Origin of the sequence: Janthinobacterium sp. Ant5-2-1, assembly GCF_001445815.1 — a bacterium.
In the GTDB taxonomy this organism is placed as follows: domain Bacteria; phylum Pseudomonadota; class Gammaproteobacteria; order Burkholderiales; family Burkholderiaceae_D; genus Janthinobacterium; species Janthinobacterium lividum_E.
In genome coordinates this window covers 1-57,671 of record NZ_LNCE01000063.1, presented here as the reverse complement: position 1 = coordinate 57,671, position 57,671 = coordinate 1, and the positions used below count along the sequence as shown (strand labels likewise).

Genomic DNA, 57,671 nt, shown 5'->3' with positions numbered 1-57,671 from the left:
TGGCCGCGCAAAACGTGGCCGACCTGCTGGCCATGGCCATCTGCCACCGCCCGGACGAACCGTCCCTGATCGTCTGCGACAAGCGCAGCTGGCTCAACGTCGTGCTGACGGAAGCGTATCGCCAGGCCTTGCCGGACGCGACCTTCATCGATTTCGACGAGGTCACGCCCGACGCCGTGCTGGCCGCGTTTGCCGAACTGCCGGCCGGCAGCCTCGTCGTGTTGATCCAGTCGACCAGCTTCCGCCTGGAAGCGTTCCGCATCCGCATCGAGCTGTTCAAGCGGGGCCTGAAGGTCATCGAGCACGTGCACCTGTCGCGCATGCCCGGCGTGCAGGGGCTGCACTACATCGCCTCGCTGGCCTACGACCCCGCCTACTATCGCGGCGTGGGCCATGCGCTGAAAGCGCGCATCGACAAGGCCCGCCACGGCATGGTCGACAGCGGCGGCGAACAGCTGGTCTTCGCCTCGTCATTCGAAGGCGCCAAGCTCAATATCGGCGACTACAGCGGCATGAACAATATCGGCGGCCAATTCCCCCTGGGCGAAGTGTTCACGGAAGCGCAGGACCTGGAAGCCGTGAACGGTCGCGTGCGCATCTTCGTTTTTGGCGACACGCACTTCATGGTCAACCGCCCCGACACGCCGATCACGCTGATCATCGACAAGGGCCGGGTGACAGGCACGGAAAACGCCACGCCGGAATTCACCGCCATGCTGGAGATCATCCGCGCGCATGAAGGCGAAGTGTGGGTGCGCGAACTGGGCTTCGGCATGAACCGCGCCTTTTCGCGCGAACAGCTGGTCAACGACATCGGCACGTATGAACGCATGTGCGGCATCCATCTGTCGCTGGGCGCCAAGCACGGCGTCTACACCAAGCCCCAGTTCAAGCGCAAGGATGCGCGCTACCACGTCGACATCTTCGCCGTCACCGAAGCCGTCTATCTGGACGACGAGCGTGTGTATGCCGATGGCGCGTGGACGGTGGAACCGGTCGCCTTCAGCTGAAAAAACCCGCCGCTTCCAGCTCGCGGTCCCATGGCGGCACGGGCTGGTATTCGGCCACGAGGAAATCGATCAGCGCGCGCACCTTGGGCGAGGGCTGGCGGCTGGCCGGATACAGGGCGCTCAGGTGATTCAAGGGCAGTTCCCAATCCGTCAGCACGGGCACCAGGCTGCCATCGAGCAGGTTGCGCCAGGCGAGGAAGGTGGTGCTGTAGACGATGCCGAGCCCACGCTGCGCCGCCTGGTGCAGCACCAGCCCGTTATTCGCCGTGAAACCCGCCTGCACGCGCACGCTCACTTCCTCGCGCGACTCTCCTTCTCCACGCTGGAAATGCCAGTTCGTGCCATCGGTCAGGTGGCTGAAATGCAGGCACTGATGCTGCAACAAATCCTGCGGCGTCTGCGGCACGCCCCATTGCGCCAGATAGGCGGGGCTGGCGCACAGCACGGCGCGGCACGGCGCCAGCGGGCGCATGGCCAGCGCGCTGCTGTCCGGGATGCCGCCCACGCGGATGGTCAAATCGAAACCGTGGCGTATCGGGTCAAGCAAGGCGTCGTCGACAAACAACTCGGCTTGCACCTGCGGGTGCAGCAAACTGAAACGGGCAACGGCGTCGGCCAGCCACGCGCTGCCGAAACTCGACGGCGCCTGGATGCGCAGCGGCCCGGCCAGCTCCGCCCCCGCTCCCGCCTGCGCCACGTGCGCCACCATGCGCGCCGCTTCCTGCGCCTGGCTGACGGTGGCCATGCACGGTGCCAGATAGGCGCGGCCCGCGTCCGTCAAACTCACTTCGCGCGTGGAGCGGTGCAGCAGGCGCGCATGCAGGCGTTCTTCCAGCTGCATGATGGTCTTGCTGACCATGGCGCGCGTCAGGCCCAGGCGCTGCCCCGCCAAGGTAAAACTGCGCTGGCGCGCCACTTCGACAAAGATTTCCATCGCTTTTAATTGATCCATGTCAAAGATTGTCTGCGCTTTGGCGACAATCTGTCAACCGCTGGGCGATTGTTTGCCGCCCTCGCCCGCCCTACAATGGCGCTTTCCACCGACCTCCGGAGCCGCCGCCATGCTGACTACTGAACAACAAGAACAATACCAACGCGACGGCTACCTCATCCTGCCCGATTTCAAGGGCGCGGACGACATCGCCGCCCTGCGTGCGCGCGCCGAACAGATTGTCAACGAATTCGATCCCAGCCAGAGTCAATCGATCTTCACCACGCGCGACCAGGCAAAGAACACCAACGATTATTTCCTCGCTTCCGACAACACCATCCGCTGCTTCTTCGAGGAAGAAGCGTTCGGCCCGGACGGTCAATTGAAGCAGGCGAAATCGCTGTCGATCAACAAGATCGGCCATGCCATGCACGATCTGGACCCCGTCTTCCGCGCTTTTTCGGCCGATCCGAAACTGGCCCAAGTGGCGCGCGACCTGGGCCTGGCGGATGCGCAGGTGTGGCAATCGATGTACATCTTCAAGCAGCCCGGCATCGGCGGCGAAGTGCGCTGGCACCAGGACGCCACGTATTTCGAGACCACGCCCATCAGCGTGACCACGTTCTGGTTCGCGCTGGAAGACGCCACCCTGGACAACGGCTGCCTGTGGGCGGAACCGGGCGGCCACCGCGGCCCCTTGCGCGAACGCTTCATCCGCAACGGCGACCAGGTAAGAGTGGAAAAACTCGACGCCACGCCGTGGCCCGACGACAGCACGGCCGTGCCGCTGGAAGTGAAGGCGGGCGCCCTCGTCTGCTTCCACGGCTTGCTGCCCCACTACAGCGCGCCGAACCGCTCGCCCGTCTCGCGCCACGCCTACACCTTGCACGCCACCGACGGCCAGACGCAATACGCGGCGCATAACTGGATCCAGCGCGATGACTCCTTCCCCGTGCGGGGCTTCGTCTGATGCGCATCGAGGTTTTTGCCGCCCACTGGGGCAATAACGACCTGCCGCCCGATGTCTTCATCGACAGGGTAGCGGCGGCCGGCTTCGACGGCATCGAAATGTCGCTGCCGCTGGACTCTGCCCTGCGCGGGGAATGGACGGAGCGCATCGCCAAGGCGGGACTGCAGCTGATCGCCGCGCAGTGGGAAACCGTGTTCCACAGCGATTTCGAGCAGCACCGCGCCGCTCTCGCCGAGTTGCTGGAAAACGCCTGCCTGGCGCGCCCTGTGCTGGTCAACACGCACACGGGCAAGGATTTTTATACGCAGGCGCAGAACGCAGAACTGCTCGACCTGGCCGCCACCATCTCGGCCAGGCACGGTGTGCCCATCGTGCATGAAATCCACCGCAGCCGCTTTTCCGGCCACCCGATGCTGCTGCTGCCGTATCTGGCGCAGTATCCCGATCTGCCATTGACGGCCGACCTGTCGCACTGGTGCTGCGCCTGCGAATCGCTGCTGGAAGACCAGCCTCACACCATGGCGCAAGTGCTGCCGCTGGTGCGCCACGTGCACGCGCGCGTCGGTCATGCGCAGGGTCCGCAAGTGGCCGACTTCCGCGCGCCGGAAGCGAAGCCGGCGCTCGACGCCCACCTGGCCTGGTGGGACGCCATCGTCGCACTGCGCCGCGCGGCCGGCGCCGAGCGCATGACGTTCACGCCGGAATTCGGCCCCGCGCCCTACACGCAAACCTTGCCATGGACGCAGCAGCCCGTGAGCGACGCGTGGGAACAGAACGTCGCCATGCTCAAGCTGCTGCGCGCACGCTATCCGGCGGACTGAGAAAACTACGGAAACTGCGCAAAATTGGCCTGCACGAAATCGATGAAGGTGCGCAGCGGCGCTGGCAGATGGCGCCGGCCCGCATAGTATAAAAACGGGCCGGGAAAGGACATCGCCCAGTCTTCCAGCACGGGCTGCAGCTGGCCCGCATCGATATATGGCTGCAGCCACTCTTCAAACAGATAGACGAGGCCATGGCCGGCGACGGCCATGCTGACCGCGAAGTCAGCCGCCGTCGGCGTGACGATCACGGGGCCGTCCGGCTCGACGCTCACTTTTTGCCCGTCCCGCTCGAACTCCCACGGTGGAACCGCGCCACTGAGGAATTTCCCCAGCAGGCAGGCATGCTGCAGCAGGTCGCGCGGATGCACGGGCACGCCGCGCTGCGCCAGGTAGGACGGCGCGCCCGCCACCGCGAAGCGCTGCGTGCGCGGGCCAATGGGGATGGCGATCATGTCCTGCTCCAGCCGCTCGCCATAGCGGATGCCGGCGTCGCAACCGCTGGCGACGACGTCGACAAAATTATTATCGACCACCAGCTCGACCCTGATCTGCGGATAGGCGCGCAGGAACTGGTCGACCATGGGCTGCAAAAAGAAGCGCGCCGCGTTGACCGGCACGTTCAGGCGCAAGGTGCCGCGCGGGCTGTCGCGCAAGTCGTTCAGCACATCGAGCGCGCTGCTCACTTCATCGAGCGCCGGGCGCAAGCGCGTCAGCAGCAACGCCCCGGCCGCCGTCGGCGTCACGCTGCGCGTCGTGCGCTCCAGCAGGCGGATGCCAAGTTGCTGTTCCAGCCGCCGCAGCGCTTCGCTCATGGCGGACGCGGACTGCCCGCTGGCGCGCGCGGCCTGGCGAAAACCCTGGTGCCGGGCCACCAGGGCAAAGGCGGCCAGGTCGGCCATGGAAGGGTTGTCTGCATGCATGGGGAGAGCTTTCATTGTGCGGAAATGAGTACAGCCTGTGCCGGATTGACCCGATTATCATACAGCGCAATCGGCCTTACGATGGTGGCTCCCTTACTCGACCACCACACAGGATCTGTCATGCACATGCCTTCCCCCGCCCGCGACCAATTCACGCCCGCCCATTGCGACATCGCATTCAACCGCCTCGGCTACGGCGCCATGCAACTGGCCGGCCCGCACGTCTGGGGTCCGCCGAAAGACCGCGCCGCCGCCGTCGCCGTGCTGCGCGAAGCCATCGAACTGGGCGTCAACCATATCGACACATCGGACTTTTACGGCCCGCACGTCACCAACCAGATCATCCGAGAAGCGCTGCATCCCTATCGCGACGGTTTGACCATCGTCACCAAGATCGGATTCGTGCGCGGCGCCGACCAGTCCTGGCTGCCGGCCGCGTCGCCACAGCAACTGCGCGACGCCGTGCACGACAACCTGCGCAACCTGGGCCTGGAGGTGCTCGACGTGGTCAACCTGCGCGCGCCGGGCATGGCCGGCCCGGACGGCTCGTCGCTTGCCGAGCCGCTGGACACCTTGGTGCAGCTGCAGCGCGAAGGCCTGGTGCGCCATATCGGCCTGTCCAATGTCGATGCGGGTCAGGTGGCCGAGGCACAGCGCATCAGCCCCATTGTCTGCGTGCAGAACCATTACAACCTGGCGCACCGCGCGGACGATGCGCTGATCGACACCCTGGCCGCGCAAGGCATCGCCTATGTGCCGTTCTTCCCCTTGGGCGGCTTTTCGCCGCTGCAGTCCGATACCCTGAACCAGGTGGCGGCCACCATGCAGGCCACGCCGATGCAGGTGGCGCTGGCCTGGCTGCTGCAGCGCGCGCCGAATGTGCTGGTCATTCCCGGCACCTCGTCGGTGGCGCATCTGCGCGAAAACATCGCGGCCGGCGCGCTTACGCTCGACGCGCAGGCGCTGGCGGCATTGAGGTCGCTTGCAACTAAGTAGCGCACTATATATACTGTGCCCATGGATACCACCACCGCCCCCAACCCCTTGCACCAGGTGCCGCGCCTGGACGGCCAGCTGTGCTTTGCGCTGTACTCGACCTCGCTTGCCATGAACAAGCTGTACCGCAAGCTCTTGCGCAAGCTGGGCCTGACGTATTCGCAATATCTGGTGATGATGGTGCTGTGGGAGCACGACGGCTTGACGGTGTCGGAAGTGGGCGAGCGGCTGTTCCTCGATTCGGCCACCCTGACACCCTTGCTCAAGCGCATGGAACAATCGGGCTTGCTGACGCGCACGCGCGCCGCCAGCGACGAGCGCCAGGTCATCATTTCCCTCACAGAGCAGGGCGACCAACTGCGCCACGAAGCGGCCCTGTTGCCCGAAGCCATCCTGACGGCCAGCCACTGCAGCGTGGAGCAGGTTGTGGACATGAAACAACAGCTGAACCAGTTGCGCGACAGCCTGATGAAAAGTGAGTAAAAGCGCCGCTTTTCCAAGCAAAATCAGGCAAAGCATCCCCCTGACGGCGCCGGGCAAAAGCTGGCGCAAAATCCGCCTTTCTTTATTACAAATCGATACATGGATGGCCTCACCCTGCGTATAGAATAGTTGCCACTATTTCCTTACAACAACATCAGGGTGATCATGCGCATACCTTTCGGCTCCGTCGCTTCGCTGGCTTTGTGTTTTACCGTGTCGGCCTTCGCTGCCGAACCATTCGACGACAAGTTCCGCCAGCTCGAAGAGGTGTTGCCCACCCCGAATATCTACCGCACGGCCTCCGGCGCGCCAGGCCACGCCTACTGGCAGCAGCGCGCCGACTACACCATCCGCGCCACGCTTGATGAAGCCAAGCGCGAGATCGCCGGCAGCGGCACCATCACCTACCATAACCAGTCGCCCGACACGCTCGGCTACCTGTGGGTGCAGCTGGACCAGAATATCTACAAGCCCGATTCCGACGCGCGCCGCATGGCCACGGCGCCATCGCGCCAGGCGTGGGCCAAGACGGCGGGCGAAGACACGATGAAATTCGAAGGCTTGCGCGGCATCCTCGCGCGCGGCGACTTCCAGGGCGGCTTCAATATCCGCGCCTTGAAAGGCGCCGATGGCCAGCCTTTGAGGTATGTTATCAACCGCACCATGATGCGCATCGACTTGCCGCAGCCCTTGAAACCGGGCCAGGATTTCGTCTTCCAGATCGACTGGGATTACCGCATTAACGAACAGAAGGTGCTGGGCGGGCGCGCCGGCTATGAAGTCTTCGACGACAAGAACGCCCTGTTCGAAGTGGCGCAGTGGTTCCCCCGCATGGCGGCCTATTACGACGCGGCCGGCTGGCAGCACAAGCAGTTCCTCGGCTCGGGCGAATTCACCCTGGAGTTCGGCGACTACGACGTGCAGCTGACGGTGCCCGCCGACCATATCGTCGCCTCCACGGGCCAGCTGCAAAACCCGCAGGACGTGCTGTCCGCCGCGCAGCGCGAGCGCCTGGAAAAAGCGCGCGGCAGCGACAAGCCCGTCGTCATCGTTACGCAGAAGGAAGCGGAAGCGGCCGAGAAATCCGTCAGCCGCGCGCAAAAGACGTGGCACTTCAAGGCAGCCAACGTGCGCGACTTCGCCTGGGCCTCGAGCCGCAAGTTCATCTGGGATGCGCAGGGCTACAAGAAGGGCGGCAGCGATGTGATGGCCATGTCCTACTATCCGAAGGAAGGCAATCCGCTGTGGGAAAAATACAGCACGCAAGCCATCGTGCACACGATCGAGCAGTACAACAAGTACAGCATAGCCTACCCGTACCCGACGGCCATTTCCGTCAACGGCCCCGTGGGCGGCATGGAGTATCCGATGATCTCGTTCAACGGCCCCCGTCCGGTGAAAGACAAGAAGACGGGCGAGCTGACCTACTCGAAGCGCACCAAGTATGGCCTGATCGGCGTGATCATCCACGAGGTGGGCCACAACTACTACCCGATGATCATCAACTCGGACGAGCGCCAGTGGACGTGGATGGACGAAGGCCTCAACACCTTCGTGCAATACCTGGCGCAGCAGGCGTGGGAAGAGAACTACCCGGCCTCGCGCGGCGAGCCGCGCGAGATCGTCGACTACATGCGTAGCCGCGACCAGGTGCCGATCATGACCAATTCCGAGTCCCTGCTGCAGTTCGGCAACAACGCCTACGCCAAGCCGGCGGCGGGCCTGAACATCCTGCGCGAGACCATCCTCGGGCGCGAACTGTTCGACTACGCGTTCAAGGAATATGCGCAGCGCTGGAAATTCAAGCGCCCCACGCCCGCCGACTTTTTCCGCACCATGGAAGACGCTTCGGGCACGGACCTGGACTGGTTCTGGCGCGGCTGGTTCTATACGACCGATCCGGTCGACATCAGCATCGACGGCATCAGCGAATATGGCGTGAGCTCAAAAGATCCGGCCACGGAAAAAGCGTGGAAAAAAGCGCAAAAGGAGGCACAGCCGGAATCCGTCACGAGCCGCGCCAACAAGGGCATGCCGCGTCGGGTCGATGCGCATCCGGAGCTCAAGGATTTCTACAACCAGCACGACGATTTCACGGTGACCAACAAGGACCGAAACGCCTACGCCGAGGCACTGGCCGCCCTGGAACCGTGGGAAAAGGACTTGCTGAAACAGGGCAAGCATTTGTACCTGGTCGACCTGTCGAACGTGGGCGGCATGGTCATGCCCCTGATCCTCGAGATCGAACTGAAAAGCGGCAAGAAATACGTCGAGCGCGTACCGGCCGAAGTGTGGCGCTACTCGCCGAAGAAAATCACCAAGGTCGTCATCACGGATGAACCGATGGTGGGCCTGGTGCAGGACCCGTACTGGGAAACGGCCGACATTGACACGAGCAACAATAGCTGGCCGCGGAGAATCACGCCATCGCGCCTGGAACTGTTCAAGAGCGAGAAGTCGCCCAAGGATAACCTGATGCGCGATTTCCATACGCCGCTGAAAGGCCAGAACGGCGGCTCGGCCAAGGGCGACGAGGCATGAAGTGCTGGCGCATGCTGGCTTGCGCCATGCTGGCCTGCGCCAGCATGGCGGCCGGCGCCCACAACTTCCACATGGGTATCGCCGACATCAGCTACAACGCGGCCAGCGGCAGCACGGAAGTGGTGCACACCTACACGGGCCACGACGTCGAAGCGCTGCTGACGAACCTGTACCAGCGTCAGTTCGACCTAGGCCAGGAAGACAGCGAAGCGGCGCTGCGCCGCTATGTGGAAAAACAGTTTTACCTGGTGGGGCCGGATGGCAAGCGATTGCGCCTGAACTGGGTCGGCATGAAGGTCAATGCCGACAACGTGGTGATCTTCCAGGAGATCGAACGCACGCGCCTGGCCCCCGCCACGCGCATCCACAACCAGCTGCTGACCGACTTCCTGCCCAGCCAGCGCAATACCCTCAACGTGCAGGACAACGGCGCCATCCAGACGCTGATTTTCGACCGCCAGAACACGGAACTGCCGATCCGCTAAGCCCCGACACACCGGACATCCATGACGCCACGCTCTCTTCCCCTGCTCCTCGCCGCCCTGTTTTCAGCCACCGCCGCCCACGCCGACGACATCTTCCAGCGCGTGCTGGTCGACGGTTCGCGCCTGAACCAGCTGGGCGTGGCCGATTCGGCCAACGCGGGCAGCGTCACGCAACAGCAACTCGATGCGCGCACCAGCTACCGGCCAGGCGAATTGCTCGAAGCCGTGCCGGGACTGATCGTCAGCCAGCATAGCGGCGAGGGCAAGGCCAACCAGTTCTACCTGCGGGGCTTCAACCTCGATCATGGCACGGACTTGCGCACCACCGTCGACGAGATGCCCGTCAACCAGCGCAGCCACGGCCACGGGCAGGGCTGGACGGACCTGAACTTTTTGATCCCCGAACTAGCCATGCGCCTCGATTACAAGAAGGGGCCGTATTCGGCGGCGCAAGGCGATTTTTCCTCGGCGGGCGCGGCGTCCGTCGTCTACGCGAACCGCCTGACGCAGGGCATCGCCAGCGTGGGCATCGGGCAAAACGGCTTTCGCCGCGCCCTGCTGGCCGACTCGCTCGACGCGGGCGACGGCAGCCTGCTGTACGCGCTCGAAGCACAGCACAACGACGGCCCGTTCACGCAGCCGGACCGCTACCGCAAGCTCAATGGCGTGCTGCGCTACAGCGAAGGCTATGCCAACAACGGCTTCAACGTCACGGCCATGGCGTATGACGCCAGCTGGAACGCCACCGACCAGATTCCGCTGCGCGCCGTGCAGGATGGCACCCTGGGCCGCTTCGACGCCATCGATGCCAGCGACGGCGGCAAGGCGCAGCGCTACAGCCTGTCGGGTGCCTGGCGCCAGACGACGGACGACATGTCGTCCAAAGTCAGCGCGTATGTGATCGCCAACCGCCTGGCCCTGTTCTCGAATTTTACGTATGCGATGGACGACCCCGATAACGGCGACCAGTTCGCCCAGCCCGACCGGCGCGTGACGTCCGGCGTCAACGCCAGCCACACCTGGCACCGCCACACGGACAGGGGCAGCAGCGACACCACCATCGGCCTGCAGCTACAGAACGACAATATCCACAATGGCCTGTACAACACGCGGCAGCGGCAAATCCTGTCGACCACGCGGCAAGACCATATCGTCGAATCGAGCATCGGCGTGTACGGCGAAAACAGCACGCGCTGGTCGCGCTGGCTGCGCACCGTGGCCGGCCTGCGCGCGGACGCCTACCGCTTCGACGTACGCAACGACCGGCCGGAAAATTCAGGCAAGGCCAGCGACCATTTGTTCAGCCCCAGCCTGAGCGTGATCGCCGGACCGTGGCGCGATACGGAAGCGTATATCAACATTGGCAATGGTTTTCACAGCAACGACGCGCGCGGCACGACGATCACGGTCGACCCGAAGACGGGCGAGGCGGCCGACAAGGTCACGCCTCTGGTGCGCTCGCGCGGACTGGAACTGGGCTTGCGCAGCGCCGCCATCGCCGGCCTGCAAACGTCGCTGTCGCTGTACCGGCTGGACTTCGATTCCGAGCTGCTGTTCATCGGCGACGCGGGCGCCACCGAGGCGGGCCGCCCCAGCCGCCGCTACGGCATCGAGTTTTCCAGCTACTACAAGGCGGCCAGATGGCTGTCGCTGGACCTGGATCTGGCGTATGCGCGGGCACGCTCGCGCGGCAGCGACCCGGCGGGCGACTTCATCCCCGGCGCCATCGAAGGCGTGGCCCAGCTGGCCATGACGGTGACGCCGCCAGGGCCGTGGTCGGGCTCCTTGCGCCTGCGCTACTTCGGCCCGCGCCCACTGGTGGAAGACAACAGCGTGCGCTCGTCGGCCAGCGTGGGCTTGAACGGGCGCATCGCCTACCAGATCGACAAGACCTTGCGCGTGGAAGTCGAAGGCTACAACCTGGCCAACCGGCGCGACTCGGCCATCGATTACTACTATGCCTCGCGCCTGCCCGGCGAGGCGCAGCCCGTCGACGACATCCACTTCCATCCGGTGGAGTCGCGCTCGATGCGCCTGACCCTGGTAAAGAATTTTTAAGTAAACAAGAATAATTCCTATCTCACTGCACAGGAAACGCCGCGAAGTCGTAGAATGCCAGGCTGGATAAACTGAGACAGGCCGCGTTGCGGCCGCACCGCCATGAGCACTTCCGCACCGATCTTTACCGACCCGTCCCACGTCAAGGACGCCTTGCGCGATGACGGCTATGCCGTCCTGCGCCCGCAGGACGTGGCCGCGCTGGCCGGCTGCCCGCTGGACGCATTGCGCGCGCTGGAACCGAGCTGGAATACCCTGGCGCTGGACAATTACCTGAAGGATGGCGGCCGCTATCGCCGCCGGCGCCACTCGTGCTTCGTGCAGGATGGCGAGCGCCTGACGCAGACGGCGCACCGTCCGCACTGGCAACCGGTGGAATACAACGCCCTGCACGGCGGCATGCACCGCCTGTTCGAACCAGTCGAAGCGGCTATCGTTGCGCAAGCGGCCTGGCAGCAGCTGATCCGCGCGCTGGGCGACGTCTGTTCGCAGGTCAAGGGCAGCCAGCCGTGGTTCATCGAGGCGCACCAGTTCCGTATCGATACGACCGACGGCATCGGCCGCCCCACGCCGGAAGGCGCGCACCGCGACGGCGTCGATTTCGTCGCCGTGCTACTGATCGGGCGCGAACAGATCAAGGGCGGCGAGACGCGCATCTTCGAAGCGGACGGCCCCAACGGCAAGCGCTTTACCCTGACCGAACCGTGGTCGCTGCTGCTGCTCGACGACGCGTCTGTCATCCACGAATCGACGCCGATCCAGCCCATCGGCGACCATGGCCACCGCGATACGCTCGTGCTGACCTATCGCGCAGGACAGTTCCAGGGCGAAAACTGACAAGCGGCCACAGCATTCTCTGTGGCCAAAATAGTTACTTGGAAGTTACTTTTGCAGACCTAAATCCGATATAGTCATACGATGTCGATATTGCGCGCTCACCGCGCCCAGCATCACCACACTGAAATCCTAGGAGAGGTCTGTGGACTCCAACAACCAAATCAAGCCTGACGAAATCGAGATCCTGATCGTCGAGGATAGCCCGACCCAGGCGGAGCGCTTGCGCCGCCTGATCCAGTCGCTGCACTATAACGCGCGCGTGGCGGCGAATGGCCAGCTGGCCCTGGCCGCCATCCGCGAGCGCAAGCCGCACCTGGTGCTGTCCGATATCGTCATGCCTGAAATGAATGGCTACGACCTGTGCCGCGCCATCAAGTCCGATCCGACCCTGCGCGACATCCCCGTGATCCTCGTCACCTCGCTCAACGATCCGAAGGACATCATCCGCGGCATCGAGTGCGGGGCCGACAATTTCATCCGCAAGCCCTACGCGGAAGACTACCTGCTCAACCGCATCAGCCACATGCTGATGAACCAGAAGCTGCGCAAGAACCAGAATGTGGAAATCGGCATCGCCCTGTACCTGGGCGACCAGAAGCATTTCATCAATGCGGAACGCCAGCAGATCCTCGACCTGCTGATCTCCACGTATGAACAGGCGGTGCAGGTCAACGGCGAACTGCAGGCGCGCGAACGCCAGGTGATCGAACTGAACATGCGCCTGGCGCACCATGCGGCCGAGCTGGAAACCATCAACCGCGAAATCGCCCTGAAAAACCTGGAGCTGGCCGAGGCGAGCCGCATGAAGTCCGCCTTCATCGCGAACATGTCGCATGAACTGCGCACGCCGCTCAACGCCATCATCGGATTTACGGGCGCGCTGCTGATGAAACTGCCCGGCCCCCTGACGTCCGACCAGGACAAGCAACTCAATACCATCCGCGCCAGCGCGCGCCATTTGCTCTCGCTGATCAACGACATTCTCGACGTGGCCAAGATCGAAGCGGGCAAGCTGACCCTGTCGATCGAACCCGTGCACTGCCAGGAGCTGATGGCCGACGTGGCCGACACCCTGCGCCCCCTGGCCCAGCAAAAAGGCCTGGCGCTGGAACTCGAACTGGGCGAACCGGGCCAGCCGCCCGCCATCATCGACACGGACCGCCGCGCGCTGACGCAAATTCTCATCAACCTGCTCAACAACGCCATCAAGTTCACGGAACAGGGCACGGTGCGCATCAGCCTGTCCCAGCGCGAAGAAGATGGCGTGCAGGTGACGGAAATGAGCATCGCCGACAGCGGCGCCGGCATCAAGGAAGAAGACCAGGCCAAGCTGTTCCAGGCCTTCTCGCAACTCGATTCCACCTCCACGCGCCACGTGGAAGGCGCGGGTCTGGGCCTGTACCTGTGCCAGAACCTGGCCAACGCCATCGGCGGCGCCCTGTTCTTCAACAGCGACTACGGCTCGGGTAGCACGTTTACACTGGCCCTGCGCAGCAAGGCCTGAGCTTCTGTGCGCCGCAACATGGAATACGGGCTTTTTGCCATCGAAAAGAGACCGATACAGTAGTTCTACGGTATTGCACTGCACCATTTTCAGCGCTATAGTAGAACTGTCTCCTCCAATTCGTTCTCCGAACATTGGATTCAGCCCGCGAATACAACCGCGGGCTTTTTTTTGCCTGCGTTTTTCATTATCTTCATCCTTTCTTAACTAAATCAATCGGCTTAGTTATATCAATCGTTTGAGATATATGATTAAATCCCCGGCATGATTGAAAAAACCGCCATCCCCAACTCCCATGCCGACGACGGGCGCAAGCCCCGTTCCGACGGCGAGCAGTCGCGCGAGCGGCTGCTGCATAGCGCCATCCGCCTGTTTGCCGAGCAGGGTTACGCCAAGACATCCACGCGCGAACTGGCGCACGCGGCCGGCACCAACGCGGCCGCCATCAGCTACTATTTTGGCGACAAGGCGGGACTGTACCGCGCCGCCTTTGCGCAGCAGTCAGCGGACCCGCAAGACAATATCGCCCTGTACGAGCAGCCCCATTTCACCTTGCGCCAAAGCCTGGAAGGCTTTTATGCGCAATTGCTCGCTCCCATGCAGCAGGGCGACATCGCGCGCGACTGCATGCGCCTGTGGTGCCGCGAAATGCTGGAACCGACGGGCCTGTGGGCGCGCGAGATCGACCAGAACATCCGCCCCGAACACGAAGCGCTCACGCGCGTGCTGACACGCCACCTGGGCGCACCCGACAACAGCGACGACATGCACCGGCTGGCGTTTTCCATCGCTTCGCTGGCCCTGCAGCACATGGTCGGCACCGAGGTGCTGCACACCTTGCGCCCGCAATTGCTGGAATCGCCGCACGCCATCGACACTTGGCTCGCGCGCCTGACCGACTACGCGCTGGCCATGGCCGACGTCGAGCGCCGGCGCCTGGCCATGCCTCCCTCACCCTCTACACCTCAACGACAAGCAGAAGGACCAGCATGACGACTATTCGATGCACCGTTCAACGCGTCCTGGCCGCCAGCATCATGCTGGCGCTGGGCGGTTGCGCCCTGCAGGGGCCGCCCGCAGCGGTGGCCGCCAGCGCGCCCGCGCAGTGGCAGGCGCCGCTGCCGCACAACGGCAAGCTGACGGACCTGGCCAGCTGGTGGCAGGGCCAGGGCGACAGCCTGCTGGTGGAATTGATCAACGACGCGCAGCAGGTCAGCCCGACCATCGCCGCCGCCGGCACGCGCATCGTGCAGGCACGCGCGGACCGTATCGCCAGCGGCGCCGCGCTGGCGCCCACTTTGGATGCGACGGGCAGCGTGGTGCGCACCAGCCAGCAATCGGCCCAGCCCAGCGGCACCACCTCGCAGGCCGCCTTGCAGGCGTCGTGGGAAATCGACGTGTTCGGCGCCAACCGCGCCACACGCGATGCGGCGCAGGAGCGCTACGACAGCGCCCGCGCGGGATGGCATGAAGCCCGCGTCTCGGTGGCCGCCGAAGTGGCGAACCAGTACTACGCCTTGCGCACCTGCCAGCAATTGCAGGCCGTATCCGAACAGGACGCCGTCTCGCGCCGCGACTCGGCGCGCCTGACGGAACTGAGCGCCGGCGCCGGCTTCCAGCCGCCCGCCAATGCCGCGCTGGCCCGCGCCAGCGCGGCCGAAGGCGCCAGCCGCGCCATCGAACAGCGCGCCGCCTGCGACGTGAATATCAAGGCGCTGGTGGCCCTGTCCGCCATGCCGGAAGCGTCGCTGCGCCAGAAGCTGGCGGCCAGCCCCGCCATCCTGCCCTCGCCCGTGGCGATTGCGGAATTGCCGGCGAAAATCCTGGGCCAGCGCCCCGACATCTACAGCGCCGAACGCGAAGTGGCGGCGGCCAGCTTCGAAGTACGCGGCGCGCAGGCGCAGCGCTATCCCCGCCTGAGCCTGGCCGGCTCCATCGGCAAGGGCAATATCCGCGCCGGCGGCACCAGCATCACGGCCAGCACCTGGAGCATTGGCCCGCTGGCCGTCAGCCTGCCCATCTTCGACGGCGGCACGCGCCGCGCGCAGATCGATGCGGCCACGGCGCGCTATGACGAAGCCGTGGTGAAATACCGCGCCGGCGTGCGCCAGGCCGTGCGCGAAGTGGAAGAAGCATTGGTCAACCTGGCCAGCACGGATGAACGCAGCAGCCATGCGAAAACGGCACTGGAAGGCTACCGCGTGTCGTTCGTCGCCACGGAAGACCGCTACAAGAATGGCCTGGCCAGCCTGATCGAACTGGAAGACGCGCGCCGCACGCGCCTGGCCGCCGAAAACACGGTGGTCAACCTCGAGCGCGAACGCAGCGCCGCCTGGGTAGCGCTGTACCGCGCCGCCGGCGGCGGCTGGACCAGCAGCGCCATCGCCAACAACGCCCCCTGACGGATACACAACATGAAAAAACTGACCTTGAAACCGATGGCGCTCGCCCTGGCCGCCCTTTGCGTGATGCTGGGTGCGGGCGTGGCCCTGTACTCCCCTTCCTCCACGGCGGCGGACGACGCCAAGGATAAAAACGCGGCGCAAAAACCGGCCCTCACCGTCACCACGGCCAAGCCGCAAACGGCCAGCCTGCCCATCAAGCTGAAGGCCAACGGCAACGTGGCCGCCTGGCAGGAAGCCGTCATCGGCAGCGAATCGAACGGCTTGCGCCTGACCGACGTGCGCGTGAACGTGGGCGACGTCGTGCGCGCCGGCCAGGTGCTGGCCGTGTTCTCGAACGACACGGTGAACGCCGACGTGGCGCAGGCGAAAGCCGCCGTGCTGGAAGCGCAAGCCAATGCCGCCGAGGCGGCCGCCAACGCGCAGCGCGCCCGCTCGCTGCAAAGCACGGGCGCCATCAGCGCGCAGCAGATCAGCCAGTACCTGACGGCCGAACAGACGGCCAACGCGCGCATCGCGTCGGCCAAGGCGCAGCTGGCGTCGCAGCAGCTGCGCCTGAAATACACGCAGGTGGTGGCGCCCGACAGCGGCATCATCTCTTCACGCTCGGCCACCGTCGGTTCGGTGGTGGGCGCCGGCACGGAACTGTTCCGCATGATCCGCCAGGGCCGCCTCGAATGGCGCGCCGAAGTGACGGCCACCGAGCTGCTGAATCTGAAACCAGGCACCCTGGCGCAAGTGAAGGCGGCCAACGGCAGCGTCTTGACGGGCAAGGTTCGCATGATCGCCCCCACCGTCGATCCGCAGACGCGCTCCGCCCTCGTGTACGTGGACCTGCCCGCCAGCACGGGCGCGAACGCGCCGTTCAAGGCCGGCATGTACGCCAGCGGCGAATTTGAACTGGGCACCTCGGGCGCGCTGACCGTGCCGCAGCAGGCGATTGCCGTGCGCGACGGTTTCAGTTATGTCTTCCGCCTCAATCCCGACCAGCGGGTCAGCCAGATCAAGGTGCGGGCCGGACGGCGCCTGAGCGACCGCATTGAAATCCTTGGCGGCATCACGGCCGACACGACGATTGTCGTCAGCGGCGCCGGCTTCCTCAATGACGGCGATCTGGTACGGAATGTACAGGCTCCGGCAGCGGCCAAGGCTGCTGTAGCACCGGCAGCGAAAAAGTAAGGAGAGGTCATGAATTTTTCCTCCCTCTCGATCAAGAACCCGATCCCGGCCATCATGCTGTTCGCGCTGCTGACCCTGGCCGGCCTGCTGGCCTACAAGGCCAATCCGGTGCAGGATTTCCCCGACATCGAACTGCCCATCGTCACCGTCAGCGCGGTGCTGCCCGGCGCCGCGCCGGCCCAGCTGGAAACGGAAGTGGCGCGCAAGATCGAAGACTCCGTCGCCACCTTGCAAGGCGTGAAAAACATCTACACCAAGGTGCTCGATGGCGTCGTCACGGTGACCGTCGAATTCATCCTGGAAAAGCAGATCGCCGAAGCCGTCAACGATGTGCGCGACGCCGTCGCGCGGGTCAAGGCGGACATGCCGGCCGAGCTGCGCGACCCCACCGTCACCAAGGCTTCCACGGCAGGGCGCGTGGTGCTGACCTTTATCGCCACGGCAAAGCCGGGCGTGGACAACCCGCTCGACGCGCCCGACCTGTCGTGGTTCGTCGACAATACGGTGGCCAAGCGCCTCTTGACCGTGCCCGGCGTGGGTGCCGTCACCCGAGTCGGCGGCGTCTACCGCGAAATCCAGGTGGAACTCGACGAGGCCCGCATGGCGGCATTGAAAGTGTCGGCCCTCGACGTCTCGCGCCAGCTGCGCCTGGTGCAGCGCGAAGCGCCTGGCGGCCGGGGCGACATCAGCGGCGCCGAGCAGTCGGTGCGCACCATCGCCACCGTGAAAACGGCCGATGAACTGTCGCGCGTGGAAGTGCCGCTGCCGGACGGGCGCCATGTGCGCCTGGACCAGGTGGCCACCGTGCGCGATACCATCGCCGAACCGCGCGCGCTGGCCGAGCAGGATGGCAAGACGGTCGTCGCCTTTGAAGTATTCCGCACCAAGGGCGCCAGCGAAGTGGCCGTCGCCAAGGGCGCGCGCGACGCCATCGCCGACCTGCAGAAGGAAAACCCGAACGTGGTGCTGCAGCAGTCGATCGACAATGCCTTCCCCGTCGAGGAAAACTTCGACGGCTCGATGGAGCTGCTGTACGAAGGCGCGCTGCTGGCCGTGCTGGTGGTGTGGTGGTTCCTGCGCGACTGGCGCGCCACCCTGGTGGCCGCCGCCGCCCTGCCCCTGTCCGTGATGCCCGCTTTCCTCGGCATCTACTGGTTCGGCTACACGCTCAATACCGTCACCCTGCTGTCGCTGGCCCTCGTCGTCGGCGTGCTGGTCGATGACGCCATCGTGGAAATCGAAAACATCGAGCGCCATCTGCGCATGGGCAAGTCGCCGATGGAAGCGGCCATGGAAGCGGCCGACGAAATCGGCATGGCGGTGATCGCCACCACGTTCGCGCTGGTGGCCGTGTTCCTGCCGACGGCCTTCATGAGCGGCATTCCCGGCCTGTTCTTCAAGCAGTTCGGCTGGACGGCTGTGCTGGCCGTGCTGGCCTCGCTGGTGGTGGCGCGGTTGCTCACGCCGATGATGGCAGCCTATATCCTGAAACCGCTGCCGCACAAGGAAGAGCAGGATGGCTGGCTGATGACGCGCTACCTGACGGTCATGCGCTGGTGCCTGAACCACCGCGGCATCACGGCCATCGCCGCGGCCCTGTTCTTTGTCGGCGCCATCGCGCTCGTGCCGCTGCTGCCGACCGGCTTCGTGCCGGCCGCCGACCGCGCGCAGACGCAGATCAACCTGGAACTGCCGCCCGGCTCCACCCTGGGCGAAACGCAGGCCGTGGCAGCCCTGGCACGCGATGCGGCCATGCGCACGCCAGGCATCCAGGGCGTCTTCAGTTCGATAGGCGGCGGCTCGAGCGGCGACGCCTTCGCCCCCGGCGCCGCGGCCGAAGCGCGCCGCGCCGTGCTGACCCTGACCACCGTGCACCGCACGGAGCGCAAGGAATCGATGGCGGACCTGGAAACCCAGTTGCGCCACAAGCTCGATACCATTCCTGGCGCCCGCTTCACGGTGGGACCGCCCGACACGGGCGTCAAGATGCAGCTGGTGCTGCGCTCGGAAGACCCGGTGGCGCTGATGGCGGCGGCGCAAAAGGTCGAGCGCGAACTGCGCGGTCTGAAAGGCATCGGCAACGTCAATTCCAGCGCCTCGCTGGTGCGTCCGGAAATCATCGTGCGTCCTGATTTCGCCAAGGCGGCGGACCTGGGCGTGACGGCGGCGGCCATCGGCGAAACCGTGCGCGTGGCCACGGCCGGCGACTACGACACGGACCTGACGAAAATGAACCTGCCCGAGCGGCAAGTGCCGATCCGCGTCAAGCTGCCCAACAGCGTGCGCGCCGACCTGGCCGCCATCGAGCGCCTGACGGTGCCCGGCAAGAATGGTCCCGTGCGCCTGGCGAACGTGGCCACGGTGACGATGGAAAGCGGCCCGGCACAGATCGACCGCCTGAACCGCAGCCGCAACGTGACCCTCGACGTGGAACTCGGTTCGCGCACCTTGGGTGAATTGAACGTGGAAGCGCGCGCGCTGCCGTCGATGAAGAATTTGCCGCCATCCGTGAAGATCGCCGAACTGGGCGACGCGCAGGAAATGGCCTCGCTGTTCGCCAGCTTCGGCCTGGCCATGCTGATCGGCGTGCTGTGCATCTATTGCGTGCTGGTGCTGCTGTTCAAGGACTTCATGCAGCCGGTGACCATCCTGGCGGCGCTGCCGCTGTCGATTGGCGGCGCCTTCGTGGCGCTCCTGATCACGGGCAGCGCCCTGTCGATGCCGTCGATGATCGGCCTGATCATGCTGATGGGGATCGTCACCAAGAACTCGATCCTGCTGGTCGACTATGCGATCCTGGCGCGCCAGGCGGGCATGAACCGCTTCGATGCGCTGGTCGACGCCTGCCACAAGCGCAGCCGCCCCATCCTGATGACGACCATCGCCATGGGCGCCGGCATGATGCCGCTGGCGCTGGGCTGGGGCGCCGACCCCAGCTTCCGTTCGCCGATGGCCATTACCGTCATCGGCGGCCTGATCACGTCGACTTTACTGAGCCTCCTGGTGGTGCCGGCCGTGTTCACCTACATCGACGACCTCGAGCACCTGCTCAAGCGCGGCATGGCGAAACTGCGCCGCCAGAAGGCGCCGCTGCGGCGCGACGACAAGGTGGCGCTGGAAAAATAAATGCTGCGGTAAATTGCAAAATCGCCCCCTGCGGGCAAGGAAGCGAGGGACCGGCCGCCAGGCCGCGCTCCCTCGCTTTCATCTATCTGGCATACTGCGCCCATTCTCCATGAACGTAATCTGCCCTGCCTATGAATCACCGTACCCCGCTCGTCCTGCTACTGGTATCCGCACTGCTCGGTGCCTGCTCGGACAAGACCGCCCCCGCCAGCGCCGACCTGGCTGCTGACGTGGTCACCGAAGTCCCCGCTGCCGCTGCCGCGGCAGATGCCGCATCGGCCGAACACGTGCCGCCGCCATCCGCCACCGCCCCCAGGACGGAAGCGATGAACACGCCGCAGGCGCGCGAGCGCGAGGTGGGCATGATGCGCGCCGTCTTCGGCAAGGACTACCGCAGCGACAGCGAAGATGCGCTGGCCGACCTGTCCGATCCCGACAACCACGTCGACAAGCTCAGTTACGTGGTCAGCGCCGTCAGCCACAAGCTGCTGCCCGATGGCAGCGCCATTCTGGTGGCGAATGCGGAAACGGCCAACACGGAAGGCACGGCCGAATCGGCGCATGCCTCGCCGGGGTTGCTGAATGTCTTTTTCCTGGCGCCCAAGGGTCAGCCGGAAGACGGCCAGTGGCAAGTCGTGAAACGTCTGGAAAACATCGCAGCCTTGGGCTCTTCGGGGCAACTCGGCGAAGTCCACTGGGTCATGCTGGGCGCGAACAAGCCGGGACTGGCGATCCGCCATGGCTATACGGGCCAGGGCTATACCATCACGCAACTGGCCCTGTTTGAAATCGGCGACGGCAAGGTCACCTCACTCGATGGTGCCGTCGACCTGTATTCGGACAATATGGGCGCCTGCGGGCCTGAGACGGACGAGTGCTGGATGGTCAAGGGGAACTGGCGCTTCGCGCCGGCGCGCAATGGCGGCGCCTACGACGACTTGCTGATCGATTTCAAGGGCGCCTCCGAGAAGATCAAGCCCGGCGTCACGGTCAAGCCGGACGAAGACCCGCCGCGCATCGCCACGCCCCTGAACGGCCACGCGCGCTATGGCTTCGATGGCAAGGGATATAAACTGATTGAAGGGAAGAACACGGTGCCGGGCGTTTAAACACGGCACCGTCATGCCGCTACTTGCGCGCCGCTTCCAAGCGCACCAGCAGCGGTGCATACATGGAACGCGTATGGCTGCTCCAGCGGGCCATGGCGCTGTCGATATCGAGCAGCAAACGCTCTGACAACACCTTGTCGCCCTGCTGCAGCGCCCAGATCGCGCACTCGGCGCGGCACTCGAAGCTGTTGTAGCGCGTCAGCGCATCGTCGAATTCCGCCTTCGCCTCCGCCTGCCGCCCGCTTTGCGCCAGCGCGCGCGCCGTCAGCAGGGACACCATCTCGGGACGGAAATGGATATCCGTGCGGCGGATGAATTCCAGATGCGTCAACGCTTCGGCGCCCCGTTCGCACTCCAGGTAGGCGCGTGCCGCGCCCAGGCGAATTTCCAGGTCCGATGAAAACGCTCCCTGCAGGCAGGCTTCATACGTCGATGCCGCTTCGCGCGCATTGCCCGCTTCGAGCTGCGCGCTGGCCAGGCGCATCTGGTTTTGCGCCGTCGGCGTGTACTCGAAAGCAGCTTTCGCCTCGCGCAATTCGCGGTTCGGATCGAGCACCTGCACGGCTACCGACGCGACCTTGCGCGCGCCTTGCGGCAGGCGCGAATTGGGCAGGTAGATGGCGAAGAAATACACCACGCTGCCCAGCAGCGGGAACATGAATAAAATGAGCAGCCAGTACAGCTGCTGCCCGTTGCGCACCACGTGGATCGCAAAAAATACCGCGATCAGGATATGGATGCCTATGCCAAAAATCGTCATGCTGCGACCTCGTTCGTTCGTGATGGAAGCGGCTGGCACCATGCCGCCGCTTTTCCAGGCCAGATAGTACACCGGCGGTGTGGCTATTGTCCGCCGCCAGCCGACCAGCCGCCCCCCATGGCGCGGTACAGGTCGACCGAAGCGACGAGAATGCGCGTCTTCAGTTGCAGCAGTCCCACGTCGGCGCTGTACAGGGTGCGCTGGGCGTCGAGTTCTTCCAGGTACGAGGCGTAACCATTGCGGTAGCGGTTATGCGCGATGCGCAGGGTGTCGGCGGCAGCGGCGCGGCGCGCGTCGTTTTCCACGGCTTGCTGCTGGAGACGGTAGATGGCGCCCAGGCTGTTTTCCGTTTCGGCGAAAGCATTGCGCACCACGTTTTCATACGCGTACACGAGCTGGTCGCGCTGCGCGCCGGCCGCATCCGTCTGCGCCTGCACGCGGCCGCCATCGAACAGGGGACCGGCCGCCAAGGCCGTCAGGCGCCACAAGGCTGTCGGCGCATGCAGGAAATTGGTGAGTGTTGTCGCTTGCCCGCCGCCGACGGCCGTCAGCTTGAACGAGGGCAGCAGCTGGTCGCGCGTGGCGGCCAGGCTGGCGTTGGCGGCCGCCAGGTTGTGTTCCGCGCGCGCGATGTCGGGCCGCCGGCGCAGCAATTCGGAGGGCAGGCCCGCCGGCACGCCAGGCGCCGCCAGTTCGGCCAATGGCAAGCCGCGCGCGATGGGGCCCGGATTGCCGCCGACGAGAACGGCCAGCGCGTTTTCCTGTTCAAAGATCTGCCGCTGCAGCTGCGGCACCTGTTCGGCCGCCGCATGGTATTCCGATTGCGCCTGCAGCCATTCCAGGCGCGAGCTGTAGCCCACCTCGAACTGCTTGCGCGCCAGCTCGCGCGACTGTTCGCGCAGCTGCAAGGTCGATTGCGTCAACGCCAGCTGCGCGTCGAGTCCCCGCAAATTTAGGTAGCTCGTCGCCACGCTGGCGGCGATCGACAGGGCCGCCGCATCGAGGCTGGCCTGTTCGGTGCGGTAGCTCTCGCCCGCCGCATCGCTCAGGCTGGCCAGCCGGCCCCACACATCGATTTCATAGCTGGCCTGCAGTTCCGCTTGGAAGACATTCGTCACATACGGCTTGCCGCTGGACGCCAGGGTACGCGTGCGCTTGGGCGAACCGTCGAAAGCCAGGTTGGGCGCGCGGTTCGCATCGGCCTGCGCCAGGCGCGCGCGGTACTCCTGCACGCGGGCGCGCGCCACGCGCAAGTCGCCATTGCGCGCCAGCGCCTCGCCCACCAGGTCGCTCAAGACCGGATCGCCGAAGGCTTGCCACCACAGCTGCTCGACATGGGCGTCAGTCGCCGCGGGGACACCGATGGCTTGCGCGCGCCAGCCGGACGGCAACTGCAGTGCCGACGCGGGCTGCGGTGGCGCGTTGGCGGCGCAGCCTGCCAGTGCCAGCGCGCCGGCCATCAGCAGGAAACGGCGCTTCATGGCTTGGCCTTCTTCGGCGCCGGCGGCGGCGCAGGATTGTCCGCCGAGTCGTTCAGCACGGCCGACGTGTCGACGCTGACCACCACCGACATGCCCGGCACGAGCCGGCGCGCATTCGCCTGGCCCGGGTCGATACGGATGCGCACGGGAATGCGCTGGGCGATCTTGAGGTAGTTGCCCGTCGCGTTATCGGCCGGCAGCACGGAAAATTCGGAACCCGTGGCCGGCGAAATGCGTTCCACCTGCCCCGTCAGCACGGCGCCGTCGAGCGCGTCGACGTGGAAGGTGGCGCTCTGCCCTTCCTGCACGCCATTCATCTGCGTTTCCTTGAAATTGGCAATCACCCACATCTGGCGCGGCACCAGCGCCATCAGCTGCGCGCCCGAATTGACGTACGCGCCCTGGCGCACCGTCACCTGGCCCAGTTGGCCATCGGATGGCGCCACGATGCGCGTGTTATCGAGGTCGATCTTCGCCGCCTTGACGGCCGCCTGCGCGTTCGCCACGGCCGCTTCCAACGCCTGCTTGTTGACCACCACGCTATGCACGCTTTGCTGCGCGATGTCGAGATTGGCGCGCGCCTGCGCCAGCGCCGCCGCCATCTGCGCCTGCGCGGCGCGCGACTGGTCGTGTTCGCGCTGCGACAGCGAACCGTCGGCCACCAACTGCTCCACGCGATTGAGGTCGGCGCTGGCCTTGCGCGCCTGCGCTTCCGCATTCGCCATCACGGCCTCGCTGACGGAAATACCCGCCTGCGCGCTGGCCTTTTGCTGCGCCCAGTTCGACAGCGCCGCCTGCTGCGCGGCCAGCTGGGCCTGCGCCTGCTCGTAGCGCTGCTGATAGATGCGGTCGTCGATGCGCACCAGCAGCTGGCCTTCCTTCACATCCATGAAATCCTGCACCGTCACTTCCACTACATAGCCCGACAGCTGCGTGCCGATGATGGTCACCTGCCCGCGCACGGTGGCGTTTTCCGTCGTCACGATGGGGCTGGTGAACGGCGGCAGACGCCACGCATACAGCACGATCAGCACGCCCACCAGGGCCACGGCGGCAAAGGCCAGCGCGGACAGCCACTGGTGGCGCCGGTCAGGCTGCGGCGGCGTGCCGCTTGCCGCAGGCGCTGGCGCAGGTGGAGCCGCAGGTGCGGGGGCTGGTGCGGGTACTGGCGGCGTGGTGTTATTTTCTGTCATTGCTCGGTTCCGAATTGGTAATGGGGACGATGGCCATGGCCGTCTGCGCATCGCGCACGGGGCCGACCAGGCGGCGCGCGCCGGTGGTGATGCGGGTCCAGGACTGGCTGACCAGCATCCAGATCAGGGTGGCGATGGCGACGCCGGCGATCATCAAAAAAACGTCGTTATAGGCCAGCACATTGGCTTCGCGCGTGGCGATGGCGCCCAGGCGCGCCACGCCTTGGGCGCTGCGCAAGGCAGGGTCCATCAGTACGCCGCCATAGCTTGCGGCGCCCGACTGCACGCGGGTGGACACCTGCGGATCCAGCATGCTCAAGTGCTCGACCAGGTAGCTGGAATGGTATTTTTCGCGCGCCGTCTGGATGGTGCCGACGATGGCCGCGCCGAGCAGGCCGCCCAGGTTCTGCGTCATGGTAAACATCACGGAAAAACTCACCAGGTTGCGCGGTTCGGCGATCACGGCGCCCATGCCGGCCACCATGGTGGGACCGAGGAAATACGTGCCGCCAAAGGCCAGCAGGAACTGGCTTACATACATGTTGACGGGGCGCGTCTGGCTGGTGGCGTGCGCGTCGATCAGGGCACCGGCAGCGATCAGCAGCAGCGCGAACATCAGCGAGCGGTTCAGGGTCGCCGGATTGATCGTCAGCGCGCTGACCACCAGGCCCGCCACGCTGCCCAGCAGCACCACGACGAACAGGTTCTGCATCTGGTCCGTGTTCAGGCCCAGTGCCTGCAGGAAGCCCACGGCCCCCGTCGATTCGGACAGCACGATGCGAAACAGCAGCACCGATAAAAACAGCTTGGCGATCTTGCCCGTGGTAAGCCAGCGCGTGTTGAGCAGCGGGCGCGCGCGGTTATGCTCGATGGCCAGCGAGGCGGCGATCAGCACGATGGAACACGCCAGACACACGCCCACCCACTCCGACTCCATCCACCACGCCGTGCGCCCCTGCGCCAGCACGGCGCACAGCAGGGCCACGCCGGGCGCGAACAGGATGAAGGTAAGGAAATCGAGCGGCTCGAACGTCTGCACCCGGTCACCGGGCGGCAGTTTCAGGGCCAGCACGCAGCCGAGCGCCAGCAGGGCCAGCCCCAGTTCGAACAAATACAGGCCGTGCCATTCGCCGATCTGCAGCAGTTCGGACGTGAAAATGCGCGCCAGCGGCAAGGCCAATTGGGCAAAGCCCAGGCCCAGCACCACGCCCTTCAGGCGGTGCCGCGCGGGAAACGCCTGCAAGGTGTAGTACAGCCCCAGCACCCCCAAGGCGCCGCCCACCATGCCATGCGCGGCGCGCACGGCGATCGCCGACGACAAGGTATTGGCATACAAGTGGGCGAACGTCACCAGCGCATACAGCACCAGGAACGCTTCCGTAAACAGGCGCAGGCCGAACTGCTGGCGGAACTTCACCAGCAGCAGATTCATGGAAACGATGGTCATCACGTAGGCGGCGGGCAGCCACTGCATCTGGTAGGCATAGGCGCCCAACGAACCTTGCAGGTTCAAGATGTTGGCTGTTACCAGGCCGTTGCCCAGCCCCCCCGTCAGCGCGACGATCAGGCCGACGATGAAATACGCGACACGCTTGGGCGTCGAATGTTCGGGCATCGATGGCGACCCGGGCAAGGTCGGGCGTTCGCCCGGCCCCCAGGTGCGAGGTGTGTACTTGTCCATGCAGTAATCGCAATCCGGTTTGCTGAAGCCGTTCCTTGCTGCTGTTACACAGATAGTGGCAAATGAACAGTTCTAGTCAGCAGCATATCACCGCGGGACGTTTTTATTGTTTACATTGTTGCACGCAGTTGCAGGCATTGACGGAGACAGGGCAGGCAAAGCCCGCCCTGTCCTTTGCTCAGGCCCGCATCACACCCGCGGCGGATCCGTCTCGCGCGCAAACGCCCGGTGTGCGGCCAGCACCTTCTTGAACGCAGCCACGGCTTTCACTAGGTCGCCGGAAGGCGCGATGATGATGGCGGGATCGGGCTTGCCGTCGGGCAGATTCACTGGTATGCCCGCCTTGTCCAGCAAGTCCTTGCCGGCGCCGATGGCCAGCATCGGCTTGCAGTGGCGGTATTGCAGGCGCAGGAAGTCGAGCGCGTTGGCGTCGCTGCCCAGCTGCTGCACGGCGCCCTGGCCATCCGGTACCACGACGGCGTCGAACAGCACGCCCGGTCCCGCTTCGAGCGAAATTTCCACGGCCAGCGGCGCGCCGCCGCTCGTATCGACTGTCCCCAGGTGGCTGCCCACCAGGCGCGGCGCGGCGCCGTCGGCCAGCAGCGCGGCATAGGTATTGCGCACTTGCGCGCCATCGCTGCCCGGCCCCACCAGGATGGCCACGCGCAGGGTATGGATGCCCGTCTTGCCGGGGCGGAAAAAGAGCGACAGGGCCGGCGATGGCGGATACGCCGGCAGCGGCTGCAGGGAAGCGCGCGGCATGGCGGGCGGCAAGGCCAGGCCCAGGCCATCGGCCAGGCGCTGCGCCAGGGTCTCGTCGACATTGCGCAGCATGGCGACGATGCGCTGGCGGATCGCCACCGTCTGCACCTTGCTCAGCTCAAAGCGGAACGCATGCACGATATGGTTTTGCTCGACCGGCGTCTGGCTGATCCAGAACAGGCGCGCCTGGGCATAATGCTCGGCGAATTTCTCGGGCTTGCCGCGCACCTTGTCGCCTTCGGCGGAGGCAGGAAAACTGTTGAAACCTTTCGCGCCCGCCTGGAACGGACAGCCGCCCGCCAGCGAGTTCGGTTCATACGCGACCCGGCCCCGGTTGATGGCCTGGCGGTGCATGCCGTCGCGCTGGTTGTTATGCACGGGCGCCAGCGGCGCATTGATGGGAATCTCGTGGAAATTCGGGCCGCCCAGGCGCGTCAGCTGGGTATCGACATAGGAATGGATGCGTCCCTGCAGCAGCGGATCGTTGGAAAAATCAATGCCGGGCACGATGTGCGCCGTGCAAAAGGCCACCTGCTCCGTCTCGGCGAAAAAATTGTCGGGATTGCGGTTCAAGACCATTTTCCCGACGGGGATGAGCGGGACGACTTCTTCGGGAATCAGCTTGGTGGGGTCGAGCACGTCGAAGGGAAACGCTTCCGCCTGCGCTTCCGTGAAGACCTGGAAGGACAGCTCGTATTCAGGATACTCGCCGCATTCGATGGCTTCCCACAGGTCGCGCCGGTGGAAGTCGGAATCGGCGCCGCTGATCTTGACGGCTTCGTCCCACACGAGCGAATGCGTGCCGGCCATCGGCGACCAGTGGAATTTGCAGAAAACGGACTGGCCCTTGGCATTGACGAGGCGGAAGGTATGCACGCCGAAGCCCTGCATCATCCGATAGCTGCGCGGGATGGCGCGGTCCGACATGACCCACATCAGCATGTGCGTGATTTCCGGCGACAGCGAGGCGAAATCCCAGAAGGTGTCGTGCGCGCTGGCCGCCTGCGGCATGCCGTGGTGCGGCTCGGGCTTGACGGCGTGCACCACGTCGGGGAATTTCATCGCATCCTGGATGAAGAAGACGGGGATGTTATTGCCGACCAAATCCCAGTTGCCCTCGTCCGTATAAAACTTCACGGCAAAGCCGCGCACGTCGCGCGCCGTATCGGTGGAACCGCGTTCGCCGGCTACCGTGGAAAAGCGCACGAAGACGGGCGTGCGCTTGCCCGCCCTGGCGAACGGCGCGGCGCGCGTCAGCTTGCTTTGTTCCTTGTAGCATTCGAAGTAGCCATGGGCGGCCGAACCGCGCGCATGCACGACCCGTTCGGGGATGCGCTCATGGTCGAAATGCGTGAGCTTTTCACGCAGGATGAAATCTTCCATCAGGGTGGGGCCGCGCAAGCCCGCCTTCAGCGAATTCTGGTTGTCGCCCACGGGCACGCCCTGGTTGGTCGTCAGCACGCAGCCGCTGTCGTCGCTGCGGGCGCCATCGAGCGAGGCGTTGCGCGCATTTTCGCCCAGCGCCGGCTGGCCATCGCCCGTCTTCGGCGACGCGGTCGTTTCGCCCGTGGTGCTGGCCGTGGCCAGCGGTTCGCCGGCTGCCACATGCACGCCTTCGACCGGCGTGCGCGCGGCATCGCCATACTGGCCTTCTTCCTTGGGATTGACGGCCATGGCGGCGGCCAGCTGCTGGCCGGCGGCCGTCTTTTGCAGCAGCGCGCGGGTCACGTCCTTGTCCGCGCCCAGGCTGTGCGGCGCATTGCTGTCGGATGGGCCGGACATGCTGCTCAATACGGAACCTGCACCGTCCGTGGACGGCGTTTTCTTGTTGGTAGCCATTACGTCTCCTGTGAGTAGTTTGCCCCGGGAAGTAACGCTACAACTCCCTCATTCAGCGCACGAACAGGGCAATCAAAATAATGATGGGAATAGGTATGCCGATCAACCACAACAAAATGGAGCGCATCATCACTCTCCTTTACTGCTTGCTACTACTTTGTACCTTGCACCTTATGCGCGTGGGCGCCGGCCCGCCCCGCCATGACGGCGAAGGGAACAGCGCCCACGACAAATACTTCCAGGAAGGCGCAGAACTTATTTACGCGAACCCAGCAGTTTCGACAGGCCATAACCAGCCGCTGCCGCGATCAGCAGGGACACGGCCGGGCGTTCGCGCACATAGTCGCGGCCCGTTTCGCCGGCGCGCTGGCAGGCGGCGCCCAATTGCTTGCCACGCGCCATCAGCGTTTCGGAAGCCTTGTTGACGGTATCGCTGACCTGGCCGATGCGGTCGCCCACCTGGTCCACGCCGTCATGGGCGCGCGTGGCCACCTTGTCGGCCAGGGGCTGGGCCTGGCTTGCCACCTTGTCGATGGTGCGGTGCAAATCCTGGCGGGTATCCTGGGCGGTGCCGTTCATATCGGAGCTGGTTTTTTCAATCGCGTTCATGATGGTTTCCTTTAACAGTGAATAATTTCAACCATGCTCGATGCCGTGACCGAATCATGATTCTCCTCGCTTCGGGGAAAAAGAAGCGGCTAAACGCTGCCGGGCTGAGCCATATCAAACAAGGATCAGCAGCAAGCTGTTGGCACTACCTTAACTGCGTCCGCCCCGCGCCACCGTGCGCTGCCACACCTTGAGGCACAGACTTAAATGCCTGTCAGAAATAACAATCCCCGCCGGCCTGGTGGGGCGGACGGGGATCGGGGTGAAATGGTGTTATTTAGGCGTAGGTCGGGTTAGCGGAGCGTAATCCGACACATCGTTGACATCACCGCTTACGCCTGCAACCGCGCATCGAGCGAATAGCGTCCCGCGCCGCTGATGGCGATCGTGCCAAAGACGATGATCAGCAGCCAGCCGAACTGGCCGTCGGCGATGCTCCAGTCCGGGTGCACGAGCAGCATCGACACGCCCAGCAGGAACAGCAAGGGCAAACAGGCCAGGCGCGTCAGCAAGCCGGCGGCGACCAGCAGCGGGCAGAGGATTTCCGCGAACAGGGCGCAGTACAGGGTGACGGCGCGGCCCAGGTGCAGCGGGTCGTCGATGTGCACCAATTCCTCGGAAAAGTGCAGCAGCTTGGGCAAGCCGTGCACGTGCAGCACCAGCAGCGCGCCCGTCACGCGCGCAAACAGCAAGCCGGCATCGGGTAAAAAGGGGCCGGCCAGCGCCGCCATCCAGTTTTTCTTCATGATCGCTCCAGTGGGAAAGCCAGTCGGCGCGGCGCGCCGCTGCCAGCCATCATAGGCAGGCGGACACGTGGGCGCGACTGGTCTTTTGGCAGAGGCGCCGGCGCGCGCGAAAGCCTAGACTGGCCGATGCCATCACTGGTCCAGGCCGTAACCGGCCTCCCTCCCCCATCCCCGAAGGAATTGCATCATGTCGAAGAAAATCGAAGCCGAAGAAGTCACTTCCCGCCGCAAGCTGCTCGTCAGCGTCGCCGGTGTCGCCGCCGGTGCGGGCCTGCTGGCCGCCGGTGGCGCCAGCGCCGCCGCCAAGCCTGCCGCTGCCGCCGCCAACGCGCCGGGCAAGCTCACCGTCAACAGCATTACCGTCAAGGACGGCACCGTCATCCACTTCAAGGACTGGGGCACGGGCACGCCCGTCGTCTTCAGCCACGGCTGGCCATTGCAGGGCGACGCCTGGGAAGACCAGATGATGTTCTTGGCAAGCCACGGCTACCGCGTGATCGCGCACGACCGCCGCGGCCACGGCCTGTCCAGCCAGCCATGGCAGGGCAATGACATGGATACCTACGCCGACGACCTGGCCACCCTGCTCGACGCGCTCGACATCAAGGGCGCGACCCTGGTCGGCCATTCGACGGGCGGCGGCGAAGTGGCGCGCTACATCGGCCGCCATGGCGAAAAACGCGTGGCCAAGGCCGTGCTGGTAGGCGCCGTGCCGCCGCAGATGGTCAAGTCGGACACCAATCCGGGCGGCCTGCCGATGTCCGTGTTTGACGGCATCCGCGCCGGCGTGCTGGCCGACCGTTCGCAATTTTTCAAGGACCTGACCGTGCCGTTCTTCGGCGCCAACCGTCCCGGCAACAAGGTCTCGCAAGGCATGCGCGACACCTTCTGGCTGCAGGGCATGCAGTGCGGCATCAAGAACGCCTACGATTGCATCAAGCAGTTTTCCGAGACGGACTTCACGGCCGACCTGAAGAAAATCTCCGTGCCGACCCTGGTCGTGCATGGCGGCGACGACCAGATCGTGCCGCTCGACGCGTCCGGCAAGGCTGCGGCCAAGCTCATCAAGAACGCCAAGCTGGTCATCTATGAAGGCGCGCCGCACGGCTTGCCGGCTACCCACAAGGATCGCCTGAACGAAGACTTGCTGGCCTTTATCAAGTCCTGATCCGTTCTTCGCTTTACGCACCGCCGGCCCGCCCGGCGGTGTTTATCGCCCCCGCCGCGTAAAAAAACCGCCCGCCTCCCCCATTCGTATAACTGCCTTGCCTGACGGCGCGTGCATACTTGCTGCAATGCGGCATCCGCCGCGACAGCGACAGGAGCACGGCGATGGCCAGCATGCATTATTTCCCTCAGACGCAGGACGCCGGCCTGGCGCACGCGCAGCGCACGGGCAGCATGGGCGGCATGGGCGAATTTGCCGCATCGGTCGCGCACGAGGTGCGCCAGCCGCTGGCGGCCATCGCGCTCAATGCCGATGCCGCCATGCGCTGGCTCGATCATGATCCGCCCCGCCTCGACGAAGTACGCGCGGCACTGGCCCTGGTCGCCAGCGCCGGCAGCCATGCCAACGCCGTGCTGCGCAGCGTGCATGGCCTGGCCTGCAATTCGCCGGGCAGCCACGCTCATTTTGTGGCCGACGACGCCGTGCAGGACTTGCTGCCGCTGCTGCGCGCACCGCTGCAACGCCACGCCATCCACCTGGAAACGCAACTGGCACCTGGCCGCCCGCTGCTGCACGCCGACCCGGTGCAGTTCCGGCAAGTCCTCCTGAACCTGCTGATGAACGCCATCGAAGCCTTGCAGGGCACGAGCGGCCGGCCGCGCACGGTGCTGCTGTCCTCGCGCCTCGATGGGGGCGTGCAGCATTTCAGCATCGCCGACAATGGCGCCGGCATCGCGCCGCAGGCGGCGGACCGCCTGTACGACGCCCTGTATTCCAGCAAGCCGGACGGCATGGGCATGGGCTTGGCCATCTGCCGCCGCATCCTCGACGCGCATGGCGGCCGCCTGTGGCATGCGCCCGGCGCGCCCCACGGCAGCGTCTTCCACTTCACCCTGCCAGCTCAATGAAGACAACCATGGACATGACCACGCCCCCGGCCGATGCACCGATTACCCTCTTGATCGCCGACGACCACCCGCTGATCCTGGCCGGCCTGGCCTCGCTGATCGCATCACTGCCTGGACTGCGCCTGCTGGGCCAGGCCGGCACGGGCCTCGCCGCCGTGGAGCTGTACCGGGAGCTGCGGCCCGACGTGGTGCTGATGGATTTGAACATGCCGGAAATGCATGGCATCGAGGCGATCGAGCGCATCTGCGCGGACGACGCACAAGCGAAGATCGTCATCCTCACCAGCTACCAGGGCGAGGACAGCGTGCACCGGGCCTTGCGCGCCGGCGCGCGCGGCTACCTGCTGAAGGATTCCGGCTTCCTGCAACTGACGCAGTGCATCCGCCAAGTGGCGGCCGGCAGGCAATACCTGCCGCCGGAACTGGCCGCGCAGCAGGCCGGCCGCATCGAGGCAAACCGCCTGTCGAAACGCGAGCACGACATCCTGCTGCACCTGTCCGCGGGCAAGAGCAACAAGATGATCGCGCGCAGCGCCGGCATCGAGGTGGGCACCGTCAAATTCCACGTGAATAATATTTTGACCAAGCTCAACGTATCAAGCCGCACCGAGGCGGCCACGGTGGCCGCCCGGCGCGGCTTGCTGGGCGCGTTTTAAGGCCACGGATATCAGGCAGCGCTGTCGTCCTTCTGCTGCGGCTCGGCCTTGGCCAGCGTTGGCTTGGCTTCCACGCCACTGATCTTCGGCACGCATTCGCTGCGCAGCCACGACACCGTCACGGCTTCGCCCGCCATCAGGCGCTTGACGCTGGGGACGATCTGTTCGCCGATCAGCATGCCCAGCAGGCCGATCAGAGCTATCGCGGGCGGCGCCGGCGAGCGCACCTGCAAGACGGCGTAGATGATGCCAACGAGCAAGCCCACGGCCAGCGAAATCACATATAACTTCATGGCGCATTCCTTTCGATAAAAAAAACGCCGCGCGCGGTCAGGCGCGCGGCGCATGGCATAGCCGCTTGGCGATTACTTGGCCGGCACCGGCGCCAGGGTCGTATGTTCGCCATGGATGCGCTGCGGCGCCTTGTGCACCATCGTGTAGGCGTAGTCGACGCCCATGCCGTAGGCGCCCGAATGTTCGCGCACGATGGCCATGACGGCGTCATAGGTTGCCTTGTGCGCCCAGTCGCGCTGCCATTCCAGCAGCACTTGCTGCCACGTCACCGGCACCACGCCGGCCTGGATCATGCGCTGCATGGCGTAGTCGTGCGCTTCCTTCGACGTGCCGCCGGAAGCATCGGCCACCATGTAGATCTCATAGTCGCCTTCGAGCATCGCGCACAGGGCGAAACTGTTGTTGCACACTTCCGTCCACAGGCCCGACACGACGACTTTCTTCTTGCCGTTGGCGGCCAGCGCATCGCGCACCTTCTGGTCATCCCACGAATTCATCGAGCTGCGCTCGAGGATATCCTTGCCCGGGAAGACGTCGAGCAGTTCCGGATAGGTGTGGCCGGAGAAGCTTTCCGTTTCCACCGTGGTAATGATGGTGGGGATGTTGAACACCTTGGCGGCCTTGGCCAGGCCCACGGTATTGTTTTTCAGCGCCTGGCGGTCCATCGACTGCACGCCGAACGCCATTTGCGGCTGCTGGTCGATGAAGATGATCTGGCAATTGTCGGGGGTAAGGACTTCCAGTTTCGGATTGGTCATGATGTCATCCATGAAAAAAGGGTTGAGTGGGTACTGCCGTGCATCGTATGCCTGGCGCCGCGCCCGCACCACTATCTAAATATAGGCTGGCATGCTGGTTACCTATGGGAAATACCTCCTGCAGGAGGGCAGGCGCTGCGGTAAAATACCTTTTGCTCACCATGCTCCGACGACTCTTGATCGCTAACTCCTCTTTGCCAGACAACATCATGCGCAGCGATATGGCACCGATACGCGTCCTCATTGCCGACGACCACCAGTTGCTGCTCGACGGCATCGCGGCCCTGCTGCGCGCCTTTCCCGGCGTGCTGCTGGTGGGCCAGGCCATCGATGGCCAGCAGGCGGTGCAGCAATTTGACGCGCTGCTGCCCGATGTCACGCTGATGGATTTGCAGATGCCGGTCATGAGCGGCCTTGACGCCATCGGCGCCATCCGCGCGCGCCATCCGCAGGCGCGCATCATCGTGCTGACCACCTACAAGGGCGACACGCAAGTGCTGCGCGCCATCCGCGCAGGCGCCTGCGGCTATGTGCTGAAAAGCGCGCTGCGCCACGAATTGCTGGCGGCGATACAGAACGTGCACGCGGGGCGGCGCCACATCACGCCCGAGATCGAAGCGGAACTGGCGCTGTATGCGTGCAGCGACGTGCTGTCGAACCGCGAACTGGACGTGCTCAAGCAGGTCGCGCAAGGCAATTCCAACCGCGAAACGGGCGCCCTGCTGCAGATCAAGGAAGAAACCGTCAAGGCGCACATGAGCACCATCCTGGCCAAGCTGGGCGCGAGGGACCGCACCCACGCCGTCACCATCGCGCTAAGGCGCGGCATCCTCGACGCCTGAGCGGCGCCAGCGCTGCCACCAGCGGCGCAGCGGGCCTTGCGCCACTGGCCAGGCGCGCCGCGCCGGCACCCGCAGGTGCCACTGCGTGCCGCCGCCGTCGCGCCCGCCCACGGACAGGCGCGCACCGAGTTTCGCGGCGCGCTCGCGCATGCCCGGCATGCCCCAGTGTCCGGGAATCTGCCCGTTCGCCGCCACCACCGGAGGCAAGCCCTGTCCATCGTCGCGCACGAGCACTTCGATGCCGCCGCACGCATAGCGCACCGCCACCTCGACCACCTGCGCGCGCGCATGCCGGAAGGCATTGCGCAGCGCTTCGCTGGCGATGCGGTAGATCTCGTGCGCGGCGCGCGCATGCAGCATGCGCGCCTCGCCTTCCTCCGCGTAGCGGAACACGATGCCGTGCTGCGCCGCCAGCCGTTCGCCTTCGCGCTGCAGGATGGCGCTCCAGCGGGCGCCGGCATCGTCGCCGGCGCGCAAGTCGTGCACGTGGTCGCGCCCCTCGCCCAACATGCGGTCGGCGTCGTCGAGCGCGCGCAGCATCGCGGCGCGCGCGGGATCGTCCTCGGCGATGGCCATGCTGGCATTGTGAAAGTGCAGGATCATCGCCTGCGTGCCCTGCAGCAGGGTATCGTGCAGTTCGCGCGCGATGCGTTCGCGTTCGGCCTGCTGCGCCTCCATCCTCGTCTGCAGGCGCGCGGCGTGCTCGCGCAGCCGCCAGCGGTAGGCGCCATACGCGGCCGCCAGCAGCGCCGCCGCGCACAGGCTGCGGAACCACCAGGTCTGGTAAAAGGCGGGCAGCACGCGGAATGGCAGTTGCGCCACCGCGCTGGCCACACCGTCGCCATTGATGGCCATCACCTGAAAACGGTAGGCGCCCGGCCCCAGCCCCGTGTATTGCGCCTGGCGCCGTTCGTCCGCATTCTGCCAGTCCCTGTCATAGCCTTCCAGCCGGTAACGGAAGCGCAGGCGGGCCGGCGCGCCCAGGCTGCTGGCGTTGTAGGCGAACTGCACGTCGCGCGTGCCGGCCGGCAGGCGCTCATAATCGGCGGCGGCGATATTTTCGCCATCGACCATCAGTGCAGCGATCTCGGCCTGCGGCGCCGGCAGCGGCGGTGACGGCTGGCGCGGGTCGATCCAGAAGGTCACGCTCTGGCGCGAAAACCAGATCCTGCCATCGTCCGCTTCGGCAATCGATTCGTTATGCAGCAAGCTCATTTTGCCGTTCAAGCCATCGGCGCCATCGTACCAGCGCGCCTGCATGGGGTGCGATTGGTCGCGCAGGGCCTGCGCCACCTCGGCCGCGGCCACGTGCACGGCGCCATTGCCCGTATTGAGCCACAGGCTGCCGTCGCGCGCACGCAACATGCCGACCACGCCGTCGAAAACGCCGGGCGACGCCGCGCGCAGCGATACGAAGCGGCCATCGCGCCACAGCGCCAGCCCCTGCTGGCCGCCCGCCAGCAGCTGGCCGCCCGTCTCCAGCAGCGCGGGCACCTTGCCCAGGTCCAGCCCCTGTGCGGGACCGTAGCTGTCCAGGCGCCCGCCGTCCAGCACGACCACGCTGCCGTCCGGATAGGACAGCCACAGGCGGCCGGCCGCATCGGCCAGCAGCGCCAGCGGCACCTTGCGCCCGCCCTCGGGCAAGGCCGGTTCGCGCCGCCATGCGCCGTCCGCGTACTGGAATACGCCGGCGCCGCTGAAAATCGCCCACAGGCTGCCGTCGGGCGCGTTCACTACCATGCGCACCCGTTTCAACGCAGCCGCTTCCGGCGGATAGGCGATGGTCTCGAGCACGCGGCCATCGTCGCCATCGAGCCGCAGCAAGCCGGCACGGGCGCCGACGCGGATGCCGCGCGGTGCCGCCATGATGGCCGTGATCGGCCCCAGCGCGGGTGCGCGCAGCACCTTGCCGTCGGGCGCCGCCAGCATCAGCGGCGCATCGCCTTCGCGCGCCAGCCACATGCGCCCGCCGGTGCCGGGCGACAGCTGCTGCGCGCGGAAAACCTCCGGCGCCTCGGGTCCCGCGCGCGCGCTGAGGATCACGGGCGCGGCCTGGCGAAAGCGGTCCAGGCCCGCATACGTGGCAACCCAGACATTGCCTTCGTTGTCGTCGCACAGGGAACCGATCAGTACATTGCTCAAGCCGTCGCGGGGCAGGAACGATTCCGTGTCGGCGCTGATGCCCAGCTGCTGCGGCCCCAGCGCGCCGGCGCTGCGCGTGCGGTGCAGGCCGAACTGGCTGTCGAACCACAGGGTGCCCTGGCGGTCGACCAGCATGCTGCCACTGGTGCCGCTCGTATCGCGGTAGATCCAGCGGTGGTCGAGCTGGTCGTAGCGCTCGAGCGAGTCGATGATGCGGATGCCGCGCAGCTCCAGCAGATACAGGCGGCCGTCCGGTCCCTGCTGCGGCGGCGCGCGCAAGTCGAGGCGGCCCACGGGCGGCGCGAAGCGCGCCTGGCCCGGCTGCCAGAGGAACAGGCCCTGTTCGCTGAACACGCCCAGCCTGCCGTCCCTGTCCGCGAACACGGCCGAGGCCTTTTGCGCCGTGTAGCCCTGCGCCGGACCCATCGCCTGCCAGCGCCGGCCGTCGAAGCGCGACACCCCGGCCACGCCGGCGGCCCACACGGCGCCCGTGGCGTCGATGGCGAAACCCCAGACGGAACCGGGCCGCACGCCCTGCGCCTCGCCGTAATTGCGCACCACGCCATCCTTGACATGGCTGATGCCGCCCACTTGCCAGCCCACCCACATGCCGCCGTCGGCCGCACGCTTGAGGGCCAGGGTCACCGTATCGGGAAACGCGCCCTGGCGCGCGCGCAAGGGCTCGAAACGCAGGCCGTCAAAGCGCACCAGGCCCGAATGGGTGCCCAGCCACAGGAAGCCGTCGCCGCCCTGGGCGATGACGCTGATATCGTCCGGCGCACCATCCCTGGCCGTCCAGCTGGTGTGCTGCAACTGGTGGAGGCCACGCGCCGCATCGATGGCCAGCCCGGGAGGGCTGAACAACAGCAGCAGGCAGCACAACGCGGCCAGGACGGGCAGGCGCATGGCGGGTCAGGCGGCAGGCACGGCCGCCCGGCCGCTGCGGTGCTGCACGATGATCAGGCCGGCGAGCAGCAACAGGGGCACGGCCAGGGCCACGAAGCCGAAGGCCAGGTAGGCAAAGGCGGCGGCGATGGCGCCCAGGGCGAAGGCTGCCAGCGGCCAGAAGAACTTGCCGCAGCGCGCATGGGTGGCGGCATCGGCCGCGCCGCGCAGCACGTCGACGGTGTCGATGACGATCTGCGTCACGTTCCCCGTCATCATGGAGGTGGGCGCCAGGTGCGCCAGCAGCAGCCGGCTGGTGGCGCTGTGCACGCCCATGGCGGCCGTGCCCAGCAAGCCCGCCGCCATGGCCATGGAACTGACGTCCTTGCCGATCGGTTCGGCCAGGATGCCAAACACCATGAAGCCGGCCAGCAAGGCCCACTGCAGCAGCATGGCCAGGGTCAGCGACGGGCCGGCGCGGCGCTCGACGGCCAGCACCATCAGGCGCGTGACGGCGACGCCGGCGATAAAGGCGGGAAAAGCGAGAAACTTCAACAGGATGGACACGCGCGATGCATCCGCCAGGGCGGCGCCGATCAGCACGAAGTTGCCCGTGACATGGGCCGTAAACAGGCCAAAGAGGGCAATAAAACCCAGGGTATCGACATACCCGGCTAAAAATCCCAGGCTGGTGCCGAACAAGCGGCTGTGTGGTGGCTGATCCATCGAATGACTCCTGATACCGTGCAATGCACTAAAAAAACAAAAAACGCGCCAGGGAAGCGCCCCGGCGCCACTGCCTGCATGGTAAGCCATGCGGCCGGCCGCCGCCCCCGCCATTCGGCCAGTGCGCCACGCTTCACCTGATCTTTTGGCCCGTGTTCAAGCCTGGAACGTCCGCTACACTGGCCGACGTGACTTTCGCGCCGCGCACGCCGGCCCTCCCCGCACCGCAACCATGGAGCAGCACCATGCCAGAACATACCCTCCCCGCCGCCGCACCCTTGATACTGCTCAATGGCTGCTTCCATACCGTCGACAAAAGCTGCCCGCAAGCGAGCGCGGTGGCCATCGCCGACGGCAAATTCCTCGCCGTGGGCGATGCCGATGACGTCATGCGCCACCGCACGCCCGACAGCCGCGTGATCGACCTCGGTGGCCGCACGGTGATTCCCGGCCTGAACGACTCGCACCTGCACCTGATCCGCGGCGGCTTGAACTACAACCTGGAATTGCGCTGGGAAGGCGTGCCATCGCTGGCGGACGCCCTGCGCATGCTCAAGGAACAAGCCTTGCGCACGCCGAACCCGCAGTGGGTGCGCGTCGTGGGCGGCTGGAACGAATTCCAGTTCGCGGAAAAACGCATGCCGACCCTGGACGAGATCAATGCGGCCGCGCCCGACACTCCCGTCTTCATCCTGCACCTGTACGACCGCGCCCTGCTGAACCGCGCCGCCCTGCGCGTGGTCGGCTACGACAAGAATACGCCGAACCCGCCCGGCGGCGAAATCGTGCGCGACGCGGCCGGCAATCCGACCGGCATGCTGATCGCCCGTCCGAACGCCATGATTTTATATGCGACCCTGGCCAAAGGTCCAACCCTGCCGCGCGAATTGCAAGTCAATTCCACGCGCCAATTCATGCGCGAACTGAACCGCCTGGGCCTGACCAGCGCCATCGACGCGGGCGGCGGCTTCCAGAATTATCCGGAAGACTACGCGGTGGTCGAGGAACTGGCGCAAAAAGAGCAGCTGACGATCCGCATTGCCTACAACCTGTTCACGCAAAACAAGGGCCGCGAACTGGAAGATTTTGAGAAATGGACGGAGATGGTGACGCCGGGCCAGGGCGACGATTACTACCGCCACAACGGCGCCGGCGAAATGCTCGTGTTTTCCGCCGCCGACTTCGAGGATTTCCTCGAGCCGCGCCCGGACCTGGCGCCCGGCATGGATGACGAACTGGAAAAAGTCGTGCGTCACCTGGTGTCGAAACGCTGGCCGTTCCGCCTGCACGCCACCTACGATGAATCAATCGAGCGCATGCTGACGGTGTTTGAAAAGGTCAACCGCGATATCCCGTTCGACGGCCTGCACTGGATGTTCGACCACTGCGAAACCATCACGCCGAAAAACATCGACCGGGTCAAGGCGCTGGGCGGCGGCATCGCCATCCAGCACCGCATGGCCTTCCAGGGCGAATACTTTGTCGACCGCTACGGCGCGGAAGCGGCCAAGGCCACGCCGCCCATCGCGCGCATGCTTGCCTCGGGCGTGCCCGTGGGCGGCGGCACGGATGCCACCCGGGTCGCCAGCTACAACCCGTGGACGGCGCTGTACTGGCTGGTGTCTGGCCGCACCGTGGGCGGCTTGCGCCTCTACGACGCAGGCAGCCGTTTGTCGCGCGATACGGCGCTGGAACTGTGGACGGCGGGCAGCGCCTGGTTCTCCAGCGAGCAGGGCAAGAAGGGCCGCATCCAGGAAGGCATGCTGGCCGACCTGGCCGTGCTGAGCGCGGACTTTTTCAGCATCGATGAAGAAGCGATCAAGTCCATCGAATCCGTGCTCACCATCGTCGGCGGCAAGATCGTCTACGGCCAGGCGGAATTTACCAAGCTGGCGCCGCCTCCGATTCCCGTGCTGCCCGATTGGTCGCCCGTGAAAAACGTGGCCGGCCACTACCGCTCTGCGCCGCCGCAAAAGACCAGCGTCATGCAGCAGCACCAGTGCCAGGGCGCCTGCGGTGTGCACGCCCACGCCCACGACGTGGCGCGCAAGAGTTCCGTGCCCGTTTCCAGCCACTCCGGCTTCTGGGGCGCGCTGGGATGCAGCTGCTTTGCGTTCTGAGGTGCGTATGACGCGCGTGTTTTCATGCGCTGCCGGTGCCCTGGCACTGGCGGCGGCCCTGCCCGCCGCGGCACAGGAAAATGTACAGCTGTACGGCCGCCTGAACGTGGCGCTCGAAGCGCTGCACACTTCCGGCAGCGGCGACAGCGTGCGGCGCGTCTCCAACAACCGCTCGGTACTCGGTGTTCGCGGCAGCGAAGACCTGGGCGGCGGCTGGCAGGCGCTGTTCCAGGTCGAGGGCACCCTGTCGCCCGACACGGGAGCGGGTTCCATCGCCGCGCGCGACACGCGCGTCGGCATTGCCGGGCCGTGGGGCACGCTGTTTGCCGGCAACTGGACCCTGCCCTACAACAGCGCCACCTCCGCGCTCGACCCGTTCTACCCCACCACGGCCGGCTACATGAGCCTGATGGGCAACGGTGCGGGCGCCACCGAAAACAATACCAGCAACGCGTACTCGTTCGACCGGCGCCAGCAGAACAGCGTGCATTACTGGACGCCGCAGTGGCAGGGCTGGTCGCTGCGCGTGGCGCGCGGCATGGCGGAAGAACGGCCGGCCAGCGGTGCACATCCGTCACTGACGTCGGCCGCCCTGCTCTACGACGGCGGCGCCCTGTACGCCAGCCTGGCGCAGGAAGAGCACCGCGATTACCAGGGACGCGGACTGTCCGACCGTGGCAGCAAGCTGGCCATCGCGTGGCGCGTTGACAGCGCCACGCAGTTGGCGGGGGCAGTGGAAAGCCTGCGCTATGCCACGGCGACGGGCGAGCTGCGCCGCCGCACGGCCTATGTCTCCGCCACGCGCCAGTTCGGCCGCCACGGCTTGCGTGTCGGCCTGGCCCACGCGCAAAGCGCCACCGGCAGCACGCTGGAAACCATCGGCACCGTGCATGCGGGAGCGGGTACGGGCGCCACCCATGCCACCATCGGCTACGACTACCAGCTGTCGAAACGCAGCAGCCTGTATGCCTACTACACGCGGCTGGCCAACGGCCGCAACGGCATCGCCGACTTTGCCATCAACAGCCTGGGACGCGATGGGGAAACGACGGGCGCCACCCTGTCGGGCGTGGCGCTGGGCATCAAACACAACTTCTGAAGCACAACTTCTGAGGCACGGTTTTCGTGGACAGCCCTGCGCGCGGCGAGTACAGTCTGCGTTCCGCAACCAGGGCAGGCATCTGCGAACAGACACCATGAAGCGAGCATCAGCACCGGCGCTTGGCGATTGGGTCAAGTGCGCCGAACCGGTACAGGGAATCGAACGCATCGAGGCGTGGTTCCAGGGCAAGGCCTATGCCATGCACCGCCACGATACCTACGCCATCGGCCGCACGCTGGCGGGCGTGCAGCGTTTCAGCTACCGCCGCGGCCAGCGCGACAGCCTGCCTGGCAATACCATGATCCTGCATCCCGACGAGGCCCACGATGGCCAGGCCGGTACCGAGGCCGGCTTCCGTTACCGCATGCTGTATATCGAACCGGCGCTGTTCCAGGACGTGCTGGGCGGACGCGCCTTGCCCTTCATCGAAGGCGGCGTGTCGACCGATCCCCGCCTGGCGGCGGCCACCTGCGCCCTGCTGCCGCACGACGGCCACCCGCTCGAAGCGCTGGAACAAAGCGAGGCGCTGGCCGAACTGGCGCATGCGCTGGCGGCGGCGGCAGGCACGCCGGCGCAGCGTCCAAAAGGCGACTACCTGGCGGCGCGGCGCGCGCGCGACTACCTGCAGGCGCACTGCGCGCGCGCCGTCACCCTGGCGGAACTCGAAGCGGCAACGGGACGCGACCGCTGGAGCCTGTCGCACGACTTTCGCGTTTTCTATGGCACCAGCCCATACCGCTATCTGACGATGCGGCGCCTGGAAATGGTGCGGCGCCTGCTGCTGGCTGGCAGCACGCTCGCCTCGGCCGCCATGGCGGCGGGCTTTGCCGACCAGAGCCACATGACGCGGCATTTCCTGAAAACGTATGGACTCACGCCCGGCCGCTGGCTGCGTTACGCTGGCGGCGCCAGCACACGCTGAAAACACCCACGATCGTTCAATACGGCCAGCAAGTGCCTGCGTATTCTGACTGCATCGCCACTTGAACGGAGTACAGCATGCCAGACACCACCACCACGCGCGGCCAGGGCCAGTCCATCGACCTGGCAGGCAAAATCGACCTGATCGACGGGCACTGGCAGCCGCGCGTCATCGCCGAAATGAACGACTACCAGTTCAAGGTCGTCAAGGTATTCGGTCAATTCCAGTGGCACAGGCATGCCGATACGGATGAAACCTTCATCGTGTTGGACGGCGAATTGCGCATCGCCCTGCGCGGCCCCGGCTATGCGCAAGGACACGCCATCGTGCTGACTGCCGGCCAGATGGCCGTGGTCCCCAAGGGCGTGGAACACAAGCCGTGCGCCCTTGCCGAAACGAGGCTGCTGCTGATCGAGCCGCGCGGCGTGGTCAACACGGGCGACGGCGGCGCGGGCGAGCGCACGGTGGAGAACGATCAGTGGATATGACGCCGGAAGGATGACAAAAACAAAAAACCCGCTGACTTTTGCAAGTCAGCGGGTCTTTTGATGAAACTTGGTGCCGTTGGCCGGAATCGAACTGGCGACCTTCACATTACGAATGTGCTGCTCTACCAACTGAGCTACAACGGCGAAGACCCACATTCTACAAACAATGCACAAAATTTGCTAGTGTCAACGCGAACTTTTTTGCATTTTTTTAGCGGCCCGGCTGCGGGCCGCTGAAAATCGTGGGAAAGTGCCGTTTTTTTACTCAGCGTGGTAGGCCGTGACGCGGGCCACTTCGTCTTTCGAGCCGAGGAAGACGGGCACGCGCTGGTGCAGCTTGTGCGGGGCGATGTCCATGATGCGCTGCTGGCCGTCGGTGGCCGCGCCGCCCGCTTGTTCGACGATGAAGGCCATCGGGTTCGCTTCGTACATCAGGCGCAGCTTGCCCGGCATCGACGTGTCGCGCAGGTCGGCAGGGTACATGAAGATGCCGCCGCGGTTCAGGATGCGGTGCACGTCGGCCACCATCGAGGCGATCCAGCGCATGTTGAAATTGGTGCCGCGCGGGCCCGTGTCGCCGGCCAGCAGTTCGTCGACATAGCGCTTCACGGGCGGATGCCAGTGACGCGCGTTCGACATGTTGATGGCGAATTCCTTGGTCGTCGGCGGAATCTGCATATTGCTTTGCGTGAGGACCCACGAACCCATCTCGCGGTCCAGGGTGAAGCAGTTCACGCCATTGCCGAAGGTCAGCACCAGCATGGTTTGCGGGCCGTACACGGCGTAGCCGGCCGCCACTTGCTTGCTGCCCGCCTGCATGAAATCCTGTTCCGTCGGCTGACCCATGCCGTCCGGTGCTTTCAGCACGGAGAAGATGGTGCCGATGGAGACGTTGACGTCGATGTTCGACGAGCCATCGAGTGGGTCGAACAACAGCATGTATTCGCCCTTCGGATAGCGGTTCGGGATCGGGTGGATCGATTCCATCTCTTCCGACGCCATGGCCGCCAGGTGGCCGCCCCATTCGTTCGCTTCCAGCAGGATCTCGTTGGAGATGATGTCGAGTTTTTTCTGTACTTCGCCCTGCACGTTTTCCGTGTCGGCCGTACCCAGCACTTCACCGAGGGCACCCTTGCCGACGGCGTGGCTGATGGTCTTGCAGGCGCGCGCGACGACTTCGATCAGCAGGCGCAGTTCGGCCGGAATGCTGTTGTTCGAGCGCTGCTCTTCAACCAGGTATTGCGTAAGACTGATGCGTTTCATGAAACCCCTTAGTTAGTGTTTTAAATACGTCTCGTTCGGTGCCTGTCGGCTTACGCGCCTATAGCGCTAAGCCGACCTACAAATAATGAATCTCGTTGCATACGTAGGTCGGATTAGCCCGCAGGGCGTAATCCGACATGCCATCAATTCGCCAATGCCTTGGAAACGACTTCCATCACGTCATTCGACAAGCTGGCCTGGCCCGCGACTTTTTCCAGCGCGTCGCGCATGGGGCTTTGCAGCGCGGGCACGTAACGGCGCCAGCGGTCCATCGAGCGCGCCAGGCGCGCGGCCACTTGCGGGTTCAGGGCGTCGAGCGCGATGACCTGCTCGGCCCAGAAGGCGTAGCCGCTGCCGTCTTGCGCGTGGAATTGCGATGGATTGCCGTTGGTGAAATTGAAGATCAGGCTGCGCGCGCGGTTCGGATTTTTCAAGGTGAAGGCCGGATGCGTCATCAGCTGGCGCACGGCTTGCACGTCGGTCGTTGGCGCGGCCGCCTGCATGGCGAACCACTTGTCGACCACCAGCGCTTCGTTCTCGAAGTCGGTATAGAAACTGGTCAGGGCCGCCTGCGCATGCGGCTGCGAACCGGAATGAATCAGCGCCGCCAGCGCCGCGGCGCGGTCCGTCATGTTGCCCGCATTGTCGAACTGCAGCCGCGCCAGGTCCAGCTCTTGCGCGCCTGGGGCGATCAGCAGATAGGCCAGGGCCAGGTTTTTCAGCGCGCGCTTGCCGGCCGACAGGGCGTCAGGGCTGTATTCGCCCGGCGTCTGGTTGGCGTGGTATTGCGCCAGCAATTCCTGCTTCAGGGCTGCGGCAATCGTGCGGCGCATGAACTGGCGTGCCGCATGGATCGCTTGCGGGTCGACTTGCGCCATGCGCTCGGCGATGATGGTTTCCGACGGCAGGATCAGGGCCAGCTCGCGGAAGGCAGGATCGAGCGTTTCATCGGCCAGCAAGGCGCGCTGCGCTGCGATGAAGGTGTCGTCCAGCGCCAGGGTCTCGCCGGCGGCGACGGCGGCAGTCAGTTTCAGCAGGCGCTCCATGGCCAGGCGCTGGCCCGCTTCCCATCGGTTGACGGGGTCGCTGTCGTGGCGGAACAGGTGCAGCAACTCGGCGTCGGTATAGCCATATTCGAGCACCACGGGCGCGGAAAAGTCGCGCAGCAGCGACGGCACGGGTGCTTCCATCACGTTCGTGAAGCGGAAAGTCTGCGACGCCTGCGTCAATTCCAGCACGGCGCTGGTGGCGCCATCAGCTGCCACGCCATCGACGTGCAGCGGCATGTCGCGGCCATCGGCCCCCAGCAAGCCGACGGTGACGGGAATGTGGAACGGCAGTTTTTTCGGCTGGCCCGGCGTGGCGGGGCAGCTTTGCGCCAGGGTCAGCTCGAACGTCCGGCTGGCCGCATCGTAGCGCGTGGAAGCGGTGACGATGGGCGTGCCGGCCTGGCTGTACCAGCGCTCGAATTGCGTGAAATCGCGGCCATTCGCGTCCGCCATGGCGGCGCGGAAGTCGTCGCACTGCACGGCCTGGCCATCGTGGCGTTCAAAATACAGGTCCATGCCCTTGCGGAAACCGTCGCGGCCCACGAGGGTCTGGTACATGCGCACCACTTCGGCGCCCTTTTCATAGATCGTGACCGTATAAAAATTATTGATCTCGACAAAAGAGTCGGGACGCACGGGATGCGCCATCGGGCCAGCGTCTTCCGGGAACTGCGCCTGGCGCAGGGTGCGCACCTGGTCGATGCGCGTGACGGCGCGGCCCGTGTCCGTGCCGATCATGTCGGCCGAGAATTCCTGGTCGCGGAATACCGTCAAGCCTTCCTTCAGCGACAGCTGGAACCAATCGCGGCACGTCACGCGGTTGCCGGTCCAGTTATGGAAGTACTCATGGCCCACCACCGCTTCGATGCCCGCGTAATCGACGTCGGTCGCCACGCGCGAATTGGCCAGCACGTACTTGGTATTGAAGATGTTCAAGCCCTTGTTTTCCATGGCGCCCATGTTGAAGTCGCCCACGGCGACGATCATGAAGCGGTCCAGGTCCAGTTCCAGGCCGAAGCGCTCCTCGTCCCAGCGGATCGAGTTTTTCAGCGACTGCATGGCGTAGTCGGTCTTATCGAGGTTGCCGTCTTCCACCCACACTTGCAGCAGCACTTCGCGGCCAGACTTCAAGGTGTAGCGCTCTTCCTGGCACACCAGGCGCGCGGCGACCAGCGCGAACAGGTAGGATGGCTTCTTGAACGGGTCTTCCCACTTGGCGTAATGGCGGCCGTCACCCAGGTCGCCCTCTTCGATCAGGTTGCCGTTCGATAGCAGCACCGGATATTGTTCCTTGTCGGCGCGCAGCATGACCGTGTACTTGGCCATCACGTCCGGACGGTCCGGGAAGAAGGTGATGCGGCGGAAGCCTTCCGCTTCGCACTGCGTGAAGAAATTATGGTTCGACACGTACAGACCCGACAGCGACGTATTGTCCTGCGGCGCCAGCACGGTCTCGATATCGAGCAGCACCTCGTCCGGCGCCTTGGGGATGGTCAGCATGCCGGCCGTCAGTTTGTACTGCGACGGCTTCAACACTTTGCCATTCAGGCGCACCATCACCAGTTCGATGTGTTCTCCGTGCAATTCAATGCTGCGGCTGGTGCTGGCCGGGTTGTGGCGCATCTGGATCCGGCTCGCCACCACTGTGCGGGCGGGATCAAGATCGAAACCAAGTTCGACGCTGTCGACCAGGAAGCTGGGCGGCGTGTAATCTTTGCGGTAAATCGTCTGAGGGCTGTCTGTGCGCATAGGGATTTGGGTGGGAGCGGAGGCAAAAGCCTATTTTACCAACACCAGCCCCCGATAGTCGCGATTCGGCTCAGGAATGTTGGATTCCCTTACACGCCGACATGCTCCGTAACATTCTGTAATAATGAATAGAAACAAATAGAACTATTCTTATAATACTAAGCGATGAATTGTGTCTACTATCAGGAGGTCATGCAATGAAACGTTATCTCACCATCATGATGGCCGCATTGACCGTGTTGCTGACCGGATGCGCCACCACCATACGCAGCGATGTGACCGTTTTCCACGAATGGCCTGCGCAATTGCAGGACAAGTCGTATGCGTTTGAAACACCAGATGCCGAAAACGACACGCTGGAATACCGTAGCTACCAGAACCTGGTGCGCGCGGAACTGGCCAAGCACGGCTTCGGCGAAGCTTCCGGCCCTGCGGCAGCCAATTTGCGCGTGGCAATGAATTTTTCCACCGTCGACTATCCTGAGCGCGTGCTGCAGACCACGGACCCATTCTGGTATGGCCCAGGCTACTGGCCTGGCCGCTATGGCTACCGCTACGGCGCCTGGCCTGGCTATGGCCGCTTCGGCTACAACCCCTACTGGTATGGCCCGCTGGACGTGGAAGAAAGCGTGCGCCATAAATACGAACGCGAATTGCGCATCACGATCAATGACCGCAACGGCAAGAAACTGTACGACGTGACCGTGCAATCGACCAGCAACAAGCGCGCCACGTCGCAAGTGATGCCGGCCATGGTGGCCAGCGCCTTTGCCGACTTCCCTGGCCAGAGCGGCGTCCCGCGCAAGGTCGAAGTCAAAGTGGAATAATCAGGTGGCAATACGAAAAAACCGGCTGGTGCCACAATGCACCAGCCGGCTTTTTTTCACCTACGAATAATACGCCTCGGCGGCAAAGGTCAGCGCGCCGATCAGGGCCACGGCCAACAACAGCACGATCAGCAAGCGGCCGAATTTCGGCGTGCCGTCACTGCCGCCGCTCATGGCACGATGATGGTCGAGCCCGTCGTCTTGCGCGCTTCCAGGTCCGTGTGCGCCTGGGCGATATTGTCCAGGCTGTAGCGCTGGTTGATCTCGATCTGCACTTCGCCGCTGCTGACGACGCCGAACAGCGAGGTCGCCATCTCTTCCAGGTTGGCGCGGTTCGAGGCATAGCTGAACAGGGCCGGACGCGTGAGGAACAGCGAGCCGCGCGAGGCCAGTTCGCCGAGGGTAAACGCGGGCACGGGACCGGACGCGTTGCCGAAGCTGACCATCATACCCAGCGGCGCCAGGCAGTCGAGCGAGCCCGTAAACGTATCCTTGCCGATGGAATCGTAGACGACGGAGACGCCCTTGCCGCCCGTGATCTCGCGCACGCGCTCGACGAAGTTTTCCGTGTTGTAGTTGATGACATGGGCCGCGCCATGCGCCTTGGCCAGCGCCACCTTTTCATCGGAACCGGCCGTGCCGATCAAGTTCACGCCCAGTACCTTCGCCCACTGGCAGGCGATCAGGCCCACGCCGCCCGCGGCCGCATGGAACAGGATGGTGTCGCCCGCCTTCAGGGCCACCGTGCGGTGGAACAGGTATTGCACCGTCAAGCCTTGCAGCATCATGGCGGCCGCCGTATCGAAACCGATGCGCTCGGGCAGTACCAGCAGCAGGGCCGCCGGCAGGTTGCGCTGCTGCGCATACGCGCCATTGATGCGCGCCGCATACGCCACCCGGTCGCCGACCTTGACTTCCGTGACGCCCTCGCCCACCGCCTCGACGATGCCCGCGCCTTCGACGCCGAGGCCGTTTGGCAACGGCTGCGGGTACAGGCCCGTGCGGAAATACACGTCGATGAAATTGAGGCCGATGGCCTCGTGCCTGACGCGCGCCTCGCCGGGACCGGGCGGCGGCAGTTCCACGTCCACGTACTCCATCACTTCCGGGCCGCCCGTGCGCTGTACGCGGATGGCTTTGGTGGTAATCGTTGCGCTCATGCTATCTCCTCGTGTAGGTGGATCAGGCGGCCGCGCTGGCCCGCGCTTGCAGTTGCGACAGCACCAGGTGCGCCGACGACAGATTCGTTGCGCATGCCACGTTGTGTACGTCGCAGGCGCGCACCAGGGCGTTGATGTCCGGCTCGTGCGGCTGCGGCGTCATCGGGTCGCGCAGGAAGATCACGCAATCGATCAAGCCTTCCACCAACAGCGAGCCGATCTGCAAGTCGCCGCCAAACGGGCCCGAATGCTTGCGCTCGACTGCCAGGCCCAGTTCATTGATCAGGCGCCCGCCCGTGGTGCCCGTGGCCGACAGTTCGCAGCCCTTCAAAAAATCCAGGTATTCGCCCGCCAGGGTAATCATGTCATCTTTTTTCTTGTCGTGGGCAATCAGGGCGATGCGTGTTTTCATGGTGAGGACTTTTCAGTAGGTGGAGGAATTATTTCTTTTTCGACAGCAAGTAAATACCGGCCAATACGAGGCTGGTGCCTGCCAGTTGCCAGTTGGTGATCGGTTCATCGAGGATCATGGCGCCCAGGAACAGGGTCGACACGGGGCCAATCATGCCCGCCTGCGAAGCGACGGGCGCGCCGATGCGCTCGACGGCGATCATCGTCATGAAGACGGGCATCACCGTGCAAAAGATGCCATTGAGCAGTGACAAGCCATACACGGGCATGGGCTGGATCAGCAGTTCGACGGGGCGCAAAATGAAAAACTGGGCGATGCAGGCAAAGCTGGCCACGCACATCGCGTAGGAAACGAGCCGCATCGAACCGATGCGTTTCACTAATTCTCCCGAGCCCAGCAGGTACACGGCATACGAGCAGGCCGAGCCCAGCACCAAGGTGGAACCGAGCGCCACATTGCTGGCGCCGCCCTGCAAGTCATGCACGAACACGAGCACGATGCCGCAGTACGAGGTCAGCAAGGCCAGCCACTGCAGGCGGCTGATGCTCTGCTTGAAGTACACGGTGGTAATCAGGAGCACGAAGGTGGGCGTGAGGAACAGGATCAATCGCTCGAGCCCCACGGAAATGTATTGCAGGCCCAGGAAATCCAGATAGCTGGACAGGTAATAACCGACGAGGCCCAGCCCGACGAGGCGCAGGCGGTCGCGGTTTGATAGCGGCGGCTCCGTGCGCATCTTCCACCAGGCGATGACGGCGAACACGGGCAGCGAGAAAATCATCCTGAAGGCGATCAGGGTGACGGCGTCGATCTGGTAGCGGTACAGCAGCTTGGCGACGATGGCCTTGGTGGAAAACAGCACCGCTCCGCCCACGGCGATGGCCAGGCCACCGAGGTAGACGGAACGGGGAAGCGAAGATGGGGTTGCTTGCGGGGAACTGGAGCTCATGCCCAGATTGTAAGGCAAAAGCCAAAGACGGCTGCAACGCCCATGCCGTTGGTAAAGGCTGGGCGCAGGTCGGACGTAGGTCGGGCGTAGGTCGGGTTAGCCCAAAGGGCGTAACCCGACAACACCCCAGTGCGGCATTTAGGAGACGACCACCGCCGCCGCGCCCGCCGTCACGGTCGCCGTCGTCACCCGCGCAATCACGTTCGCCGGCGCCGCCGTGCCGATCAGCTTATTCACCTGCTTGAACTGCGCCACCAGCTTGCCCGGCGTCAAAGTGACCACGGTGTAGCCCTGCGCATCCGTGTTCAGATGCTTGATCCACGGGTTGTTGCCCAGGCCGGATAATTGCTGCGCCAGGCCCAGCAGGGTCGCGCTGAAGTCAGTGCTCGCTTTCAAGCCAGCCTGCACGGCAGCGACCGTTGCGTCCAGTTGCGCTTCCGGCACGCCCTTGGCGGCCAGGGCGCCGCGCAATTGCACGCGCAATTGCTCCAGCAGGCTGTCGACGGTGGGCGCCGCCTTGCCCATGGTGTAGTCGAGCAGGTTGACGTCGAGATTGACCGTGCCCAGGCCCGTGACGGGGATGGCCAGCGGATAGCTGACGAGGGTGCCGATATCACCCATGCTGCCGGCGGCCGACTTCAGGTAGCTGAAGAAGGAGTCCGAGCTGACGCCAGCCGACACCAGGTCCACCATCACGGGCGTGCCGCCGCCCGCTGCGTCAAAATCGTCGCTGACGGTGCCGGCAAAGAACGAGTGGATATCGCCGGTCAGCGCCACCACATTGCCGATGGCGTTCGTTTTCAAGTGCGCCATCAGGTTCTTGCGCTCGCTGTTGTAGCCATCCCACTGGTCGCAATTGAGCAGGAAGCGCGTAAAGAACGGCGCCAGCGCCGCCTGCTGGCCCGAAGTGGCGACAAAGCTCGATGCGGCGCCCTTGGCTTGCACGTCGGGCTTGATCCAGCCGAAGGCGATCACTTGCGCCGCGGCGGCCGGCGAAGCGCTGTTGTACGCGGCCACCGTGATGCCGGCCTGGGTCGCGCTCAAACCGGCGCCCACGGCGGCCGCGCCCTGGGCGCTGGCGTTCGCCGCCGCGCCGGCAATGGCCATGGCCGCCGCCTGCGCCACGTTTTGCGCCGCGCCCGCCGTCGATGCTGCCACGATGGCGGACGCCAATGGCACGCTGCCACCTACCAGCGGCAGGGTGCTGGCGATGGCCTGGCCCACCTTGCTCATGGCGCTCAGCGCCAGCAGGGTAGCGATCGCATCCGTGCCATTCAAGCCCATGCGCAGCAAGGACACTTCATTGCCCCACAGCTTCCAGGTCGAGGTAGCCGCCTTCATCTTGCTTTTCCACCAGTCGCGCTGCGTGCTGCCCAGCATGCCGACGGCGGCCAGCGGGTCGGCGCCGGCCTTGGTGGCGGCCGCCATTTTCTGCCCTTCGACGCTGTCGAACAGCGCCTGCGGCACCAGATAGCGACTGCCGATGCTGCCCAGCGGCTTGCCCGTGGCCGGGTTGATGGTCGACTCGGCGATCGCATGGTCGGCGCGGTACAGGCGCTCGTCCGTCATCACCAGCTGCATCAGTTTGCCGAACTGGAAATCGCGGTAGATCTGGATGTTCTGGAACGTGGTCGCGGCGGCGTCGAACGTGACGTCGGCCGGCATGTACTCGAACCAGGCCTGGTTGGCGCTGCGGCGGCGGGCCGGCTGGTGCAAATCGCTGCCGTCGGTGGCCACGATGCCCTCGTAGGTGGACGCATCCTGCCAGGCGTCGTCCGTGAATTCATGGTCGTCCCAGACGGCGATGAAGGCAAAGCGCTCGTGCACGGCTTGCAGGCGCGCATCGGTGCGGTATTTCTTGTACAGGTAGCGGTAATCGGCCACGGTGGTCGCGTATTTGGCGCCGGACGTGCCGCTTTTATACGTGCCGTCCGGCAATTTCAGCTGGTCGTGGCGGCTTTCCACGGCGCCGCTCTGGAACGCCTCGCCCACCGTTTCATAGATGTAATCGCCCAGGTGGACGATGAAATCCAGGCTTTCATTGGCGGCGATATGCGACAGCGCGCCCCAGTGGTTGATGCTCCAGTCCTGGCACGTCAGGTAGGCGAACTGCAGTTGCGATACGTCGGCCGTGGCGGCAGGCGCCGTCTTGAAGCGGCCCACATTCGAGCGCACGTCGCCGGCGATGAACTGGTAAAAATACACCTGGCCAGGCTGCAAGCCCGTCACCTTGTGGCGCAGGGTATTGTCGAAATCGGCTTTCAATGGCAGCTTGGCGTCGACGATGGGCGTGCCCGCCAGGGCCGTATTGCCGCCCAGGGCGGCCGTATTGTCGCTGGCGCTGACGATCAGGCGCACGGCAACGTCGGACTTGCCGGCCACGGCGGGCGCGACGGCGTCGAAACTGGCGGGCACGACGCGCGTCCACAGCATGGCGCTGTCGGCGCGCGGGTCGCCCGAAGCCACGCTTTGCGGAAATTTCCAGTCGCTGCCCGAGGCCAGCGGCACGCCGGGATCGCTGTAGTCGGTGCTGCCGCAGGCGGCCAGGCCGACGGTGGCCACGGAGACCGTGATAAAGCCTCCCAATTTCAGAAATTGCCGCCTGTCCATTTGACTTGCCATGATGTCGCGCCCTCGATATGGTGAAAGCGCGTCACTTTAGCAACAGATTGTGTCATCCTGATGACGGGGCCATGCCGCTTGCCAGGGGGCCGATATGCTAAAATGTCGGCCACAATTGAACACCCGTCTAAGGAAGATTCGACATGGCAGGACATAGCAAATGGGCCAATATCAAGCATAAAAAGGCTGCCACCGATGCCAAGCGCGGCAAAATCTGGACGCGCCTGATCAAGGAAATCACGGTCGCGGCCCGCATGGGCGGCGCCGACGCCATTACCAATCCGCGCCTGCGCCTGGCCGTCGACAAGGCGGCTGACGCCAATATGCCAAAAGACAACGTCCAGCGCGCGATCAACCGCGGCAGCGGCGGCGTCGATGGCGCCAACTACGAAGAAGTACGCTACGAAGGCTACGGCGTGGGCGGCGCGGCCGTCATCGTCGAATGCATGACCGACAACAAGGTGCGTACGGTAGCCGAGGTGCGCAACGCCTTCAACAAGAACGGCGGCAACATGGGCAACGAAGGCTCCGTCGCCTTCATGTTCCAGCACTGCGGCCAGCTGCTGTTCGCGCCGGGCACCGACGAAGACAAGCTGATGGAAGCGGCCCTGGAAGCGGGCGCCGACGACGTCATCGCCGATGAAGAAGGCGGCTTCGAAGTGGTCACTCCCGTGCACGATTTCGCCACCGTCAAGGAAGCGCTGGAAGCGGCCGGCTTCAAGGCCGAAGTGGCCGAAGTCATCATGAAGCCGGCGACGGAAACCGTCTACACGGGCGACGACGCCATCAAGATGCAAAAGCTGATCGATGCGCTGGAACTGCTGGACGATGTCCAGGAAGTATTTACCAACGCGTTAATAGAGAATTAATCACTCTGTACTCAAGGGCGGCACCGCCGCCCTGCAACCCACATTGAACGAACGGTCCCTATGAAAATTCTGGTAGTCGGCTCTGGCGGCCGCGAACACGCCCTGGCCTGGAAACTGGCCCAGTCCGAACGCATACAGATGGTGTATGTCGCGCCGGGCAACGGCGGCACCGCGCGCGATGCGCGCCTGGTCAATCTCGACATCAGCGATCCGCAATTGCTGGCCGACTTCGTTCAGCAGGAACACATCGGCCTGACCGTCGTCGGCCCGGAAGTGCCGCTGGCGGCCGGCATCGTCAACCTGTTCCGCTCGCGCGGCCTGAAAATCTTCGGCCCGACGAAAGAAGCGGCGCAGCTGGAATCGTCGAAAGACTTCGCCAAGGCCTTCATGCAGCGCCACGGCATCCCGACGGCCGCCTACCAGACGTTCTCCGACGTCGCTCCCGCGCATGCCTACATCGACGCCATGGGCGCGCCGATCGTCATCAAGGCCGATGGCCTGGCCGCCGGCAAGGGCGTGGTCGTTGCCATGACCCTGGAAGAAGCGCACCAGGCGGTCGACATGATGCTGTCCGATAACCAGTTCGGCGACGCCGGCGCGCGCATCGTCATCGAGGAATTCCTCGCCGGCGAAGAAGCGAGCTTCATCGTCATGTGCGACGGCAAGAACATCCTGCCGCTGGCCACCAGCCAGGATCATAAACGCCTGAAGGACCACGACCAGGGCCCGAACACGGGCGGCATGGGCGCGTATTCGCCGGCGCCGATCGTCACGCCGGCCATGCATGCGCGCGTCATGCGCGAGATCATCGTGCCGACCATCCAGGGCATGGCCAAGGATGGCATCACGTTTACGGGCTTCCTGTACGCGGGCCTGATGATCGACGACAAGGGCACGCCGAAGACGCTGGAATTCAACTGCCGCATGGGCGACCCGGAAACGCAGCCGATCATGGCGCGCCTGAAGACCGACCTGGTCACCGTCATGGAACACGCCGTCAACGGCACCTTGGACGCCGTGGAACTGGAATGGGACCGCCGCACGGCCGTTGGCGTCGTGATGGCCGCCGCCGGCTACCCGGACGATCCCGTCAAGGGCACGGCGATCGGCGACATCCCGGCCGAAACGCCGGACTCCGTCACCTTCCATGCGGGCACCCGCATCGACGGCGAACGCCTCGTCACCAACGGTGGCCGCGTGCTGTGCGTGGTGGGCCTGGGCGACAGCATCAAGATGGCGCAGAAGCAGGCGTATGAAACCGTGGAAAAAATCCATTTCGACGGCGCGCAGTACCGCCGCGACATCGGCTGGCGCGGCCTGAAGCACTAAGCAGGCCGCTTGCGGCAAACGGCGGGGCCGGCGCGGAAGTCATCCGCCCCGGCCCGTTTTGATTGTCACCTCCATTCCTCGCCATGACCATACCAACCGGCCTTGCCGCACCAGACAACGATGCCCCGGTGAGCCCCCTTGCGTGGCTGACGCTTGCCTCGCTGCTCGTTGCCGGCCTGGCTTGGTACTGGTTCAGCAGTTATGCCATACCACGCTGCGACACCAGACAAACCGTGGCCGCGGTCACGGATGGCAAATTCAGCCTGCACAATGTCAAGCAGGCCGGCTATGCCTGGTCGCAAAAAACCCGTGGCTGCGTGGCCACCATCATCGAGGACGGCAAGCCGCTGCAATACGCCTGGACCATTTCGCGTGTGGAAGGCCGCCGCAAAAGCCGCCTGGAGTATGACCACGCGCATGCGGGCATCGTGCAAACGCGCTTTGCCGACATCGCCTGGCATGGCGGCTTTGCGCAGCAGGGCCAGCCCATCGGGCGCGATGGGCTGAAGAAGGCGGTGCTGGCCGGCATGGATGCACTGCGCGGCAAGCCGCTCTACCATGTCAACCTCAACGCAGTGGTGTCGCCGCAGCACTACCGTGAAATTGGCGATATTGAAGCGCTGGCACCATGCAAGGAAGTATTGCCTGGCGTGGTTTCCTGCCGCCTGCTGCTGGCCCGCAACGACCTTGCGCCGGCTGCCGCAAGCAAGGTGCTGGCCGTCTCGGTGCTGCAGCAAGGCGACTTTACTTTCCAGCGCAGCAAAAATGGCAAGAACTGGTCAGTAACACCGCAGTTCAGGACAGAACTGGATCAGGCGCAACTTCAATAGTACGCCGGGGAAACGTGATTGCATTGTAAAATTTATCATCTTGAATTTTGATAAACCCACTCCCGATGACAAGCAATCTCCCCGTGTCCACGCATACTTCCGTCGAAGCGCTGCATGTGCTGAAGCTGCTCACGCGCCGCCAGCGCGAGCAGGCGCTGGCGCATCCCGACTTGCCGCAGCTTGCCATCGGTACGCCGCTACCCGACACCTTGCTGTGGTTGTACCGGCGCCAGATCGTTACGTCCGAGGATGTGACGAGCCTGTCGTCGAGCGTGGCGCGCCACTTCAGCGGCGACGAGCTGGCACTACGCCTGTCGATCTTGCAGCAGGTGATGGAGGTGCTCAATCGCGAATCGCTCGATCATCTGCGCGACGAAGCGATCATTACGCCAGAGCTTTATCAACAGGCGCTGCCGCACCTGCCCGGCGACGTTCTGCTGCCCACGCCGGGCGAAGCGCTGAACTGGATGCTCCATGTGGGGCTGCTGCCGCGCGCGCAGTTCAAGACCACGGTGCAGCGCATCGAGGCCGGCGGCAGCGACGATGCAAAGCGCGTGGTCCGGCATGCGCAAGCGCGCCAGGATGAACATAAAAAGGCGGTACGCGGCGTGGTCCTCGACGGTTTGTTTCCCGGCTCGCGCCTGGCCTGGCTGATCGGCGCGCCGCTGGTGCTGGCCGGCATGGTCTGGTATGTGATGAGCGGCAATTCCGTGCCCGAGTGCGACTCCACCGACACGCTCACCACCATGACACGCATGCTCAACAAGGCGGCGCCGGAAGGCACGGGCAAAGCAAGCCTGCACGACGTAAAAGAAGCGGGTTACGCCTCGTCACGAAATATCCGTGGCTGCCTGGCCACGATAGCACTCGATGGCAAGAAGATGGGCTATGCCTATACCGTCGCGCGCGACGACAGCGGCAGCAAGAGCCGCATCAGCTATACGGGTGCGCAACCGTTGCTGGTCAAGGCGCGCTTTGGCACCATCCGCGATGGCGACTTTGCCCAGCAAGCCAAGCCCCTGGGGCGCGAGGCGCTGGAAAAGGCTTTCCGCGACGGCATGGATGGTGCGCGCATCATGCCCCAGCCACGGCAAGCGTTTTCGCTGACGCAATCGATGGAGCGCACGCGCGAAATCGCCGAAATCGAACCGCTGG

47 protein-coding genes and 1 tRNA gene (1 of these 48 running past the window's edge) are annotated in these 57,671 nt (G+C 64.8%); 28 read left to right on the top strand and 20 right to left on the bottom strand.

The genetic code is table 11. The features are described from left to right. Positions 1 to 1,010, top strand: partial view of a hypothetical protein gene (locus tag ASN89_RS20255; protein WP_058050530.1) — the 3' portion only. The gene continues 61 nt to the left of window position 1, outside the view; 1,010 of the gene's 1,071 nt are visible here — the last part of the coding sequence; its start codon lies beyond the left edge, outside the window; the stop codon is at positions 1,008 to 1,010. On the opposite strand, the gene ASN89_RS20250 is transcribed toward ASN89_RS20255, so the two are convergent. Next, the gene (locus ASN89_RS20250) at positions 1,003 to 1,962 is read right to left on the bottom strand and encodes a LysR family transcriptional regulator (protein ID WP_235502024.1); all 960 of its coding nucleotides are present in this window, start codon (positions 1,960 to 1,962) and stop codon (positions 1,003 to 1,005) included. The genes ASN89_RS20255 and ASN89_RS20250 overlap by 8 nt on opposite strands. Before the next feature lie 109 nt (positions 1,963 to 2,071). On the opposite strand from ASN89_RS20250, the gene ASN89_RS20245 reads away from it, so the two are divergent. Together ASN89_RS20245 and ASN89_RS20240 are read left to right on the top strand one after the other, a co-directional pair. Next, on the top strand, positions 2,072 to 2,911 hold the full coding sequence (locus ASN89_RS20245) for a phytanoyl-CoA dioxygenase family protein (RefSeq protein WP_058050528.1): 840 nt from the start codon (positions 2,072 to 2,074) through the stop codon (positions 2,909 to 2,911). After that, the gene (locus ASN89_RS20240) at positions 2,911 to 3,732 is read left to right on the top strand and encodes a sugar phosphate isomerase/epimerase family protein (protein ID WP_058050527.1); all 822 of its coding nucleotides are present in this window, start codon (positions 2,911 to 2,913) and stop codon (positions 3,730 to 3,732) included. Before ASN89_RS20245 ends, ASN89_RS20240 begins: the two co-directional genes overlap by 1 nt. A gap of 5 nt (positions 3,733 to 3,737) precedes the next feature. Here ASN89_RS20240 and ASN89_RS20235 read toward each other — a convergent pair whose 3' ends face one another. Continuing rightward, positions 3,738 to 4,655, bottom strand: coding sequence for a LysR family transcriptional regulator (locus tag ASN89_RS20235; RefSeq protein ID WP_046686066.1), 918 nt, complete (start codon positions 4,653 to 4,655; stop codon positions 3,738 to 3,740). 126 nt (positions 4,656 to 4,781) lie between these two features. Here ASN89_RS20235 and ASN89_RS20230 point away from each other — a divergent pair, with 126 nt between their 5' ends. The 12 genes from ASN89_RS20230 (at position 4,782) to ASN89_RS20175 (ending at position 21,375) form a co-directional block, all read left to right on the top strand. Continuing rightward, entirely contained in the window at positions 4,782 to 5,651 is an 870-nt protein-coding gene (locus ASN89_RS20230) for an aldo/keto reductase family oxidoreductase (RefSeq protein WP_058050547.1), read from the top strand. 21 nt (positions 5,652 to 5,672) lie between these two features. Continuing rightward, the gene (locus ASN89_RS20225; RefSeq protein WP_046686067.1) at positions 5,673 to 6,134 is read left to right on the top strand and encodes a MarR family winged helix-turn-helix transcriptional regulator; all 462 of its coding nucleotides are present in this window, start codon (positions 5,673 to 5,675) and stop codon (positions 6,132 to 6,134) included. 165 nt (positions 6,135 to 6,299) lie between these two features. Continuing rightward, complete coding sequence (locus ASN89_RS20220; RefSeq protein WP_058050526.1) at positions 6,300 to 8,675, top strand: M1 family metallopeptidase; 2,376 nt, start codon at positions 6,300 to 6,302, stop codon at positions 8,673 to 8,675. Then, the gene (locus ASN89_RS20215; RefSeq protein ID WP_046686069.1) at positions 8,672 to 9,160 is read left to right on the top strand and encodes a DUF6702 family protein; all 489 of its coding nucleotides are present in this window, start codon (positions 8,672 to 8,674) and stop codon (positions 9,158 to 9,160) included. Before ASN89_RS20220 ends, ASN89_RS20215 begins: the two co-directional genes overlap by 4 nt. Positions 9,161 to 9,181: 21 nt before the next feature. Next, positions 9,182 to 11,218: a TonB-dependent receptor gene (locus ASN89_RS20210; RefSeq protein WP_058050525.1), complete on the top strand. Its 2,037-nt coding sequence runs from the start codon at positions 9,182 to 9,184 to the stop codon at positions 11,216 to 11,218. Between the two features lie 102 nt (positions 11,219 to 11,320). After that, positions 11,321 to 12,055: a 2OG-Fe dioxygenase family protein gene (locus ASN89_RS20205; RefSeq protein WP_058050524.1), complete on the top strand. Its 735-nt coding sequence runs from the start codon at positions 11,321 to 11,323 to the stop codon at positions 12,053 to 12,055. Positions 12,056 to 12,197: 142 nt separating this feature from the next. Further along, a complete protein-coding gene (locus ASN89_RS20200) occupies positions 12,198 to 13,559 on the top strand; it encodes a hybrid sensor histidine kinase/response regulator (protein ID WP_058050523.1) in 1,362 nt (453 codons plus the stop codon). Between the two features lie 264 nt (positions 13,560 to 13,823). Next, positions 13,824 to 14,552, top strand: coding sequence for a CerR family C-terminal domain-containing protein (locus tag ASN89_RS20195; RefSeq protein WP_058050522.1), 729 nt, complete (start codon positions 13,824 to 13,826; stop codon positions 14,550 to 14,552). Continuing rightward, entirely contained in the window at positions 14,549 to 15,961 is a 1,413-nt protein-coding gene (locus ASN89_RS20190) for an efflux transporter outer membrane subunit (protein ID WP_414842520.1), read from the top strand. The genes ASN89_RS20195 and ASN89_RS20190 overlap by 4 nt, the downstream gene beginning before the upstream one ends. Positions 15,962 to 15,973: 12 nt before the next feature. Continuing rightward, entirely contained in the window at positions 15,974 to 17,140 is a 1,167-nt protein-coding gene (locus ASN89_RS20185; protein ID WP_058050520.1) for an efflux RND transporter periplasmic adaptor subunit, read from the top strand. 9 nt (positions 17,141 to 17,149) lie between these two features. Then, a complete protein-coding gene (locus ASN89_RS20180; protein ID WP_046686076.1) occupies positions 17,150 to 20,266 on the top strand; it encodes an efflux RND transporter permease subunit in 3,117 nt (1,038 codons plus the stop codon). A 131-nt stretch (positions 20,267 to 20,397) separates the two neighbouring features. Continuing rightward, positions 20,398 to 21,375, top strand: a complete 978-nt coding sequence (locus tag ASN89_RS20175; RefSeq protein ID WP_046686077.1) for a hypothetical protein — start codon at positions 20,398 to 20,400, stop codon at positions 21,373 to 21,375. Positions 21,376 to 21,394: 19 nt separating this feature from the next. Here ASN89_RS20175 and ASN89_RS20170 read toward each other — a convergent pair whose 3' ends face one another. The 7 genes from ASN89_RS20170 to ASN89_RS20140 form a co-directional block, all read right to left on the bottom strand. Then, entirely contained in the window at positions 21,395 to 22,135 is a 741-nt protein-coding gene (locus ASN89_RS20170) for a hypothetical protein (protein ID WP_058050546.1), read from the bottom strand. An 83-nt stretch (positions 22,136 to 22,218) separates the two neighbouring features. Next, the gene (locus ASN89_RS20165; protein ID WP_058050519.1) at positions 22,219 to 23,616 is read right to left on the bottom strand and encodes an efflux transporter outer membrane subunit; all 1,398 of its coding nucleotides are present in this window, start codon (positions 23,614 to 23,616) and stop codon (positions 22,219 to 22,221) included. After that, positions 23,613 to 24,809 carry an HlyD family secretion protein gene (locus ASN89_RS20160; RefSeq protein ID WP_046686079.1) on the bottom strand — a complete coding sequence of 399 codons (1,197 nt, stop codon included), beginning with the start codon at positions 24,807 to 24,809 and terminating at the stop codon, positions 23,613 to 23,615. The genes ASN89_RS20165 and ASN89_RS20160 overlap by 4 nt, the downstream gene beginning before the upstream one ends. After that, the gene (locus ASN89_RS20155; protein ID WP_058050518.1) at positions 24,796 to 26,490 is read right to left on the bottom strand and encodes an MFS transporter; all 1,695 of its coding nucleotides are present in this window, start codon (positions 26,488 to 26,490) and stop codon (positions 24,796 to 24,798) included. The genes ASN89_RS20160 and ASN89_RS20155 overlap by 14 nt, the downstream gene beginning before the upstream one ends. Before the next feature lie 189 nt (positions 26,491 to 26,679). Then, on the bottom strand, positions 26,680 to 29,091 hold the full coding sequence (locus tag ASN89_RS20150; RefSeq protein ID WP_058050517.1) for a catalase: 2,412 nt from the start codon (positions 29,089 to 29,091) through the stop codon (positions 26,680 to 26,682). 255 nt (positions 29,092 to 29,346) lie between these two features. Then, complete coding sequence (locus tag ASN89_RS20145) at positions 29,347 to 29,700, bottom strand: DUF883 family protein (RefSeq protein WP_046686082.1); 354 nt, start codon at positions 29,698 to 29,700, stop codon at positions 29,347 to 29,349. A gap of 332 nt (positions 29,701 to 30,032) precedes the next feature. Continuing rightward, the gene (locus tag ASN89_RS20140; RefSeq protein ID WP_200969089.1) at positions 30,033 to 30,446 is read right to left on the bottom strand and encodes a DoxX family protein; all 414 of its coding nucleotides are present in this window, start codon (positions 30,444 to 30,446) and stop codon (positions 30,033 to 30,035) included. Between the two features lie 187 nt (positions 30,447 to 30,633). On the opposite strand from ASN89_RS20140, the gene ASN89_RS20135 reads away from it, so the two are divergent. The 3 genes from ASN89_RS20135 to ASN89_RS20125 all read left to right on the top strand — a co-directional run bounded on the left by ASN89_RS20135 (position 30,634) and on the right by ASN89_RS20125 (position 33,178). After that, positions 30,634 to 31,614: an alpha/beta fold hydrolase gene (locus tag ASN89_RS20135; protein ID WP_152988632.1), complete on the top strand. Its 981-nt coding sequence runs from the start codon at positions 30,634 to 30,636 to the stop codon at positions 31,612 to 31,614. Positions 31,615 to 31,778: 164 nt separating this feature from the next. Then, positions 31,779 to 32,522, top strand: coding sequence for a sensor histidine kinase (locus ASN89_RS20130; RefSeq protein WP_058050516.1), 744 nt, complete (start codon positions 31,779 to 31,781; stop codon positions 32,520 to 32,522). Between the two features lie 8 nt (positions 32,523 to 32,530). Next, the gene (locus tag ASN89_RS20125) at positions 32,531 to 33,178 is read left to right on the top strand and encodes a response regulator (RefSeq protein ID WP_235502023.1); all 648 of its coding nucleotides are present in this window, start codon (positions 32,531 to 32,533) and stop codon (positions 33,176 to 33,178) included. Positions 33,179 to 33,189: 11 nt separating this feature from the next. Here ASN89_RS20125 and ASN89_RS20120 read toward each other — a convergent pair whose 3' ends face one another. Together ASN89_RS20120 and ASN89_RS20115 are read right to left on the bottom strand one after the other, a co-directional pair. Then, positions 33,190 to 33,471, bottom strand: a complete 282-nt coding sequence (locus ASN89_RS20120) for a XapX domain-containing protein (RefSeq protein ID WP_058050515.1) — start codon at positions 33,469 to 33,471, stop codon at positions 33,190 to 33,192. A gap of 72 nt (positions 33,472 to 33,543) precedes the next feature. Further along, a complete protein-coding gene (locus ASN89_RS20115) occupies positions 33,544 to 34,230 on the bottom strand; it encodes a hydrolase (RefSeq protein ID WP_034747885.1) in 687 nt (228 codons plus the stop codon). A 209-nt stretch (positions 34,231 to 34,439) separates the two neighbouring features. Between ASN89_RS20115 and ASN89_RS20110 the strand changes: the two genes are divergently transcribed. After that, a complete protein-coding gene (locus ASN89_RS20110; protein ID WP_058050542.1) occupies positions 34,440 to 35,072 on the top strand; it encodes a response regulator in 633 nt (210 codons plus the stop codon). Here the strand turns inward: ASN89_RS20110 and ASN89_RS20105 are convergent. Both ASN89_RS20105 and ASN89_RS20100 read right to left on the bottom strand, forming a co-directional pair. After that, a complete protein-coding gene (locus ASN89_RS20105; protein WP_058050514.1) occupies positions 35,046 to 38,120 on the bottom strand; it encodes a sensor histidine kinase in 3,075 nt (1,024 codons plus the stop codon). The genes ASN89_RS20110 and ASN89_RS20105 overlap by 27 nt on opposite strands. 6 nt (positions 38,121 to 38,126) lie before the next feature. Beyond that, positions 38,127 to 38,825 (bottom strand): YoaK family protein, encoded by a 699-nt coding sequence (locus ASN89_RS20100; protein WP_058050513.1) that lies wholly within the window; start codon positions 38,823 to 38,825, stop codon positions 38,127 to 38,129. A gap of 245 nt (positions 38,826 to 39,070) precedes the next feature. On the opposite strand from ASN89_RS20100, the gene ASN89_RS20095 reads away from it, so the two are divergent. From ASN89_RS20095 to ASN89_RS20080, 4 genes are all read left to right on the top strand, one after another. Next, the gene (locus tag ASN89_RS20095; RefSeq protein ID WP_058050512.1) at positions 39,071 to 40,945 is read left to right on the top strand and encodes an amidohydrolase; all 1,875 of its coding nucleotides are present in this window, start codon (positions 39,071 to 39,073) and stop codon (positions 40,943 to 40,945) included. A gap of 7 nt (positions 40,946 to 40,952) precedes the next feature. After that, a complete protein-coding gene (locus ASN89_RS20090; RefSeq protein ID WP_058050511.1) occupies positions 40,953 to 42,044 on the top strand; it encodes a porin in 1,092 nt (363 codons plus the stop codon). Positions 42,045 to 42,141: 97 nt separating this feature from the next. After that, positions 42,142 to 42,969, top strand: a complete 828-nt coding sequence (locus ASN89_RS20085) for an AraC family transcriptional regulator (RefSeq protein WP_058050510.1) — start codon at positions 42,142 to 42,144, stop codon at positions 42,967 to 42,969. Positions 42,970 to 43,046: 77 nt separating this feature from the next. After that, on the top strand, positions 43,047 to 43,457 hold the full coding sequence (locus tag ASN89_RS20080; RefSeq protein ID WP_058050509.1) for a cupin domain-containing protein: 411 nt from the start codon (positions 43,047 to 43,049) through the stop codon (positions 43,455 to 43,457). 68 nt (positions 43,458 to 43,525) lie between these two features. On the opposite strand, the gene ASN89_RS20075 is transcribed toward ASN89_RS20080, so the two are convergent. The 3 genes from ASN89_RS20075 to pepN all read right to left on the bottom strand — a co-directional run bounded on the left by ASN89_RS20075 (position 43,526) and on the right by pepN (position 47,518). Next, a tRNA-Thr gene (locus ASN89_RS20075) sits at positions 43,526 to 43,601 on the bottom strand. Positions 43,602 to 43,718: 117 nt separating this feature from the next. Next, positions 43,719 to 44,720 carry a class 1 fructose-bisphosphatase gene (locus ASN89_RS20070; protein ID WP_034747152.1) on the bottom strand — a complete coding sequence of 334 codons (1,002 nt, stop codon included), beginning with the start codon at positions 44,718 to 44,720 and terminating at the stop codon, positions 43,719 to 43,721. Positions 44,721 to 44,863: 143 nt separating this feature from the next. Further along, entirely contained in the window at positions 44,864 to 47,518 is a 2,655-nt protein-coding gene (gene pepN / locus ASN89_RS20065; protein ID WP_058050508.1) for an aminopeptidase N, read from the bottom strand. Between the two features lie 197 nt (positions 47,519 to 47,715). Between pepN and ASN89_RS20060 the strand changes: the two genes are divergently transcribed. After that, positions 47,716 to 48,345 carry a DUF4136 domain-containing protein gene (locus tag ASN89_RS20060; RefSeq protein ID WP_058050507.1) on the top strand — a complete coding sequence of 210 codons (630 nt, stop codon included), beginning with the start codon at positions 47,716 to 47,718 and terminating at the stop codon, positions 48,343 to 48,345. 170 nt (positions 48,346 to 48,515) lie between these two features. Here ASN89_RS20060 and ASN89_RS20055 read toward each other — a convergent pair whose 3' ends face one another. The 4 genes from ASN89_RS20055 to ASN89_RS20040 all read right to left on the bottom strand — a co-directional run bounded on the left by ASN89_RS20055 (position 48,516) and on the right by ASN89_RS20040 (position 53,476). After that, positions 48,516 to 49,505, bottom strand: a complete 990-nt coding sequence (locus tag ASN89_RS20055) for a quinone oxidoreductase family protein (RefSeq protein ID WP_058050506.1) — start codon at positions 49,503 to 49,505, stop codon at positions 48,516 to 48,518. Between the two features lie 22 nt (positions 49,506 to 49,527). Then, positions 49,528 to 49,917, bottom strand: coding sequence for a methylglyoxal synthase (locus tag ASN89_RS20050; protein WP_034786684.1), 390 nt, complete (start codon positions 49,915 to 49,917; stop codon positions 49,528 to 49,530). Between the two features lie 28 nt (positions 49,918 to 49,945). Further along, on the bottom strand, positions 49,946 to 50,866 hold the full coding sequence (locus tag ASN89_RS20045) for a DMT family transporter (protein WP_046686294.1): 921 nt from the start codon (positions 50,864 to 50,866) through the stop codon (positions 49,946 to 49,948). A 138-nt stretch (positions 50,867 to 51,004) separates the two neighbouring features. Next, on the bottom strand, positions 51,005 to 53,476 hold the full coding sequence (locus ASN89_RS20040; RefSeq protein WP_058050505.1) for an alkaline phosphatase D family protein: 2,472 nt from the start codon (positions 53,474 to 53,476) through the stop codon (positions 51,005 to 51,007). Between the two features lie 155 nt (positions 53,477 to 53,631). Between ASN89_RS20040 and ASN89_RS20035 the strand changes: the two genes are divergently transcribed. The 4 genes from ASN89_RS20035 to ASN89_RS20020 all read left to right on the top strand — a co-directional run. Next, entirely contained in the window at positions 53,632 to 54,357 is a 726-nt protein-coding gene (locus ASN89_RS20035) for a YebC/PmpR family DNA-binding transcriptional regulator (RefSeq protein WP_046686095.1), read from the top strand. Positions 54,358 to 54,417: 60 nt separating this feature from the next. Beyond that, positions 54,418 to 55,686 carry a phosphoribosylamine--glycine ligase gene (purD, locus tag ASN89_RS20030; RefSeq protein ID WP_046686096.1) on the top strand — a complete coding sequence of 423 codons (1,269 nt, stop codon included), beginning with the start codon at positions 54,418 to 54,420 and terminating at the stop codon, positions 55,684 to 55,686. Between the two features lie 83 nt (positions 55,687 to 55,769). Continuing rightward, on the top strand, positions 55,770 to 56,516 hold the full coding sequence (locus tag ASN89_RS20025; protein WP_046686097.1) for a hypothetical protein: 747 nt from the start codon (positions 55,770 to 55,772) through the stop codon (positions 56,514 to 56,516). A gap of 83 nt (positions 56,517 to 56,599) precedes the next feature. Next, a partial coding sequence (locus tag ASN89_RS20020; protein WP_152988631.1) for a hypothetical protein occupies positions 56,600 to 57,671 on the top strand: 1,072 nt, incomplete at its 3' end.

What these genes read in the sequence shown, in the direction of transcription:
- ASN89_RS20250 (WP_235502024.1), bottom strand. Translation starts at nt 1,962, where the DNA reads ATGGATCAATTAAAAGCGATGGAAATCTTTGTCGAAGTGGCGCGCCAG.
- ASN89_RS20245 (WP_058050528.1), top strand. Translation starts at nt 2,072, where the DNA reads ATGCTGACTACTGAACAACAAGAACAATACCAACGCGACGGCTACCTC.
- ASN89_RS20240 (WP_058050527.1), top strand. Translation starts at nt 2,911, where the DNA reads ATGCGCATCGAGGTTTTTGCCGCCCACTGGGGCAATAACGACCTGCCG.
- ASN89_RS20235 (WP_046686066.1), bottom strand. Translation starts at nt 4,655, where the DNA reads ATGCATGCAGACAACCCTTCCATGGCCGACCTGGCCGCCTTTGCCCTG.
- ASN89_RS20230 (WP_058050547.1), top strand. Translation starts at nt 4,782, where the DNA reads ATGCCTTCCCCCGCCCGCGACCAATTCACGCCCGCCCATTGCGACATC.
- ASN89_RS20225 (WP_046686067.1), top strand. Translation starts at nt 5,673, where the DNA reads ATGGATACCACCACCGCCCCCAACCCCTTGCACCAGGTGCCGCGCCTG.
- ASN89_RS20220 (WP_058050526.1), top strand. Translation starts at nt 6,300, where the DNA reads ATGCGCATACCTTTCGGCTCCGTCGCTTCGCTGGCTTTGTGTTTTACC.
- ASN89_RS20215 (WP_046686069.1), top strand. Translation starts at nt 8,672, where the DNA reads ATGAAGTGCTGGCGCATGCTGGCTTGCGCCATGCTGGCCTGCGCCAGC.
- ASN89_RS20210 (WP_058050525.1), top strand. Translation starts at nt 9,182, where the DNA reads ATGACGCCACGCTCTCTTCCCCTGCTCCTCGCCGCCCTGTTTTCAGCC.
- ASN89_RS20205 (WP_058050524.1), top strand. Translation starts at nt 11,321, where the DNA reads ATGAGCACTTCCGCACCGATCTTTACCGACCCGTCCCACGTCAAGGAC.
- ASN89_RS20195 (WP_058050522.1), top strand. Translation starts at nt 13,824, where the DNA reads ATGATTGAAAAAACCGCCATCCCCAACTCCCATGCCGACGACGGGCGC.
- ASN89_RS20190 (WP_414842520.1), top strand. Translation starts at nt 14,549, where the DNA reads ATGACGACTATTCGATGCACCGTTCAACGCGTCCTGGCCGCCAGCATC.
- ASN89_RS20185 (WP_058050520.1), top strand. Translation starts at nt 15,974, where the DNA reads ATGAAAAAACTGACCTTGAAACCGATGGCGCTCGCCCTGGCCGCCCTT.
- ASN89_RS20180 (WP_046686076.1), top strand. Translation starts at nt 17,150, where the DNA reads ATGAATTTTTCCTCCCTCTCGATCAAGAACCCGATCCCGGCCATCATG.
- ASN89_RS20175 (WP_046686077.1), top strand. Translation starts at nt 20,398, where the DNA reads ATGAATCACCGTACCCCGCTCGTCCTGCTACTGGTATCCGCACTGCTC.
- ASN89_RS20170 (WP_058050546.1), bottom strand. Translation starts at nt 22,135, where the DNA reads ATGACGATTTTTGGCATAGGCATCCATATCCTGATCGCGGTATTTTTT.
- ASN89_RS20165 (WP_058050519.1), bottom strand. Translation starts at nt 23,616, where the DNA reads ATGAAGCGCCGTTTCCTGCTGATGGCCGGCGCGCTGGCACTGGCAGGC.
- ASN89_RS20160 (WP_046686079.1), bottom strand. Translation starts at nt 24,809, where the DNA reads ATGACAGAAAATAACACCACGCCGCCAGTACCCGCACCAGCCCCCGCA.
- ASN89_RS20155 (WP_058050518.1), bottom strand. Translation starts at nt 26,490, where the DNA reads ATGGACAAGTACACACCTCGCACCTGGGGGCCGGGCGAACGCCCGACC.
- ASN89_RS20150 (WP_058050517.1), bottom strand. Translation starts at nt 29,091, where the DNA reads ATGGCTACCAACAAGAAAACGCCGTCCACGGACGGTGCAGGTTCCGTA.
- ASN89_RS20145 (WP_046686082.1), bottom strand. Translation starts at nt 29,700, where the DNA reads ATGAACGCGATTGAAAAAACCAGCTCCGATATGAACGGCACCGCCCAG.
- ASN89_RS20140 (WP_200969089.1), bottom strand. Translation starts at nt 30,446, where the DNA reads ATGAAGAAAAACTGGATGGCGGCGCTGGCCGGCCCCTTTTTACCCGAT.
- ASN89_RS20135 (WP_152988632.1), top strand. Translation starts at nt 30,634, where the DNA reads ATGTCGAAGAAAATCGAAGCCGAAGAAGTCACTTCCCGCCGCAAGCTG.
- ASN89_RS20130 (WP_058050516.1), top strand. Translation starts at nt 31,779, where the DNA reads ATGGCCAGCATGCATTATTTCCCTCAGACGCAGGACGCCGGCCTGGCG.
- ASN89_RS20125 (WP_235502023.1), top strand. Translation starts at nt 32,531, where the DNA reads ATGGACATGACCACGCCCCCGGCCGATGCACCGATTACCCTCTTGATC.
- ASN89_RS20120 (WP_058050515.1), bottom strand. Translation starts at nt 33,471, where the DNA reads ATGAAGTTATATGTGATTTCGCTGGCCGTGGGCTTGCTCGTTGGCATC.
- ASN89_RS20115 (WP_034747885.1), bottom strand. Translation starts at nt 34,230, where the DNA reads ATGACCAATCCGAAACTGGAAGTCCTTACCCCCGACAATTGCCAGATC.
- ASN89_RS20110 (WP_058050542.1), top strand. Translation starts at nt 34,440, where the DNA reads ATGCGCAGCGATATGGCACCGATACGCGTCCTCATTGCCGACGACCAC.
- ASN89_RS20105 (WP_058050514.1), bottom strand. Translation starts at nt 38,120, where the DNA reads ATGCGCCTGCCCGTCCTGGCCGCGTTGTGCTGCCTGCTGCTGTTGTTC.
- ASN89_RS20100 (WP_058050513.1), bottom strand. Translation starts at nt 38,825, where the DNA reads ATGGATCAGCCACCACACAGCCGCTTGTTCGGCACCAGCCTGGGATTT.
- ASN89_RS20095 (WP_058050512.1), top strand. Translation starts at nt 39,071, where the DNA reads ATGCCAGAACATACCCTCCCCGCCGCCGCACCCTTGATACTGCTCAAT.
- ASN89_RS20090 (WP_058050511.1), top strand. Translation starts at nt 40,953, where the DNA reads ATGACGCGCGTGTTTTCATGCGCTGCCGGTGCCCTGGCACTGGCGGCG.
- ASN89_RS20085 (WP_058050510.1), top strand. Translation starts at nt 42,142, where the DNA reads ATGAAGCGAGCATCAGCACCGGCGCTTGGCGATTGGGTCAAGTGCGCC.
- ASN89_RS20080 (WP_058050509.1), top strand. Translation starts at nt 43,047, where the DNA reads ATGCCAGACACCACCACCACGCGCGGCCAGGGCCAGTCCATCGACCTG.
- ASN89_RS20070 (WP_034747152.1), bottom strand. Translation starts at nt 44,720, where the DNA reads ATGAAACGCATCAGTCTTACGCAATACCTGGTTGAAGAGCAGCGCTCG.
- pepN (WP_058050508.1), bottom strand. Translation starts at nt 47,518, where the DNA reads ATGCGCACAGACAGCCCTCAGACGATTTACCGCAAAGATTACACGCCG.
- ASN89_RS20060 (WP_058050507.1), top strand. Translation starts at nt 47,716, where the DNA reads ATGAAACGTTATCTCACCATCATGATGGCCGCATTGACCGTGTTGCTG.
- ASN89_RS20055 (WP_058050506.1), bottom strand. Translation starts at nt 49,505, where the DNA reads ATGAGCGCAACGATTACCACCAAAGCCATCCGCGTACAGCGCACGGGC.
- ASN89_RS20050 (WP_034786684.1), bottom strand. Translation starts at nt 49,917, where the DNA reads ATGAAAACACGCATCGCCCTGATTGCCCACGACAAGAAAAAAGATGAC.
- ASN89_RS20045 (WP_046686294.1), bottom strand. Translation starts at nt 50,866, where the DNA reads ATGAGCTCCAGTTCCCCGCAAGCAACCCCATCTTCGCTTCCCCGTTCC.
- ASN89_RS20040 (WP_058050505.1), bottom strand. Translation starts at nt 53,476, where the DNA reads ATGGACAGGCGGCAATTTCTGAAATTGGGAGGCTTTATCACGGTCTCC.
- ASN89_RS20035 (WP_046686095.1), top strand. Translation starts at nt 53,632, where the DNA reads ATGGCAGGACATAGCAAATGGGCCAATATCAAGCATAAAAAGGCTGCC.
- purD (WP_046686096.1), top strand. Translation starts at nt 54,418, where the DNA reads ATGAAAATTCTGGTAGTCGGCTCTGGCGGCCGCGAACACGCCCTGGCC.
- ASN89_RS20025 (WP_046686097.1), top strand. Translation starts at nt 55,770, where the DNA reads ATGACCATACCAACCGGCCTTGCCGCACCAGACAACGATGCCCCGGTG.